The 57671-nt window shown below is 62.9% G+C and carries 46 protein-coding genes and 2 tRNA genes (2 of these 48 cut by a window edge); 31 read left to right on the plus strand and 17 right to left on the minus strand.

What is annotated here, in order from left to right:
* The 6 genes from NZ993_07270 to tsaD form a co-directional block, all read right to left on the minus strand.
* Nucleotides 1-599, minus strand: partial view of a S9 family peptidase gene (locus NZ993_07270; protein ID MCS7155590.1) — the 5' end (the start) only. Its footprint begins 1438 nt before the window's first position; only the first 599 of its 2037 coding nucleotides appear in the window; its start codon is at nucleotides 597-599; its stop codon lies off the left edge, out of view.
* 16 nt (nucleotides 600-615) lie between these two features.
* Nucleotides 616-2136, minus strand: a complete 1521-nt coding sequence (locus tag NZ993_07275; GenBank protein ID MCS7155591.1) for an AbgT family transporter — start codon at nucleotides 2134-2136, stop codon at nucleotides 616-618.
* Between the two features lie 72 nt (nucleotides 2137-2208).
* Complete coding sequence (locus NZ993_07280; GenBank protein ID MCS7155592.1) at nucleotides 2209-3180, minus strand: hypothetical protein; 972 nt, start codon at nucleotides 3178-3180, stop codon at nucleotides 2209-2211.
* Nucleotides 3181-3205: 25 nt separating this feature from the next.
* Nucleotides 3206-4228, minus strand: a complete 1023-nt coding sequence (gene mltG, locus NZ993_07285; protein ID MCS7155593.1) for an endolytic transglycosylase MltG — start codon at nucleotides 4226-4228, stop codon at nucleotides 3206-3208.
* Complete coding sequence (gene pheA / locus NZ993_07290; GenBank protein ID MCS7155594.1) at nucleotides 4221-4535, minus strand: chorismate mutase; 315 nt, start codon at nucleotides 4533-4535, stop codon at nucleotides 4221-4223. Before pheA ends, mltG begins: the two co-directional genes overlap by 8 nt.
* Nucleotides 4532-5575, minus strand: a complete 1044-nt coding sequence (gene tsaD / locus NZ993_07295; GenBank protein MCS7155595.1) for a tRNA (adenosine(37)-N6)-threonylcarbamoyltransferase complex transferase subunit TsaD — start codon at nucleotides 5573-5575, stop codon at nucleotides 4532-4534. Before tsaD ends, pheA begins: the two co-directional genes overlap by 4 nt.
* 55 nt (nucleotides 5576-5630) lie before the next feature.
* Here tsaD and NZ993_07300 point away from each other — a divergent pair, with 55 nt between their 5' ends.
* The 13 genes from NZ993_07300 to NZ993_07360 all read left to right on the plus strand — a co-directional run bounded on the left by NZ993_07300 (nucleotide 5631) and on the right by NZ993_07360 (nucleotide 22721).
* Nucleotides 5631-6131: a hypothetical protein gene (locus tag NZ993_07300; protein ID MCS7155596.1), complete on the plus strand. Its 501-nt coding sequence runs from the start codon at nucleotides 5631-5633 to the stop codon at nucleotides 6129-6131.
* 101 nt (nucleotides 6132-6232) lie between these two features.
* A complete protein-coding gene (locus NZ993_07305; protein ID MCS7155597.1) occupies nucleotides 6233-6703 on the plus strand; it encodes a LytR C-terminal domain-containing protein in 471 nt (156 codons plus the stop codon).
* Nucleotides 6687-7121 carry a ribosome silencing factor gene (rsfS, locus tag NZ993_07310; protein ID MCS7155598.1) on the plus strand — a complete coding sequence of 145 codons (435 nt, stop codon included), beginning with the start codon at nucleotides 6687-6689 and terminating at the stop codon, nucleotides 7119-7121. Before NZ993_07305 ends, rsfS begins: the two co-directional genes overlap by 17 nt.
* Nucleotides 7122-7141: 20 nt before the next feature.
* Nucleotides 7142-7564, plus strand: coding sequence for a hypothetical protein (locus NZ993_07315; protein ID MCS7155599.1), 423 nt, complete (start codon nucleotides 7142-7144; stop codon nucleotides 7562-7564).
* A 25-nt stretch (nucleotides 7565-7589) separates the two neighbouring features.
* Nucleotides 7590-8633, plus strand: coding sequence for a 3-deoxy-7-phosphoheptulonate synthase (aroF, locus tag NZ993_07320; protein MCS7155600.1), 1044 nt, complete (start codon nucleotides 7590-7592; stop codon nucleotides 8631-8633).
* Between the two features lie 85 nt (nucleotides 8634-8718).
* The gene (gene glmS / locus NZ993_07325; GenBank protein ID MCS7155601.1) at nucleotides 8719-10548 is read left to right on the plus strand and encodes a glutamine--fructose-6-phosphate transaminase (isomerizing); all 1830 of its coding nucleotides are present in this window, start codon (nucleotides 8719-8721) and stop codon (nucleotides 10546-10548) included.
* 70 nt (nucleotides 10549-10618) lie between these two features.
* Complete coding sequence (locus tag NZ993_07330; GenBank protein ID MCS7155602.1) at nucleotides 10619-11431, plus strand: ParA family protein; 813 nt, start codon at nucleotides 10619-10621, stop codon at nucleotides 11429-11431.
* Entirely contained in the window at nucleotides 11385-11738 is a 354-nt protein-coding gene (locus NZ993_07335; protein ID MCS7155603.1) for a hypothetical protein, read from the plus strand. Before NZ993_07330 ends, NZ993_07335 begins: the two co-directional genes overlap by 47 nt.
* Nucleotides 11739-11856: 118 nt before the next feature.
* Nucleotides 11857-13746 (plus strand): right-handed parallel beta-helix repeat-containing protein, encoded by a 1890-nt coding sequence (locus tag NZ993_07340; protein MCS7155604.1) that lies wholly within the window; start codon nucleotides 11857-11859, stop codon nucleotides 13744-13746.
* 130 nt (nucleotides 13747-13876) lie between these two features.
* Nucleotides 13877-17119 (plus strand): glycosyl hydrolase, encoded by a 3243-nt coding sequence (locus NZ993_07345; protein MCS7155605.1) that lies wholly within the window; start codon nucleotides 13877-13879, stop codon nucleotides 17117-17119.
* Nucleotides 17120-17216: 97 nt separating this feature from the next.
* Nucleotides 17217-19352: a M28 family peptidase gene (locus tag NZ993_07350; protein MCS7155606.1), complete on the plus strand. Its 2136-nt coding sequence runs from the start codon at nucleotides 17217-17219 to the stop codon at nucleotides 19350-19352.
* Nucleotides 19353-19420: 68 nt separating this feature from the next.
* Complete coding sequence (locus tag NZ993_07355; protein ID MCS7155607.1) at nucleotides 19421-21754, plus strand: DNA internalization-related competence protein ComEC/Rec2; 2334 nt, start codon at nucleotides 19421-19423, stop codon at nucleotides 21752-21754.
* A 7-nt stretch (nucleotides 21755-21761) separates the two neighbouring features.
* The gene (locus tag NZ993_07360) at nucleotides 21762-22721 is read left to right on the plus strand and encodes a YpdA family putative bacillithiol disulfide reductase (GenBank protein ID MCS7155608.1); all 960 of its coding nucleotides are present in this window, start codon (nucleotides 21762-21764) and stop codon (nucleotides 22719-22721) included.
* Here NZ993_07360 and NZ993_07365 read toward each other — a convergent pair.
* Nucleotides 22693-23484: a tRNA (adenine-N1)-methyltransferase gene (locus NZ993_07365; protein MCS7155609.1), complete on the minus strand. Its 792-nt coding sequence runs from the start codon at nucleotides 23482-23484 to the stop codon at nucleotides 22693-22695. The two genes, NZ993_07360 and NZ993_07365, sit on opposite strands and share 29 nt — an antisense overlap.
* Nucleotides 23485-23608: 124 nt before the next feature.
* Between NZ993_07365 and NZ993_07370 the strand changes: the two genes are divergently transcribed.
* The 4 genes from NZ993_07370 (at nucleotide 23609) to NZ993_07385 (ending at nucleotide 27310) form a co-directional block, all read left to right on the plus strand.
* Nucleotides 23609-23682 (plus strand) — tRNA-Arg (locus tag NZ993_07370).
* 182 nt (nucleotides 23683-23864) lie between these two features.
* Nucleotides 23865-24800: a helix-turn-helix domain-containing protein gene (locus NZ993_07375; GenBank protein MCS7155610.1), complete on the plus strand. Its 936-nt coding sequence runs from the start codon at nucleotides 23865-23867 to the stop codon at nucleotides 24798-24800.
* Nucleotides 24730-26772: an NAD-dependent DNA ligase LigA gene (gene ligA, locus NZ993_07380; GenBank protein ID MCS7155611.1), complete on the plus strand. Its 2043-nt coding sequence runs from the start codon at nucleotides 24730-24732 to the stop codon at nucleotides 26770-26772. Before NZ993_07375 ends, ligA begins: the two co-directional genes overlap by 71 nt.
* 7 nt (nucleotides 26773-26779) lie before the next feature.
* Nucleotides 26780-27310 (plus strand): hypothetical protein, encoded by a 531-nt coding sequence (locus tag NZ993_07385; GenBank protein MCS7155612.1) that lies wholly within the window; start codon nucleotides 26780-26782, stop codon nucleotides 27308-27310.
* Here the strand turns inward: NZ993_07385 and NZ993_07390 are convergent.
* Both NZ993_07390 and NZ993_07395 read right to left on the minus strand, forming a co-directional pair.
* Nucleotides 27265-28476, minus strand: a complete 1212-nt coding sequence (locus NZ993_07390; GenBank protein ID MCS7155613.1) for a hemolysin family protein — start codon at nucleotides 28474-28476, stop codon at nucleotides 27265-27267. The genes NZ993_07385 and NZ993_07390 overlap by 46 nt on opposite strands.
* A 101-nt stretch (nucleotides 28477-28577) precedes the next feature.
* Nucleotides 28578-28654 (minus strand) — tRNA-Arg (locus NZ993_07395).
* A 118-nt stretch (nucleotides 28655-28772) separates the two neighbouring features.
* Between NZ993_07395 and NZ993_07400 the strand changes: the two genes are divergently transcribed.
* The 4 genes from NZ993_07400 (at nucleotide 28773) to NZ993_07415 (ending at nucleotide 35523) form a co-directional block, all read left to right on the plus strand.
* Nucleotides 28773-31217: a cation-transporting P-type ATPase gene (locus NZ993_07400; GenBank protein ID MCS7155614.1), complete on the plus strand. Its 2445-nt coding sequence runs from the start codon at nucleotides 28773-28775 to the stop codon at nucleotides 31215-31217.
* 77 nt (nucleotides 31218-31294) lie between these two features.
* Nucleotides 31295-33892, plus strand: coding sequence for a M14 family metallopeptidase (locus NZ993_07405; protein MCS7155615.1), 2598 nt, complete (start codon nucleotides 31295-31297; stop codon nucleotides 33890-33892).
* Between the two features lie 37 nt (nucleotides 33893-33929).
* A complete protein-coding gene (pta, locus tag NZ993_07410) occupies nucleotides 33930-34922 on the plus strand; it encodes a phosphate acetyltransferase (GenBank protein ID MCS7155616.1) in 993 nt (330 codons plus the stop codon).
* Between the two features lie 367 nt (nucleotides 34923-35289).
* Nucleotides 35290-35523: a hypothetical protein gene (locus tag NZ993_07415; protein ID MCS7155617.1), complete on the plus strand. Its 234-nt coding sequence runs from the start codon at nucleotides 35290-35292 to the stop codon at nucleotides 35521-35523.
* Between the two features lie 10 nt (nucleotides 35524-35533).
* On the opposite strand, the gene NZ993_07420 is transcribed toward NZ993_07415, so the two are convergent.
* Entirely contained in the window at nucleotides 35534-36499 is a 966-nt protein-coding gene (locus tag NZ993_07420) for a phosphoribosylaminoimidazolesuccinocarboxamide synthase (protein ID MCS7155618.1), read from the minus strand.
* A gap of 117 nt (nucleotides 36500-36616) precedes the next feature.
* On the opposite strand from NZ993_07420, the gene ugpC reads away from it, so the two are divergent.
* Nucleotides 36617-37729: a sn-glycerol-3-phosphate ABC transporter ATP-binding protein UgpC gene (ugpC, locus tag NZ993_07425; protein MCS7155619.1), complete on the plus strand. Its 1113-nt coding sequence runs from the start codon at nucleotides 36617-36619 to the stop codon at nucleotides 37727-37729.
* A gap of 1 nt (nucleotide 37730) precedes the next feature.
* Here ugpC and NZ993_07430 read toward each other — a convergent pair whose 3' ends face one another.
* Nucleotides 37731-38600: a DMT family transporter gene (locus NZ993_07430; protein ID MCS7155620.1), complete on the minus strand. Its 870-nt coding sequence runs from the start codon at nucleotides 38598-38600 to the stop codon at nucleotides 37731-37733.
* Between the two features lie 261 nt (nucleotides 38601-38861).
* Here NZ993_07430 and fbp point away from each other — a divergent pair, with 261 nt between their 5' ends.
* Nucleotides 38862-39905, plus strand: coding sequence for a class 1 fructose-bisphosphatase (fbp, locus tag NZ993_07435; GenBank protein MCS7155621.1), 1044 nt, complete (start codon nucleotides 38862-38864; stop codon nucleotides 39903-39905).
* Here fbp and NZ993_07440 read toward each other — a convergent pair.
* Nucleotides 39900-40214, minus strand: coding sequence for a cytochrome c (locus NZ993_07440; protein MCS7155622.1), 315 nt, complete (start codon nucleotides 40212-40214; stop codon nucleotides 39900-39902). The two genes, fbp and NZ993_07440, sit on opposite strands and share 6 nt — an antisense overlap.
* 36 nt (nucleotides 40215-40250) lie before the next feature.
* Between NZ993_07440 and NZ993_07445 the strand changes: the two genes are divergently transcribed.
* From NZ993_07445 to NZ993_07465, 5 genes are read left to right on the plus strand one after another with little or no spacing between them, the layout of a single operon-like run.
* A complete protein-coding gene (locus NZ993_07445) occupies nucleotides 40251-41216 on the plus strand; it encodes an isoaspartyl peptidase/L-asparaginase (GenBank protein ID MCS7155623.1) in 966 nt (321 codons plus the stop codon).
* Nucleotides 41213-42580: a DUF1446 domain-containing protein gene (locus tag NZ993_07450; protein MCS7155624.1), complete on the plus strand. Its 1368-nt coding sequence runs from the start codon at nucleotides 41213-41215 to the stop codon at nucleotides 42578-42580. Before NZ993_07445 ends, NZ993_07450 begins: the two co-directional genes overlap by 4 nt.
* Nucleotides 42577-44406 (plus strand): ABC transporter ATP-binding protein/permease, encoded by a 1830-nt coding sequence (locus tag NZ993_07455; protein MCS7155625.1) that lies wholly within the window; start codon nucleotides 42577-42579, stop codon nucleotides 44404-44406. The genes NZ993_07450 and NZ993_07455 overlap by 4 nt, the downstream gene beginning before the upstream one ends.
* A gap of 31 nt (nucleotides 44407-44437) precedes the next feature.
* On the plus strand, nucleotides 44438-45409 hold the full coding sequence (locus NZ993_07460) for a ribonuclease Z (protein MCS7155626.1): 972 nt from the start codon (nucleotides 44438-44440) through the stop codon (nucleotides 45407-45409).
* On the plus strand, nucleotides 45402-47186 hold the full coding sequence (locus NZ993_07465) for an ABC transporter ATP-binding protein/permease (protein MCS7155627.1): 1785 nt from the start codon (nucleotides 45402-45404) through the stop codon (nucleotides 47184-47186). Before NZ993_07460 ends, NZ993_07465 begins: the two co-directional genes overlap by 8 nt.
* A gap of 55 nt (nucleotides 47187-47241) precedes the next feature.
* On the opposite strand, the gene pstA is transcribed toward NZ993_07465, so the two are convergent.
* The 3 genes from pstA to NZ993_07480 are packed head-to-tail and all read right to left on the minus strand — an operon-like array spanning nucleotide 47242 to nucleotide 52080.
* Complete coding sequence (gene pstA / locus NZ993_07470; GenBank protein ID MCS7155628.1) at nucleotides 47242-48864, minus strand: phosphate ABC transporter permease PstA; 1623 nt, start codon at nucleotides 48862-48864, stop codon at nucleotides 47242-47244.
* Between the two features lie 5 nt (nucleotides 48865-48869).
* Nucleotides 48870-51023 (minus strand): ABC transporter permease subunit, encoded by a 2154-nt coding sequence (locus tag NZ993_07475; protein ID MCS7155629.1) that lies wholly within the window; start codon nucleotides 51021-51023, stop codon nucleotides 48870-48872.
* A gap of 4 nt (nucleotides 51024-51027) precedes the next feature.
* On the minus strand, nucleotides 51028-52080 hold the full coding sequence (locus NZ993_07480) for a phosphate ABC transporter substrate-binding protein PstS family protein (protein ID MCS7155630.1): 1053 nt from the start codon (nucleotides 52078-52080) through the stop codon (nucleotides 51028-51030).
* Nucleotides 52081-52231: 151 nt separating this feature from the next.
* Here NZ993_07480 and pstB point away from each other — a divergent pair, with 151 nt between their 5' ends.
* The 3 genes from pstB (at nucleotide 52232) to NZ993_07495 (ending at nucleotide 54487) form a co-directional block, all read left to right on the plus strand.
* Nucleotides 52232-53053: a phosphate ABC transporter ATP-binding protein PstB gene (gene pstB, locus NZ993_07485; protein ID MCS7155631.1), complete on the plus strand. Its 822-nt coding sequence runs from the start codon at nucleotides 52232-52234 to the stop codon at nucleotides 53051-53053.
* 75 nt (nucleotides 53054-53128) lie between these two features.
* Nucleotides 53129-53797 (plus strand): phosphate signaling complex protein PhoU, encoded by a 669-nt coding sequence (gene phoU, locus NZ993_07490; protein MCS7155632.1) that lies wholly within the window; start codon nucleotides 53129-53131, stop codon nucleotides 53795-53797.
* 15 nt (nucleotides 53798-53812) lie between these two features.
* Nucleotides 53813-54487: a metal-dependent transcriptional regulator gene (locus NZ993_07495; protein MCS7155633.1), complete on the plus strand. Its 675-nt coding sequence runs from the start codon at nucleotides 53813-53815 to the stop codon at nucleotides 54485-54487.
* Here the strand turns inward: NZ993_07495 and NZ993_07500 are convergent.
* Together NZ993_07500 and purD are read right to left on the minus strand one after the other, a co-directional pair.
* The gene (locus NZ993_07500) at nucleotides 54484-57501 is read right to left on the minus strand and encodes a hypothetical protein (protein MCS7155634.1); all 3018 of its coding nucleotides are present in this window, start codon (nucleotides 57499-57501) and stop codon (nucleotides 54484-54486) included. The two genes, NZ993_07495 and NZ993_07500, sit on opposite strands and share 4 nt — an antisense overlap.
* A 62-nt stretch (nucleotides 57502-57563) precedes the next feature.
* Nucleotides 57564-57671: the final stretch of a phosphoribosylamine--glycine ligase gene (gene purD / locus NZ993_07505; protein ID MCS7155635.1), read on the minus strand. 1173 nt of this gene lie beyond the right edge of the window; only the last 108 of its 1281 coding nucleotides appear in the window; its start codon lies off the right edge, out of view — the gene reads right to left on this strand; it ends in the stop codon at nucleotides 57564-57566.

Here is a 57671-nt window from a genome sequence, read left to right on the forward strand (position 1 = left end):
GCCAGAAGGTAATACGACCCCCTTACGGCCAACGGCACGGAGCGAGCCGAGCGCACATCGTGCACGAAGGCCAGGCGTTGCGGCTGGGCCTCTTCATAAAAGATCGGTCGCACGGGCAAGAGCGTTCCGGGTCCATCTATGCGCTCTGGCGCGATAAAGGCCAAGCGCTCCCCGTCAGGCGCCCACTGGTAATCCGATATGGCCGTCTCATGGCGCAGAAGGCGTCGGGGTTCGGCGCCCTCCCGCAGGGGGAGCTCATAGAGACTGCGCGGCTCGTTGGGCTCTATAGAGGCTAAGAACGTGACCGTGCCCGCGCCGGGTCGGAAGGCGATCGAAGAGACGTTGGCCTGCGTGAAGCTGCCGATCACCCGGCCGGCTCTCAGGTCCCACACGAACAGGTGTGTCGCCGCCGGGCGGTTTTCCCGCATCGGATCGGCGGGCACCGATACCCCATAGGCTATGTAGCGACCGTCGGGCGAAATGACCGCGGCGTTCACCATCTGGAGTCTAGCTACCTCAAGAGGCGAAAGGCCCCTTCGCTCTTGGGCCCATATCGAAAGCGGCAGCAAAGAGAGCAGGATCCATCGCCAAGCGCGCATGGCGGTGTCCTCCGAGTTAGCGGCTGATTTCGTAACGCAGCGGGATATCCGGTCCGGGAGGGATGCCCAAAAAGACCCACAAGGCCAGCGTGGCCGTCATGGCCAGCAGGAAGGCGATCGAGTACGGCAGCATAAGGGCGATGAGCGTGCCGATGCCGGCGGAGCGCTCATAGCGCAGCGCGAAGGTCAGAATGAGCGGAAAGTAGGGCAGCAGGGGGGTGATGATGTTCGTGGCCGAATCGCCCACGCGATAGGCCATCTGCACCAGTTCCGGCGAGAAGCCCAGCAGCATGAACATGGGCACGAAGATGGGGGCCAGAAGGGCCCATTTGGCGCTGGCGCTGCCGATAAAGAGGTTGACGAAGGCCGTAACGAGGATCAAGCCCACAAGCAGGGGCACCTGACCCAGGCCCAAGCCTTTGAGGAGCTCAGCCCCCTTGATGGCCAAAATGGCGCCCAGGTTGGACCAGTTGAAGACGGCGATAAAGTGCGCCGCCGCGAAAGCGAGCACGATGTAGAGGGCCATATCGGACATGGCCTCAGCGGACATGCGCACGGCGTCGCGGTCGCTTCTGATGCGCCCGGTGGCGATGCCATAGGCCAGGCCGGGGATGAGAAAACAGAAGAACATAATGGCCACGATGCTCCCGTAGAAGGGGGCTAGCGATCCGTCCTCGCCCCGAAGCGGCGCCCCCGGGGGCAGCACGAGCAAGCCCACGAGGGCCAGTACGAGCAGAAGCGCCAGGCCGGCCCAACGCAGGCCCCGCCGCTCCTCAGGGCTGAGCGCGGCCGACAGCTCGGCCACCTCGGCCTGGCCTCGGTACGGGCCCAGACGAGGCTCTACGATCCATTCCGTGACGGCCATCCCGACAAGCGTCAGCAGCGGCGTTAAGGCGACGATGAAGTAGTAGTTGGCCGTCTCCCGTACCGTGTAGCGGGGATCGATCAATTGGGCTGCGGACTGCGTAAAGCCCGCTAGCAGTGGATCCAGGGAAGTCAGAAACAAGTTGGCCGAAAAAGCGCCCGAAACACCGGCGAAGGCCGCGGCCAGTCCGGCCAGGGGATGGCGCCCGGCGGCCCAGAAAACGAACGCGCCCAGGGGGATGACGACCACGTAGCCGGCGTCCACGGCCAGCGAGGACATGATGCCCACGAACACCACCGCTGCCGACAGCAGCTTGGCCGGCACGCGTCGGAGCACCCCCCGAAGGGCGGCCGCGATCAGGCCCGTTTTGTCGGCGATCCCGATGCCGAGCATGACCACAAGGACCAGGCCCAGAGGCGGAAAGCCCGCGAAGGTGCGCGGCATCTCCGTAAGCAGCCGGCGTATAAGCTCAGCTGACAGGAGGTTTTGCGCGCGGATCATCTCACCCGTGCCCGGGTGCTTGGCCTCTACGCCCAGAGAGGCCAAGAGGGCCGATAGCCCCACGACAAGGCCGATGAGGATCAGAAAAAGGCTTACCGGATCGGGCAGGGCGTTGCCGGTGCGTTCGATCCAGGCTAGCCAGCCTCTGGAACGCGGACGCGTAGGATTCATGCCAGTCTCCGGTGTAAGCGGGTCGCGAAATGATACGGCCCCATCGAGTACGGCGCAACCTGGCCAAGCGAATCAGAAGCGCCAGTGCAGGGTCAGCCGACCCGTCCAGCTATCCCGGGCCCCCGGGCTGAGTCGGGTGCGGTAGAAGTTGAGAATCAGGTTCACCTCGGGGGCTATCGTCCAATCTACGCCGGCGATGGCGTACTCCAGTCGGGATCGCCGCCCCTGTAGGGAGCGCTGCACGAGATCAGCCCGCGCCAGAATCGCGATCGGCTCGCTTATGCGGCGCGCCCCGAACAGGCTGATTCCCCAAAGGCGGTCATCCGGATCGCGGGGGCGCTCAAAGCGATGCGCAAACAGCTCCAGGCCCGCTCGCTGCAGGGCCCCCACGTAGCCCACGTATCCGGCCCATGTCCAGAGTCGCCTATCCTCTTGATAGCGCCCGTAGTCGGCGTAAAGCGTGAGCACGGGCCCGGACTGAGCTTGCCAGGCTAGGCGGCCGTATAGGCGCTTGAACTTGTCCTGCTCGTGTCGGACTCCATTGTTGTTGCCGAACATGAGCCAGTAGGAGAGCGCGCCCTTGGCGCCCAGGGGTCCACGAACAGACAGGCCGAAGTCCCGAGTGGAGGCGACGCGGTTGAAGTCTAAAATCGTGCGCTCTAGGCTCCTGTAACCCCAGCCCTCCTCCGGGGCCTCGAAGGCCGGCGTTGGGGAGATGCCCGCGATCAGCTGGTGCCGGCCTAGGGCAAAGCGCAGATATAGGTCCTTTACAAAAGGTCCGGGCCGGCCGTCGGTCGTAAAAGACCGATCGTCGACCTCCAACCGGACCCGTCCATCCAGGCTCGCCCGGGCGTTCCAGTCCGCCGTCAGATACAGGCGTCGGAACGCGAACCCGTTTTGACCCCGCTGCGCGCGCTCCGGGCTGGCCAGGATGTAGTAGTAGTCGGCATACCAGAGGCCGCTCCAGCGCAGGCGGCTTTGGGCTTTAAGGGGCGGGGCGCACAGCAGGAGCGCCCAGGCGACCAGGATCAAGCGAGCGAGCATGAGCTCCCCCTTTGGCTATAGGGTCTTACCTGTCTGCGGAGCGGGACTCCGCGCGTTGGGCTCGATAGCGCCGCACGGCCTGCAGGTGTTCGGCGTATGTGCGGGAGAAGGTGTGCGTGCCATCGCCGTTGGAGACGAAGAAGAAGTACCGATGCTCCTCCGGATAAAGGGCGGCCAGGATCGAGGAGGGGCTGGGATTGGTGATGGGACCAGGGGGCAGGCCGGGGTATAGATACGTGTTATATGGGTGGATTACGCGATAGTCGCGCACCGAAAGCCGTTGATGCCGTTTGTTGAGCGCGTATTGCACCGTGGGGTCGGCCTGTAGGGGCCAACCTCGGCGAAGCCGGTTCCAATAGACCCCTGCGATGCGGGGCTGTTCTCGCTCTACTTGCGCCTCCCATTCGATGATGGAGGCCAAAGTGAGGACCTCCTCTTCGCGTAGACCCAGCGCATCGGCGCGTCGGCGCAGGGAATCGACGAAAAAGCTCCGAAACTGGGCCACACAGCGCCGGATAAGCGCCTCAGGCGAAGTCGTCCAGTACACGTTGTAGGTCTCCGGAAACAGATAGCCAAAGATGCGCGTCGTATCCAGCCCTAGGGAGGCGCAGAAGGCCGAATCCCGCAAGGCGCGCAAAAAATCTTCAGGCCGGAAGGCCAACTGCGCACCCAGAAGCGCCGCAAGTCGATCTTGGGTCATGCCAGGAGGGATGGTGACGTCGAGCGGCGTCTGCAGCCCCTTGCGCAAAAGCCCCAAAAGTTCCAGGTGCGTCAACGAGGAGCGCAGCACGTAGCGGCCCGGCTTGATCTGTCGGTCCCAGCCCGTAATGAGGGCGATCCAGCGGAAAGTTCGGGCCTCCCGTAAGATGCCTGCCCGATGGAGGCTGTCGACCACCGCCGCAAACGGTTGATCCGGATACACGTATATCACGCGCTCCTCGGGAAAGTCCGGTGTGGCGGGATGCAGAAGCAGGTATCCGATGCCGGCCCCGGAGGCGAGCAAGAGCAATAGCCCCACAAGCGCCCAATGCGCATGTCCTTTAGCCATCGTGCGATTCCCGCTCTAGCCGACGCGACTCGTCGATGATGCGCTCATAGAGCCGGCGCACCGCCTCAGCCGAGAGGGGGCCCGGGTTATGTTGCACGACGTTGCGCATGACCTCGGCCTCCCGCTCCGGGGTGTACAGGGGCAGGCCTAGGCGTTTTTTCAGGGCCCCGATCTGGCAGGCGCAGCGGGCCCGCTCGTTGAGCAGCTGTAGGATTTCAAGGTCCAGCGCGTCGATGCGCCGACGCCAGTCCTCCATGGCTTGCCAAAGTGATTCGGGCGATTCCGAGCCAGACAGCGTAGAATTCATAGCGGAACCGTGGCCTGAGGGGCTAAGGAAAGCGGGCTCTGATGGCCTTGACGCAACTTAAGGTAGCCGGCCATCGCGATCATGGCCGCGTTGTCCGTGCAAAAGGCCGGCCGGGGGACGTAAAGACGCCAGCTTCGTTCGGCCGCCACCTCCTGGAGCCGACGGCGCAGGGCGCGGTTGGCCGCCACGCCCCCGGAGAGCACCACATGACGGTCTCCGGTCCGTTCGGCCGCTCGCAAAAGGGGCTCCAGGAGGGCCTCGACGACGGCCGTCTGAAAGGATGCGGCCAGATCGGCCAGATGCTCTTGGCGAAGCCGGGTGCGCTCCGGATCCGGAAGACGCTTAAGGGCGTGAAGCACCGCGGTCTTAAGCCCGCTGAAGCTGTAATCCAGCGACGGGCCCAGATTGGGCCGGGGAAGGCGCAGAAATCGCGGATCGCCTTCTGCCGCAAGCCGCTCGATCGCCGGTCCGCCGGGATATTCGAGCCCCAACAGCTTGGCCACCTTATCAAGGGCCTCCCCGGCCGCGTCGTCGCGCGTCTGACCTAAGGTGCGATGCCGAAAGGGGGCCTCAACGCGCACCAAAGCGGTATGCCCCCCGGAGACCACCAAGCACAAAAAGGGAAACGGCGGGGGCTCGGGCTCCAGAAAAATCGCGTAAATGTGCCCCTCTAGGTGGTGCACGCCCACAAGCGGAATCCCCAAAGCGGAGGCCAGAGCCTTGGCGAAGCTCGTCCCCACGAGCAAAGACCCGATCAGGCCAGGCCCGTAGGTGACGGCTACGGCCGTCAGATCCGCCTTGCGGATTTGGGCCTCCGCAAGAGCGCGTTCAACCACGGGCACGATCCGGCGCAGGTGCGCCCGGGAGGCCAGCTCCGGCACCACTCCGCCGTAGGGGCGATGGTCGAGCTGAGAGCTCACCACGTGCGCGGCCAACCGGCCCTCGATGAGCACGGCCGCGGCCGTCTCGTCGCAGGAGCTTTCGATGCCCAAGATCACCCGATCCGGGGCGACGTCGTGGGCTTGACTTACCGAGAACATTTTTCTATACTGTCGACGTAAAAGTACAGGCCAAACCAAGCGTGGAGCAAAACCGATGCGGCGGTTCTGTGGAATGGTGCTCCTGCTCCTGTGGTTGAGCTTGAACGTGCAGACGGCTCAGGCTCAGTTGCGTGCCCACCTGCCCGCAGCGTCAGGGGTGCGCCTGTTCCAACCCACTTGGCTAAGCCCGGAGCGCTTCCAGATGCGCCACAGCTACGAGTTGTCCGTCTCCTCCCTCGGCGGACAAGCCCTGGCGCTGGGCCTGTACACGAACACACTGCTCTGGTATCCGACCGAGAAACTGAGCGCGCGCCTGGATATAGGGCTGCTGCACACTCCCTTCGGGACCGGCGCCTTCCAGGGGGTCTTCGGAGGTCGTCAGTCGTATGCGCGGCTGTTCCTGCAGGGCGCAGAACTCACCTACCGCCCCTCGGAACAGACGCTTTTGCGTTTGAGCCTACAGCAATTCCCCGGTCCGATGGGGTGGAGCTGGTATAGCCCGTATTATTACGGATACTGGCCGGATTGGGGCCGGGAGCCGTGGTTGCGTAACTGAGCTGTTGAAAATGACATCGCCCGCGGCCCGGCCCGAACAAAAGCCGGGCCGCGTTGTTTTTTGCCCCGACGGGCTCACACGGTGTACCTTGACAATAGCCCATGTCCGGTCGACCTCGGATTGCATGGCTCTGGGACGGCGCCATCTTGCTACTGGGCGCGCTGCTGATCCTTTTGCTCTACGCGGCGCTCGCCCGTCAGGTGGTGCCTCGCGTGCTTCCTGAGCGCCCCGAACCCCATGCCGGGTTGTTCGGCGCGGTCATCCAGCTCGAGGTGCGCAACGGAACCGGGGTGCCGCGTCTGGCTCAGCGCGTGACGGAGTACCTGCAGGAGCGCGGCTTTGACGTGGTCGAATACGGCAACCACGACCGCTTCGACGTGCCGGAGACCCTGGTTATCAGCCGTACGGGGGATCAAGAGGCCGCTCGCCGCGTGGCCGTGGCTTTAGGCCTGGACCCCGAACGGGTGCTGCGACAGCCCGATCCCCAGGCTTACTTGGATGTGACCGTGATCTTGGGGGCTGACTATAGAACGCTTAAACCCATGCGAGAGGGATATGGCATCCTTCCATAAGCAGTCTATTGCCGAGCCGCGCCGCCGTCGGCGTCTTGCCGCTGCGTCCGGTTACGCCCTGAGCCGACGGATCGCGGAGGCGATGCTCACCAAAAAAGCCGAAGACGTCGTCATCCTAGACCTGCGCGGACTTACCGATGTGGTCGATTATTTCGTGATCGGCTCCGGATCCTCCGATTTGCAGGTCAAAGCCATCGCCGATGCCATTGAGGAGGAAGTGCACAAGCACCTAGGCGAAAAACCCTGGCACATCGAGGGATACAGCAATCGGCAGTGGGTGCTGTTGGATTACGTCAACGTAGTAGCGCACGTCTTTTACGCCCCTGTTCGGGCGTACTACAATCTGGAGCGCATCTGGGGGGACGCCCCCGTGGAGCGTGTCCGGGAATCTCCCACGGCGCGCGAGCCAAACCCATGAGGCTGAGCTGGGGTCTTGCGATGATGTTTTGGGTAGCCTGTGCTGCACCCCATCCCCGGCCAAAGGGGGCGTCCCCCTCCACAGAGGGGGGCTTCCCACAGCCGTGGCTGCAGCTTACGCCGCCGGATAGCGCTTTGCAGTACACCTTCAGCCGGGCCAAGGTCGAATCCCTGCAGGTGCGCATCGCATATCAGCCCGTCGCCCGAGCTGAGGTGTTGGTCTGGGGTTATCTGCCAGACGGTTGCACGGAGCTACATGAGGTGCGGCAGGTCCGCCAGGGCGCGCGCATCGAGGTCGAGTTGCTCACGCGCCGCCCCGTGGGGGTACTGTGCACGCAAGCCATCCGTCCGTTTCGCTATTACGTTTTCCTGCCCGATGCGCTCTCTCCCGGACGCTACGAGTTAGTTGTAAACGGCTACATAGCTCGCTTTGAGGTACGTTAACCCGCCTGAAGGAGGGGCTATCGCCATGGTTGTGGTCATGGAACCCGGTGCCACTGAGGCCCAAATCGAACAGGTTATCGCCCGGCTGCACGCCTTCGGTTTCGATGTGCACCGATCAAGCGGCGTAAACCAGACCGTGCTAGGGGCCATCGGGGTGCAGCCGGACTTCGACATCCGACAGGTCAAGGTCCTCGAGGGGGTTGCCGAGGTATACCGGGTCACCACCCCGTATAAGTTCGCCAGTCGAGCTTGGAAACGCGAAAACTCCGTTTATGAAGTCGCTGGCGTCCGCATCGGGGGCCCGGAGGTGGTGATCATGGCCGGCCCCTGCTCCATAGAGTCTGAGGAGCAGATCTTCCAGACGGCCGCCTTCGTGGCCGAGCACGGGGCTGCGTTTCTGCGCGGAGGCGCCTTCAAGCCCCGCACTTCTCCCTACGCTTTTCAGGGGCTCGGGGAGACGGGGCTGCGGCTTATGCGGCAGGCCTGTGATTGCTATGGCCTGGGCATGATCACGGAGGTTTTGGACGTATCTCAGGTGGAGCTTGTGGGACGCTACACGGATATCTTTCAGGTGGGGGCCCGAAACATGCAGAACTTCCCCCTGCTGCGGGAGCTGGGGCGGACCGACAAGCCGGTCTTCCTGAAAAGAGGGCTGGCCGCCACCATCGAAGAGTGGCTCATGGCCGCCGAGTACATCATGGCCAGCGGCAATCCGCGCGTGATCCTGTGCGAGCGAGGGATTCGCACCTTCGAGACGGCCACGCGCAACACGTTGGACCTAAGCGCTATTCCGACGGTACAGAAATTAAGCCACCTCCCTGTGTTCGCTGACCCCAGTCACGGGACGGGTCTTCGGGACCGCGTGCTGCCCATGGCCCGAGCCGCCGTGGCGGCCGGCGCCGATGGACTCCTGATCGAGGTTCATCCAAGGCCCGAAGAAGCCAAATCCGATGGCCCTCAGTCCCTCTATCCGGAACAGTTTGCCGAGCTCATGCGGCAGGTCCGGCTGATCGCGGAGGCCATCGGACGCAGCGTGGCTGCGCATGCCGCCTCGATAGGGCGCCCCTAGCCGTCGTGTTGCGCCCGAACCCTCCCAGGCGTATGTTTGCCGCAGATCGGGAAGGCGGGGGGAAGCAGATAAGGAGCCCGTCAAGATGTGTGGCATCGTTGCATACGTAGGCCGCCGGGAGGCCGCTCCCATCTTGCTTCAGGGGCTGCGCCGGCTTGAGTACCGCGGCTACGATTCAGCTGGGATCGCGACCCTGTACGGGGGTGAGCTACACCTTCTCAAAACGCGGGGCAAAGTCGAGGACCTGCTTGCCCGCCTAAACGGTCGCAGCCTACCAGGCCAGATCGGGATCGCCCACACCCGCTGGGCCACGCATGGGGAGCCTAGCGACGTAAATGCTCACCCGCATACGGACATGCGCGCGCGTCTGGCGCTGATCCATAATGGGATCATCGAGAACTACGCCGCCCTACGCACAGAGCTCGAACGAGTGGGCTGTGTTTTTCGCAGCCAAACGGACACCGAGGTCCTGGCCCATCTGATCGGAGCCCTCTGGACGGACTGTGACCTGGAGACGGCCGTCCGGCGCGCCCTAAGCCTTGTGGTGGGGGCCTATGGGCTGGCCATCATCTCCCCGGAGGAGCCCGATACCCTGATCGTGGCCCGCAAGGGCAGCCCGCTCATCCTCGGTATCGGGGAGGGGGAGTACATCGTGGCCTCCGACGCGAGCGCCATCATAGAGCATACACGTCGGGTGATTTACCTGGAAGATGGCGAGATGGCCGTCATCCGGCCTACGGGCTACCTGGTCAAAGACATCCAGAATACAGAGCGCACTAAGCAGATCTGCACCATCGAATGGAGCCTGGAGCAGATCGAGCGGGGCGGCTATGCGCACTTTATGCTCAAGGAGATCTTCGAGCAGCCTAGTTCGCTTGAGAACACGCTGCGAGGCCGTATCCGTCCGGGCCAAGCCGAGGTGCAGCTCGGGGGCTTGATTTCCGTGCGGGATCGGCTCTTTCGGGCCCGTCGTATGGTGCTTGTAGGCTGCGGGACCTCCTGGCATGCGGGCCTGGTGGGGGAGTACCTGATTGAATCCTTGGCGCGCATTCCCGTAGAGGTGGAGTACGCCTCCGAGTTTCGCTACCGCGATCCAATCCTGTATCCGGATGACGTGGTCATCGCCATCAGCCAAAGCGGCGAGACGGCCGATACGCTGGCCGCTGTTCGGGAGGCCAAGGCGCGCGGGGCGCTCGTGTTAGGCGTCTGCAACGTAGTGGGCTCCTCGATCGCACGCGAGACCGAAGCGGGCGTGTACCTGCACGCCGGGCCCGAGATCGGAGTAGCCTCCACGAAGGCGTTCACCTCGCAGGTGGCCGTGCTGGCCATGATCGCCTTGTTATTGGCCAAGGGCCGCACGCTCACCGAGGCCGAGGTGTTGGCCTATGTGGAGGAGCTTACGCAGATCCCGGAGAAGATCCGACGTATTCTCCAACTGCGCCCTGTCATTCAGGAGCTGGCCTATGAGTATAAGGACGCCACGAACTTCCTCTACCTTGGACGCGGGCCCAACTTCCCCGTCGCCCTCGAGGGGGCCCTTAAGCTGAAGGAGATCTCCTACATTCACGCCGAGGGTTACCCGGCCGCCGAGATGAAACACGGGCCCATCGCCCTGATTGACGAGAACATGCCCGTTGTCTTCATCGCGCTACACGACGGGACCTACGAGAAGATCCTAAGCAACATCCAGGAGGTGCGCGCCCGTCAGGGTCGGGTGATCGCGATCACGGATGAACAGGACCCGGCGCTTGCCCAACTGGCCTCGCATATTGTGCAGATCCCGCGCACCCTGGAGCTCTTTACCCCGCTACTGGCCGTGGTGCCGCTGCAGCTGTTGGCTTATGAGATCGCCGTGCTGCGGGGCTGCGACGTGGATAAACCCCGCAACCTGGCCAAAAGCGTAACGGTCGAGTAGGCCTCGCGGAAATTTGCTTTTCGCCGCTCGCGTCGTATATTGCGCCCACGCGTATCGTTTGGGGGATTCCATGGCCCGTATCGCCTTGCTCAATCAAAAAGGGGGTGTAGGCAAGACCACAACGACCTTTAACGTAGGCTCGGCCCTGGCGCGTCGCGGGTTTCGGGTCCTGCTAGTAGACCTGGACCCTCAGGCCCATCTGACGTATCATGCCGGCATACCGGCCCACGAGCTGGAGCTGACCCTACTGGAAGTGCTCACAGGGGAGGCCACGCTTTCGGAGGTCGTCTGCTTACGCAATGAGCATCTGCATCTGGTGCCGGCTAATCTGGCCCTTTCGCGCGCCCAGAAGGTCCTCTCGGAACCTGGAGCCGAATTTGCGCTCAAAGAAGCCCTCGATGGCCACGACGGCTACGATTTCGTACTCATGGACTGCCCGCCCCAGCTGGGAATTCTGAGCGTCAACGCTCTGGTCGCCGCCACCGGAATCCTGGTGCCCGTATATCCGGAGTTTCTCTCACTAGCCGGGCTCTCTCAGCTGCTACAGACAACCGAGATCGTGACGCGGCGTCTCAATCCACGCCTAAAGCTTTCGGGCATTCTGATTACGAATTTTGATCAGCGCAAAAATCTGCATCATGAGGCCGCACAAAGCCTGCGGGAACGATTCCCTGAGCTGCTGTTTCGGACCTTTATCCGCACCAACGTCGCGCTGGCCGAAGCCCCCAGCTACGGACAGAGTATCTTCGAGTATGCCCCCAATTCGATCGGGGCACAGGATTACGAGGCGCTGACCGTGGAGTTTTTGGAGCGCCTGCAGCCCAAGGAGATGCGCTATGATCCGAAGCCGCTCGGGACCGCGTCTGGCCACCAACCCGCTTGATTGGATGCCCCGGCATCAGCGGGCGGTCGAGGCGGTGCTTGCCTCGGCCTGGGCTGAGCCCTCCAATCAGCAGACGGCGAATCGGCGCTCGAAGCAGGACCCCTTGAGCTGGATAGGGGCTGGAGCGGCTTATCCTCTTGAGCAGATCCTACCCGAGCGAGCCCCCGTAAAGACGCGCTCCGAATGGGTTCGGCGCACTTATCGGCTTCCCGTAGAGGTCGCCGATGCCCTGCAGCGATACGCGCAGGAACGGCGAATCGGGGTTAGCGAAGCGCTTGTTCAAGCACTTACCCGCTTTCTCTCTTAAGGTACCGTAACGGGTCTCGTCACGTTTTTACGCCACCTCGGGGACTCTGTGGCCGCCCGGGCGTGGTTTCGTCTTGGTGCCCTTTTTGCTTTATGGGAGCCGGAAGAGAGGCTTGGCTATGGAAGCCCACCGGCCCGATCCAAGCGCTGCTGAGCAAGGGCGCATCGAGCACCCCCCCGCGGATTCCATCCCGTGCGATTCCGAGTGGCTAGAGCGGCTCGAACAAGCTGAGGCGGATGCGGACATACTGCTGCCGGAGGGCATAATCGAGGTGCCCCGGCAGATCCGGCGCCACAAGGGGTTACGCCTACGCGGGCAGGGCCTGGAGCGTACGATCCTGCGCAGTCGCGGTGGTGAGGCGCTCCTGCTACTCTCGGGGGGGGCGTTTGTGCTACAGGACCTCACGCTTGAATATGCCGGAGAGGCCAATGCGGATGTGGTCACAATAGATAACGGCTCGCTGCACATGGAGCGGGTGCGAGTCCGGGGGGGCATATGGGCGGATTTTCAAAAGCGGGGGGGGAGCGGGCTCTACGTGGCGGGTTCCGCTCAGCTCACGGCTCACGATGTGGAAGTGGGCCCTAACGATTGGCATGGGATCGAGCTAGCGGGTCGGGCGGAGGCCAGGTTATTGGCCGTCTACGCGCACCATAACCGGCGCAGCGGGGTGGCCTTCACCGAGCGCAGCCAAGGGCAAGTGGAGGCGCTCAAGTCCGAGGAGAATGAATTCGCTGGCATAGCCGTACACGATGCAGCGCAGCTGCAGCTTACGCAGAGCCACTGCACCCGAAATGGGTATGCCGGGATCGCCTTGCAGAGCTCCGGCTCCTGCATCGTGCAGGAGAACGTGGCCGCCCACAATGGGCGACACGGCATCTTCATCGCTGAAGCCAACTCGGCCGTTGTGGAACGCAACCACTGTCTGCACAATCAGGGATCGGGAATACTGATCGCGGGTCGGGCTCAGCCCGTGGTGCTTGAGAACCGCTGCGAGCAGAATAAGAAAAACGGCATCGCCGTTGTGCGGTATGCCAAGCCTGCTCGGATCGGGCGCAACCGGTGTGTGTCCAACGGTCTGCATGGTCTGCTGTGCGCGCACCAGGCTCTGGTCTTCGCCGAAGAAAACGAGCTGCGGGAGAACGGAGCCTCCGGCTTATGCGCGGCCGAGGAGGTCCGCTTAGTGGCGGAACGGAATCGGATAGAGGGCAACGCCCGGGAGGGCATCCTGCTGCTAGGAGGGGCGCAGGCCGAACTGCTGCACAACCGGATCCACCGAAGCGGTCGGCACGGCCTCTGGGCCGCAAACCGCTCTCGGGTTCGGATAGGAGGAGGTCGAGTGGGAGCCTCCGGGGGCGTCGGGGTGCTCTGCACACAGGCTGCGGCGGCGCTTGTGGAGGATCTCGAAGTGCTCCAGAACCAGCGAGGAGGGCTATGGGCGGAGCACGAGGCCTCGGTGGAGGCGCGCCATGTCGTCTTCCGGGGCAACGGCGGGCCGGGCTGCGGTGCGGGCGGCCGCGCCCGTCTTATGTTGGAGCACGTTACCAGCGCCGAGAATGGCCAAAACGGACTTTTGCTCACCGATCAGGCCCGGGCCCGCTTGCATCGGGGGCTTTTGGAGCGTAACGCCCTCAGTGGGGCGGTCGCATACGGGGGCGCCTGGTTTGAGATCTCCGAAACCCGCCTGGCCGAAAACCAAAACCATGGGCTGCTTCTGACCGAGCAAGCCACGACGCGAGCTCGGGATTTGGTATGCGAGCACAACGCGGGAACGGGCATCTACTTGACCGGACAAGCCGGAGGGGAGGTTTGGGGGTGTCGCTGCACAGGCAATCGCAACGGGATCTGGGTTGATCCCGCGGTGCGCGCAAGGCTATGGGAAAACACTTGCGAGGCCAATCGCCGCCTCAACCTCCGGGACCGGCGCTGGGAGGCCCGCTGGGCGCGCTGGCTCTGGGCAGTGGTGGGGCTCATCGGCTTGCTTGGCTTGTTAAGCATCCTGGGATTTTGACGGCCAAGGCTCGCTCCGGGACCGGATGGCGATTTGTAACCTTTTTGTATCTGGCCTCGTAAGCGGTGGCGCGCTCTGGCCCTGGCGCGTACCTTATCGCATCGCGTTTGTTTGCGGAAGGAGGTCGGCCATGCGGCGCACACGGGGGCATCTCGTAGTAGCGGTAACCTGTTTGGTCCTATCTGCCACTCAGGTCGATGCGCAAAGGGATCGTCGAACGCAGCAAGGCGCACCCCCGGCTCCGGCGATCGACTTGGCGGCGCTAAATAAGCTGCCCTGGCGGCTCATCGGACCCCATCGAGGGGGGCGTGTGGTCGCGGTCACAGGGGATCCCGCCGATCGGCTCACCTTTTACTTTGGCGCCACAGGCGGGGGCGTCTGGAAGACCACAGACGGGGGCTATACATGGCGCAACATTTCAGACGGCTTCTTTAAAACGGGATCCGTCGGGGCCATTGAGGTCGCCCCCTCCGATCCGAACGTGATCTACGTCGGCATGGGAGAATCCTGCATCCGGGGCAACGTATCCCATGGCGACGGGGTCTACAAGTCCACCGACGCCGGCAAAACGTGGCGGCATCTGGGCCTAGCCGAAACGCGACACATCGCCCGGGTGCGCGTACATCCCCAAAACCCCGATATCGTTTACGTGGCCGCCTTCGGACACGCCTTCGGGCCCAACCCGGAACGCGGCGTTTACCGGTCCAAGGACGGCGGCAAGAGCTGGGAGCGTGTGCTGTATCGCAATGAGCGCACGGGCGCAATCGATCTGGTCATCAATCCGAAAAACCCTCGGATCCTGTATGCCGCCCTCTGGGAGGCCCAGCGGTATCCGTGGACGTTCGTAAGCGGTGGCCCCGGTTCGGGGATCTTTAAATCCACCGACGGGGGGGACACCTGGGTGGAGATCACCAACAACCCCGGTCTGCCTCGGGGGCTAAAGGGCAGAATCGGGCTGGCCGTGAGCCCGGCCAACCCAGATCGCGTCTGGGCCCTCATCGAGGCCGAGGGGGAGGGCAAAGGGCTGTACCGGTCCGATGACGCGGGGGCTACCTGGCGTCGCGTCAACAACGATCCGCCGCTTTTGCAGCGGCCCTGGTATTACATGCACGTCTACGCCGATTCGCAAAACCCCGACGTGGTCTACGTGCTCAACGTGGGCTTTTGGAAATCCACCGACGGAGGACGCTCTTTTTCCCAAATTCGGGTGCCCCATGGGGACTGTCATGACCTCTGGATCGACCCTGCTGACCCGAAGCGCATGATCAACGGCAACGATGGAGGGGCCTGTGTCTCCTATGACGGGGGGCAGACCTGGTCCTCCATTTACAACCAGCCCACGGCGCAGTTTTATCATGTGACTACGGACAACCAGTTTCCGTATCGCGTCTACGGAGCGCAGCAGGACAACTCCACGATTTCGGTGCCCAGTCGTTCCGATGAGGGCAGTATCACACAGGCCGACTGGTACGAAGTAGGTGGGGGGGAGTCGGGCTATATCGCCGTGCGGCCTGATGACCCGAATGTGGTTTTCGCCGGCAGCTACGGTGGGCTGCTTACCCGCTATGATCACCGGACCAAGCAGGTGCGAAACATCACCGTCTGGCCCGATAATCCCATGGGCGCCGGGGTCAAGGACATGAAGTATCGCTTTCAGTGGACGTTCCCGATCGTGATCTCCCCCCATGATCCAAACGTGCTCTACGTGACGGCCCAAGTGGTCCTCCGATCCACCAACGAGGGCCACTCTTGGGAGCCGATCAGCCCGGATCTTACGCGCAACGACACGACCAAGATGGGGCCCTCCGGAGGTCCGATCACCAAGGATAACACGGGCGTGGAATATTACGGGACGATCTTCGCCTTCGCCGAATCGCCCGTACAGCGGGGCGTTCTGTGGGCCGGCTCCGATGACGGGCTCATCCACGTTTCCCGAGATGGGGGCAAGACGTGGCAGAACGTGACCCCACCGGATCTGCCGGAGTGGGCGCTGATCTCCATTATCGAGCCGTCACCGCACGATGCGGGCACAGCTTATGTAGCGGCCACCCGTTATAAGCTGGATGATTTCCGGCCGTACCTGTACAAAACCACCGACTACGGTCGCACCTGGACCCGCATCACGAACGGCATTCCGGATGATGATTTTACCCGCGTCATCCGGGCCGATCCCGTCCGGCGAGGCCTGCTTGTGGCCGGAACCGAAACGGGCATCTACGTCTCCTTTGACGACGGGGGGCGCTGGCACAGGCTGCAGGGCAACCTGCCCGTTGTGCCCATTCACGATCTCGTCATCAAGGACGACGATCTGGTCGTGGGCACGCACGGCCGCTCGTTTTGGATCCTGGATGACTGGGGTATCGTGCGTCAATTTACACCGGAGGTGTTCGCCGCTCCAGCCCACTTGTTTAAACCCGAACGAACAGTCCGCTTCCGGGGCGGAGGCGGTTTCGGCGGCGCTGGCGGGGCGCTTCTAGCCGGCCAGAACCCCCCGAACGGGGCCGTGATCTACTACTACCTAAAGGAACGCCCCCAGGGCGAAGTGGTGCTCACGATCCGCGATGCCCGGGGGCAACTTGTGCGTCGCTTCTCTTCGCGCGCTCCGGAGCGCTCCGAGGGGGCGGCCCCGGGGCCCACGGGAACCGAGGAGATGGGCTTCCCCGGAGGGGGACCGGCGGGTATGATGCGTCTTCCGGCTGAGCCAGGTCTAAATCGCTTTATCTGGAACCTGCGCTATCCGGATGCGCGCACGCTGCCCGGGCTTGTGCTCTGGGCCGGCACCACGGCTGGACCCCTAGCGGTGCCGGGCCTCTACACGGTGGAGCTCTCCGTCGACGGGCGCACGTACACGCAGAGCTTTGAGCTCCTCAAAGACCCCCGCCTGCCCACGACGCAAGAGGAGTTCGAAGAGCAGTTCCGGCTCTATGTGCAGGTTCGGGATAAGCTCTCTGAGACCCACGAGGCTATCCTGCAAATCCGGGATCTGCGGCAGCAGCTGGAGGCTTGGGGACGGCGCGTTCAGGGCCACCCTCGGGCTCAAGAGGTGCAGGGGCTAGCGCGGGAGATCACGGCCAAACTTACGGCCATTGAGGAGGAACTCATTCAAACCCGCATCCGGGCCTCGCAAGATGCGCTCAACTACCCCATTAAGCTCAACAACAAGCTGGCCGCGCTCCTAAACGTGATCCAAAGCGCCGACGCGCGGCCCACTCAGCAGACGTATGAGGTATTCCGGGACCTGAGCGGGCGCGTGGACCGAGAGCTGGCGCGGCTGAGGACGGTTGTCTCGGAGGATCTGCCGCGCTTCAATCGGCTTGTGCGCGACCTGGAGCTCCCCGCCTTACAGACGCGAGTTCCGGCCACGAATAATTAGGGCTGACCCCGGCACGGGGCCCCTTTATCCCCCGTAGCTGCGTATTCAGGGGTAAGGGGGCCCTCGTGCAAAGGGCTAGACAGAGGAAAGCAAGGCCATGCGCGTCCGATTGTGGCTCTGGCTTGGGGTTTTGGCCGCGCCCACCTGGGGCTCGGGGCAGGAGTTTGTCCTGCTTCCTCCGGAGCAGGTGCGATGGATCTGGCAGGAGGTTTCAGGGGATGCGGCCTATGAGCACATCCGTTACATGACCCAGTTTCATCGGCCCGGCGGCGGGGCCGACGGGCTATGGCAGGTGGCCGAGTATGTAGCCCAAAAAGCCCGCGAGTACGGACTGGAAAACATCCGGGTTATCCGCCAGCCTTACGGTTCGCGGCGCCCCTGGAACGCCCGGCTAGCCGAACTCTGGATCCTGGAGCCGGCTCCGGAGCGGGTTGCGAGCACCCTCCAGAGCCAACTTCACCTGGCCGATTACTCCGCTTCAGTCGACACTGTGGCGGAGCTTGTCGATGTGGGCGCCGGCTCCAGAGCCCAAGACTACGAGGGACGCGAGGTGCGCGGCCGCATCGTGCTCGCCCATGGACCCCTGGCGGCCGTGGTGCGCGAGGCCGTGCGCATGCGCGGTGCTTTGGGGGTGGTTTGGTTTCCCGACCCCACGCTTGAGCGCAACATAAGCTATCCGGACCAAATCAACTGGACTCGCCTGCCCACGGACTTACCCGATGGCACCTCAGGTACTTTCGCTTTCGTGCTATCGCTGCGACAGGGGCTACAGCTGCGCGCCCGACTCAGCCGGGGGCTCTTGCGCGTGCGCGCCCTTGTAGATGCAGCCTACAGCTCCACACAGGGAGACGCACCCTGGCAGGTCATGGTCGAGGCCTATATCCGGGGCTCAGAGCCGGATCTGCCGCAGGACGTCGTGCTCACGGCTCACCTGCAGGAGGAGAAATACTCCGCCAACGATGACGCCTCTGGCTGCGCTAGCTTGCTGGAGATCGCGCGGGCTCTTAATCGGCTCATCCAAGAAGGGCGCATCCCGCGGCCGCGCCGCAACCTGCGCTTCTGGTGGGTGACGGAGATCTCGAGCCAGCGCCAGTATTTCGCCGATCATCCCGAGGCGCACCGCCGCATGTGGGTGAACCTTAATCACGACATGGTGGGCGCCCATCAGGGGCAAGATGTGCTGCGCGTGCAAAACGTCACGCGGCTTCCGGCTACGCGCTTTCACTTCTATAACGACGTGGTGGAGGCCACCCTGGAGTTCGTGGTGGCGGCCAACACAAGCGAACTGGCCCAACAACAGGCCGGCGTCGAGGGGCTGTATCCCATACCCCACCTAGCCCATCTGGGCAGCCGACATCGATACAACGCGAAGATGATCTTCTTTCACAACAACACGGACCACATGACCTTCAACGAGGCCCCCATCGGCGTGCCCGGTGTGACGTTTACCAACTGGCCCGATCACTACATCCACACCTCTGACGACGACCTCTGGAACATCGACCGAACGCAACTAGGCCGAAACGCCCTGGCCGGCGCGCTCATCGCCTACGCCATGGCCTCGGTCAAGCCCGAGAACGCGCTAGTCTACCTGTCCGAGACCATCGGCAGGGGCGCCGAGCGGCTCGCCCGCAACTTGCGCCTGGGCTTGCTCTGGATCGCCCGTGAGCCGAACCCGGATGAAGCCTACTGGCGTGCGCGCTGGCAGCTGGATTACGCCCTAGAGCGGGAGCGCATGGCCGTAAGCTCGATTGCGCAGATCGGCCCGGATCTGGAGGGGCTCGTCTCAGGGGCCCTGTCGGAGCTAGAACGCCGGGCCGCCGCGCTGCGGGCGGAGCTTGAGAGGGCTTATCGGGTCCGCACGGGCCGACGCGGCACGCCTCCGGAGCCCGCGCTCTCGGAAGCCGAACAGGCCCTGGCCGCTATGCGGCCCGTGCTCCTCGGAGGGCCGCGGGAATTTTTGGAAAAGCGCGCCCAACTTCCCTCCGTGCCCGGTCTGCACGGGCTGATGGCCTTTGAGACGCTTAATGCCGTAGACGGCCGCCGCACGGGGCTGGATATCTTCCGATTTGTCGCCGCAGAGGCGCGCGAGGCGGGCGCTCATTATTATGGATCTGTGCGACCGGAGGCCGTGCGCGCCTACTTAGAGGGCGCCGCCCGGACGGGCCTGATCCGGCTTGAGCCGGCTGGCCAAAGCCGCCGGCCCACCAGGCCCTCGGGATCGTCCTTGTAACACGCCGAGGCGGCCTTGCGTCCTGCCATCGGACCATGCAGCCGCCTTGGACAAGCGCAGGACGCGCCATGCCGGCCCTATGGGCCGCGCTGGCGCTGGCGACGGGGATCGGCATCGGGGCGGCCACGCCTCAGCTTCATCCTGAGCTCTTCTGGATTTGCGCTCTCAAGGCGGCTCTGGGGCTTGTGCTAAGCTACCTGGGCTATCGCCTTTGGCCGCATCTGAGCTGGATCGGGATACCCCTCTGGAGCTCTCTTGCCCTTCTTTTGCTAAGCGCCGGAGCCCTTCGGTATCGATCCTTTACGGACGTGTCCGCTTGCGACATAGGGCTTCTGGCTAGCGCCTATGGCTCCGTGGAGGTGGCCCTAGAAGGAACCGTCGTGGCCGATCCGGATACCACACGTGCCGGCCTGCTGCGCTTCCGGCTTAAGGCGGAGCGCCTGCGCTTTCCCCTGGATACCTTCGTGACGGGATACGTACAGGTGCGCCTTGCGGCCCGTCCGTCTGGTGCGTGGCCGCAGCTAGCCGCAGGCGATCGCCTGGCCCTGGAGGGCCTGCTTGAGGTTCCGCCTTCTGGCCGCAACCCCGGCGGCTTTGACCTTCGGGCTCATCTAGCGCGCCAACGCGTACATGCTGTCTTGTTCGTGCGCCATGCAGGGGACTTGGTGCAGCTCGGATCGCATCGTTCGCCTCCGGAGGCCCTCCTTCAGGGCGTGCGCCGCTGGATTCGGGGGGCCTTTTGCGCCCACGTGCCGGAGTCCGCCCGCGGGATACTGCTTGCCATCTGGCTTGGGGACCGGCGTGAGCTTGATGAAGAACTCGAGGAGGCCTTTGCGCGGGCCGGCACGCTGCATCTGCTGGCCGTATCGGGCATGAACGTGGCGCTGCTGGCCTGGCTGGTCTACTTGGTAGTGGGAGCCTATACGGGCAGAAGACCGGAGCGGCGTCCTCTGCGGGCTGCCTTGGTGATAGGCGCCGTCCTCTTGTACGCGGCCGTAACGGGAGCTCAGCCCTCTATTGTGCGCGCTGCGATCATGACAGCGGTCGTGCTGCTGGCCGAATGCCTGGAGCGCCCCTGGACCGGCCTGAACACGCTCGGGGTTGCGGCCCTGTTGAGCCTATGGTGGCGACCCACGGACCTATGGGATCCCAGCTGGCAGCTTTCTTTTTCCGCCATGTTGGGGTTGGTGCACCTGACCCCTCTGCTACAGACCTGGACCCGGCGGGATCGGTGGGCGGTGTGGGCTAGACCACTCGGGGACATGGTGTGGACCTCCTTGGCGGCCCAGCTGACCACAGCGCCCGTGTTGGTGGCGCACTTCGGACAGCTTTCCTGGGTGGGCCCCGTAAGCAACCTCGTGGCGATTCCGGCTACGTGGATCGCCTTCGGGGCGGGCGCCGGGGTGATCGTGGGGGCCGCGCTTCCATGGTCTGAGCCGGCCCATTGGGCCGGAGCGCTCTCCGCTTGGGGGGTGGCGGCGCTGGAGCATAGCTCCCGGTGGGCGGCCTCTTGGCCCTTCGCCTCAAGCTTTTATCATCCCGAAAACGGGTTTCTGTGGGCTGCGATCGCCCTTGCGGTTCTGGCCGTGCTGATGGCTCATAGATCCCGATGGGCTTGGCGTCTCCTCTGCGCCGCGGGCTTGGCTTACGCCGTCGGGCGTGCGACGGTGCTAATCAGGGGCCCTGAGCTACAGGTGGCCTTCTTGGACGTGGGCCAAGGCGATGCAACCGTGGTGCGCACCCCTGGAGGGCGCACCCTCGTTTTCGACGCGGGCCCCAAGACCGATACGTGGGATGCCGGACGGCGGGTGTTACTGCCCGTGCTTCGGCGCTGGAACGTTCGAGGCCTAGATGTGCTGCTGCTCTCGCATGCCCACGTTGACCACACCGGAGGCCGAGCGGCGCTGGAGGCTGCCCTGCCCGTGCGACGCCTGCTGGGGCCAGAGGCGCGCTCGTTCTGGGGCGCCGGGGATACGCTCCATGTCGAACCCGGATTGCGCCTTTACCTGCTCCATCCGGCCCCAGAGGATTCGCTGCTAGCGGAAAACGACCGCTCCTTTGTGTTGCTCTTGCAGTATGGCCGTACCCGCTTCCTGTGGGCTGGCGATTTGGAGCGCGAAGGGGAAAACCGCCTGCTCGAGCGGTGGGGAAACTTCCTGCGTGTCGACGTCGTCAAAGCTCCGCATCACGGCGGCCAGAGCTCAAGCCAGACGGCGTTCATTCGGGCCACCCGGCCCTCTTGGGTGGTGATCTCCGCGGGTCGGCGCAACCCCTTCGGACACCCCCATCCAGAGGTGCTGGCGCGCTGGCGGGCGGCCGGGGCTCGCATCTGGCGCACGGACGCACAGGGAGCTGCGCTCTTCGCCTCCGATGGCCGCCGGGTGCGTTTAATAAGCCGATAGAGCCAACATGTACGACGTCGTCATTGTAGGCGGGGGGCCAATAGGGATCAACTGCGCCTTCGAGGCCCGCAAGCGCGATCTCTCGTATTTAGTCCTCGAAAAGGGCCCTATCGTGGCCTCTATTTGGCGCTATCCCCTGCATATGCGCTTTTTCTCGACCCCGGAGCTACTGGAGCTACAGGGTATTCCCATGACCATAGCGGGAGATAAGCCCACCCGCACCGAGGCGCTCGCCTACTATCGCCGCCTGGTACTCGACTACGGGCTCAACTACCATACCTATGAGCCCGTCTTGGCCGTAGAGGGACAAGACGGTCGCTTTCGGGTGCACACCCACAAGGCTACCTATCAGACAGCAAAAGTCGTGCTGGCCGTTGGCGCTTTCGCTCGGCCCCGGCTGCTCCGCGTACCGGGGGAGACGCTACCCCATGTGCAGCATTTCTACACGGAGGCCCATCCCTACGCGGGCTGCGACGTGTTGGTGGTGGGGGGCAAGAACTCGGCCGTGGAGGCGGCTTTGGATCTGTATCGGCACGGCGCCCGGGTGACGATGGCGGTGCGCAGCCCGGACTTTCGGGAGAGCGTCAAGTATTGGCTTCTGCCCGACATCCGAAACCGGATCGCGCAAGGGCAAATCCGGGCCTTCTTCGACACCTCTGTGGAGGCGATCGAGCCGGAGCGCGTCTGGTTGCGCACGCCGGAGGGACGCAAGGCCGTGCGGGCCGATTTCGTGCTCGCCCTTACGGGGCATGAGCCCGACTATGCGTTTCTGGAGCAAGCCGGTGTGGCGATTCAAGACGATCCATATCGGACCCCCGTATACGATCCCGAGACGCTTGAGACCAACCGCAAGGGGATCTACTTAGCTGGGGTTGTGCTAGGGGGGTTGCGCACGAACCAGTGGTTCATCGAAAACAGTCGCGGCCACGCCGTGCAAGTCATGGAGCACATTCGGCGGCTTTTGTGATCGGGCGCGCAAAGATCAAATAACCCGTATGCGCGACCATGCGATCTGCGGGCCGCAGCCGATCGGAGACGGCCTTGTAGGGTCGTAAGAGCAGCTCTTCTACTTCAACAAAGCGAAAGCCGTGCGCCCGAAGCGCCTCCAAAAGCAGGCTCACCTGATTGGCCGTGGGCAGAATCGCCCCAAAAAAGCTGCCCGCCCGCAGCGCGGCCCGAACCTGGGGGAGGTACTCCCAGGGGGAGCGCACGTCCAAAAACAGCGCATCTACATCCGTTTCGCAGAAGCCCTCGGCGATGTCCCGCACGCGCCACACGATGCGATCCGCAAGCCCAAGCGCGGCGAGGTTTTCCCGGGCCAGGGCCTGATGCTCGGGCCGGCGCTCATAGGAGTACACGCATCCCGAAGGCCCTACAGCCCGAGCCAGGGCCAAGGTCAGGGCGCCGCTGCCGGTTCCCGCCTCGATGACCCGAGCACCCGGCTGCACGTTGAGCCGCAGTAGAATGTAGGCCGCGTCTTTGGGGTAGATGATCTGGGTGCGGCGCCGCAGATGCTGCATGAGATCCGCCGTGCTCGGCTCCAGGACCCAATACGGAGCCCCCTTGTGGGTGCGCACCACCGAACCCGAAGACAGGCCGATGATGGCCTCGTGGGCTAAAACCCCGTGGTGCGTGCTCAGCTGTTTGCCGGCCTCCAGCCGCACTATGTGTGTGGTTTGATCCGGGGCGATAAGCAAAACCAGGTCACCGGCGACAAACCGACGCTCCATGGCTTTCAAAAACGATCGAAGAGGCGTCCTGCGAATTTGCGGTCCAGGGAGGCGGATTTGCCAATCGTCTTTTGAGCCCCTTGACAGGAGGACACGGGAAAACGGATATTTTTCCCACGCAAATGCCCCGGTAGCTCAGCTGGATAGAGCAGCGGTTTCCTAAACCGTTGGTCGCAGGTTCAAGTCCTGCCCGGGGTACGACAGGATGCCCTCCTCCCAGCTCCCCCTCTGCGCGATTCCCGGAGGGGAATCCCCCTATTTGCGGTCGTATCCCACCGACTCAGCGGAGCTCATAGATAGTTTACTTGCCTTTCTTGTCGATTTGGGTTACGTTTTGCAACGGGATTGGGCCGCAAGCCGGAGGAGGGGACCGGAACGAAATGGCCACTGCATGCCTACAAGAAGACCTCATCGCGATTCGGACGGCACGTCAGCTCTCCTTGGCCGATATAGAAGCCAGCACCCGAATTGGGCGCGACGTTCTTGCGGCCATGGAGGCCGGATGCCTGCATGAGCGCGGGTTTTCCGTCGCCCATCAGCGCGGACTTTATCGGGCTTATGCACAGGCACTTGGGTTAGATTTCGCCCACCTTTGGCAGGCTGTATGCGCCCATCAAGCGGGCGCCTATCGGGGTAGCTTAGGACACCGCTATCTGGGGCGCGCTCTAGAAGCAGAGGAGCTTGAGGCCGAAATCCAAGCCTCAATGCAGGAGCAAGCTCTCCCCAAGCCCCCTCGGGTGCTCACGGCTTCCATACTTCAGGCCGACATCTCCGCCGCTCGCATCCGAGTAGGGCGGTTACTAGGCGGAATGGCCACTCTGTTTGGATTCTTTGCCCTGGGGGCTCTTCTGTACGCCGCCTGGAGTTGGCGGCAACAGGAGGCGATCGCTCCCCCCGACATGGCCCGGGCGGAGGTGCAACCGGAGCGTTTCACTCCGCGAGGGGGCGAGGAAAGTGCAACCGGCTCCGTTGCCTTGCCGGATACCCTGTTCTTCACCATAGAGGCCGCTTCTGGGCCCCTGGATCCCATACGGGTCCGATTAGACAACGGGTCCTCGGTGCGCTACTGGATCGAGCGCGGACAGCGGCGCACCTTCTACGCTCGAGATTCCTTCGCCTTGCGAGGGCCCGTGAGCCGGCTGCGGCTGTGGATTTTAAACCGATCCTATCGGGAATTTCCCGATACGCTAGACTACACGTGGGTACGTTTTACCCGAAAGCAGCTGCTGATGTGGCTGGCCGATCATGAGCGACTTTTCCCCTCTAGCCCTCACACCGGAGGAGGCTCGAGCCGAGATCGAACGCCTCCGCCGTGAAATCGAGCGGCATAACGAGCTCTATTACGTGCACGGCGAGCCGGAGATCACGGACTACGAGTACGACCGGCTCATGAGCCGGCTCTTGGCTCTTGAGCGCGCCTTTCCTCAGTTCCTCACCCCGGACTCTCCTAGTCAACGCGTGGGAGGTCAGATCACGAAGGAGTTTCCGGTCATCCGGCACGAAGTGCCCATGCTCAGCCTGGACAACACGTACTCGGAGGAAGAGCTGCGCGATTTCGACCGGCGCGTGCGCGAGCTGCTGGAGGGACGCGCGTACGACTACGTGGTGGAACTCAAAATCGACGGAGTGGCCGTCAGCTTGCTCTACGCCGATGGGCTATTGCAGTACGGGGCCACGCGTGGAGATGGAATGCTGGGTGAGGAGATCACGGTCAACCTACGCACGATTCACGATATCCCGCTGCGCGTTCGCGGTCCGAGGCCTATCCCCGATCGCTTCGAGGTGCGCGGAGAAATATATATGCGCCGTCAGGACTTCGCCCGGCTTAACGAGGAACGCGAAGCGGCCGGCGAACGCGTCTTTATGAACCCCCGCAACGCCACCGCGGGCACGCTCAAGCTGCAGGATAGCCGCGAAGTGGCCCGCAGGCGGCTGCGCTTTTTCGCCTACTATCTGCGCGCCCCTGAGCTCGGGCTGTCCACGCATTGGGAGGCGCTCGGATGGCTGCGGGAACGCGGTTTTCCGGTAAACCCCCATGCCCAACATGCGCGCGACATGGACGAGGTCTTGGCCTTTATCCGGCGCTGGCACGAGGCCCGACACGAGCTCGAATACGATATCGACGGCGTGGTGGTGAAGGTCAACCAGCTGGCCCTGCATCCGTTGCTGGGGGAGACGGCCAAAAGCCCGCGCTGGGCGATCGCCTTCAAGTATCCGCCGGATCAGGCTATAACGCGTCTGCGTGAGATCACCCTCCAGGTGGGCCGAACAGGCATCGTGACTCCGGTAGCGGAGCTAGAGCCCGTGGTGCTGTCTGGAACGACGGTCTCGCGGGCCTCGCTGCACAACGAGGACGAGATCCACCGCAAAGACATCCGGGTCGGGGACTGGGTCATCGTTGAAAAAGCCGGCGAGATCATTCCGCAGGTTGTCGGGGTAATCCGCGAGCGCCGTCCCCCGGAGGCCGTCCCGTTTCGGATGCCCTCTCAGTGTCCCGTCTGCGGGGCCCAACTGGTGCGGCCGGAGGGAGAGGTGCGCTATTACTGTCCCAACGCCTCTTGCTCGGCCCAGGTGCGGGAGCGCATCCGACACTTCGCCTCCCGCGACGCCATGGACATCGAGGGCCTGGGCGAGCGCCTTGTGGACGCGCTGGTTTCGGCGAACCTCGTGCGCGACGCGGCCGATCTATACAAGCTGCGGGCTGATGCGGTCGCGCGCCTGGAGCGCATGGGGCCGAAATCGGCCGAAAACCTCATGCAAGCGATCGCCCGATCGCGGCAGCGCCCCTTTGAGCGCGTTTTGTACGCCCTGGGGATCCGACATGTGGGATTGGTCACCGCGCGGGCTCTAGCCGAACATTTGGGGTCCATGGACCGCATTCGGCAAACCTCGTTGGAGCAGCTCATGCAGGTGCCCGGCGTAGGCCCCACGGTAGCCCAGGCGGTGCGGGCTTTCTTGGATGATCCTCATAACCAGGACCTTATCGAGCGGCTCCGGGCGGCCGGGCTGCGGCTAGAGCACCAAGGCCCCCGCGCAGACGCTCCCCTAAAGGGCAAGACCTTTGTGCTCACGGGCGCCCTCGAGGCCATGACCCGCGCCGAGGCCAAGGCCCGATTGGAGCAACTAGGAGCGCGCGTGACGGATTCCGTTAGCGCGCACACGAACTATCTCGTCATAGGTGCGGATCCCGGCTCCAAGCTCGACAAGGCTCGTCGGCTGGGGATTCCTCTACTGGATGAGGCCGCCTTCTTGCGGCTTCTGCAGGAGGCTGAATCCCAAAAAGCGTAGTTCTGACATGCACCGTCTGCGTATCCGGTGGGCCTGGCGCCGCCTTCGGCGTCTTCTTCCCGGCTATCGCGCCCCCCATCCCCCACCGCTAGTGCTTTGGGTGTTGACGGCCGAGCAGTTCGGTCTGCTGCGGCCCCATCTGGAGGCCCTAGCGAGGCGATGGGGAGCAGGAGGACAGCGCTGGCTCATTTTGCAGAATGAGGCTCGATCGAAACCTCCGCCCTCGAGTTTTGAGCGCTACGTGCTTCCGCCGCAGCAGCGGTGTTGGGATGGGGGGCTGGGCGATGAGGCGCTCCGTTGGCTCGAGGCCTCGGCCTCCCGATGGGGTATCTGCTTGGAGCCCTCGGTTTCTCCAGCCGCGGCCGAAGCCCTGCTTCGATCCGGCGCTCTCTGGCGGGTCGCCCTGTCGACGCCCGCGCTGGAGGAGGTAGTCGATCTCGTATGGCAGATCCGTGAAGACGATCCCGAGCACGTCACAAGACAAATGGCCCGTTATGCGGATTGGGTTCGAGGGTTTGGGGGGGTGGGCTCCGCTTGATCCAAGCGCTGAACCCGCAACCGCAGGATCCGATGCGAGGTGGCCTCCTCGATAACGAAGCGAAACCGGTCGATAAGCAGTGTATCCCCCGCCGCGGGCACCCTGCCGGCGTGATACAAGATAAGTCCCGCCACGGTCTCTAAGGCGGGCTCCTCCGGCCCGAGACGGCGACCAAGAAGCTGTTCCAGGTCCTCCAGTCGCGTGCGGCCGTCTAGACGGTACTCCCCAGGCCCCAACGCTTGCGGACTGGGAACGGTTTGCTCCTCCTGGGGCTCTCCGATGATCTCATCGATTACGTCCCGTAGCGTTACTAGCCCCAGGGTCCCCCCGAATTCGTCGACCACGATGGCCATGTGCTGGCGTCGCTGCTGAAACAGCCGCAACAGTTCCTCAAGGCCCGTACTGGGGGGCACGAACAGAGCAGGACGAACCATCTGAATCCAAGATGGAGGATCCGGCGGACTCTGCTGCAGAAGTTCGAGCAGGTCTTTAGCGTACAAAACGCCCAGGATCTCGTCTGGGGATTCTCCATAGACGGGAATGCGAGAATATCCGGTTTCCTCAATGAGTTGACGCACCGTTTCCCAGGAGGCCGTAGCGGGGACGGCCGCCATGTCTAGACGTGATACGAGCACATCGCGCGCTGTCTTGCCTCGAAACTCCAGCAGTCCGGTGATGAGCTCCGCTTGCTCCGGATCACGAGCCGATGCGGTCTCAGGCTGGGGCATCTGAGCCGGCTGCCGAGGGCTCATGTGCCTTTGCAGGGTTCGCTCTAGCGTCCGCACCAGCGGAGAGAGCACCCAAGCTAAGGGCAAGAAGGCGAGCGCAACCCCCAATCCAATGTGCCTCCACAGGCTAGGTGCCGGACGCCGGGCCCGCCAGTCCACATAGCTTAGCGCTCCCAGAAGCCCCAAAAAGCAGACCGGCTGCCAGGCCCGGGGCAGGGGTTCCGTGATCCACCACCAGCCGAGCACCAAAGCGGCCGCGGCAACGCTCTGGGCGATCGCCGCCGAAAGGGCCCCCAAAAGGGCCAAGGGGCCCTCGGACTCCTCCGCCGGATGCACGCCACGCCGCCATTGCAGCGCGCCAAAATAAGCGCCCGCTCCGGCGAGGACCAGTATCCCCCCCCAGATCCAGGACCAACTGGCGTGTTCTTCGGGGTCCACGGTGTTGTCGGGTAGCCGACTTTGCGCCGAGAATTTAGCGCACCTGGAAAAGATGCGCTACTTCGCTGCCTGAGAGGCGCTTTCGATGCGCGGTGAGGAAGTGGCGCGCGCGGAGGGATTCGAACCCCCAACCGGCGGATCCGAAGTCCGCTGCTCTATCCAGTTGAGCTACGCGCGCGTTTGCGTTCACGACACAAGCGTGATGCCCTTTAAAGGTAATAAAGGCTCCATGCGAGGCACAAGAGCGGAACTTGCCTATTGGCTCGGGCGCGTGCCAGCTTTGCCACGTTTGGCTTATGGGAGAGCTCGACACAACCGTGTCGCCGACGGGGCTCAGCGGCTCTGAGGCGCAAAGACGCCTGGAGGTTTACGGCCCTAATGCGCTTCCGGAGAGGCCGCCAGAGCCCCTCTGGGAGCGCCTGGGGCGTCAGATCCGTAGCCCCCTAGTTTACATTCTGCTATTGGCCCTATTCATAGACGGGGCGATTTGGCTCTATGAGGGAGGGCGCGAGCTGCCCCTGGAATCGCTGGCCATCTTGGCCATTCTGCTCTTGAATACGGCTCTGGGGGTGCTGCAGGAGAAGCGCTCTGAGCAGGCGCTCAGGCGCCTTAAGGCCCTCGCGGAGCCCTCGGTGTGGGTGCTTCGGGATGGCCGTTTCACGAGGATTCCGAGCCGACAATTGGTCCCGGGCGATGTGGTGCGGCTAGAGGCCGGAGACCGCGTGCCGGCGGACGGATCGCTCCTAGAGGCCCATGGGCTGCTCGTGGACGAAAGCCTGCTAACGGGCGAAAGCGTGCCGCAGGACAAGGGGGCCGGCGAGGAGCTATACGCCGGCACCCTGCTTGTGAGGGGCCGAGCCCTGCTAGAGGTGAGCCGCACCGGGCCGAGAAGCGCCATGGGCCGTATAGCGAGCGCCCTAAGCGAAATGCAGGAGGAGCAGACCCCATTAGAGCGTCGGCTTGCGGCCTTCGGAGGCCGGGTGGCGCGTTGGGTGCTGGTCTTGGCTTTGGGCCTCGTGGGGCTTGGGCTCCTTGTGGAGGGCTTTTCCGGGCGTGTGATCCTGTTCGCCGTAGCCTTGGCCGTGGCCGCGGTGCCGGAGGGGCTACCGGCTGTGCTGAGCCTGACCTTGGCTTTGGGCGTAGAACGCATGGCCCGCCGCAAGGCCGTGGTCCGTCGTCTTGCCGCCGTAGAGGCCTTGGGAAGCGTTACGGTCATCGCCACGGACAAAACGGGCACCCTTACGGAAAACCGCATGGACGTTGAATCCGTTGTCGGACCCGATCCAGAGGGCGCGTTGCTGGCGATGGTCGTATGCAACGACGCCGACCTCAGAACGGGCGCCGGCGATCCGCTGGAGCTAGGGCTGCTGCGGTACGCGGCCCAGCGGCTGGATGTGGAACGGGTGCGCCGCGAAAACCCGCGCCTCTCGGAGCGCCCTTTTGATAGCACCTGGAAGTTCATGCGCGTCAGCACGCCCTCCGGAAGCTTTCTCAAAGGGGCCCCTGAGGCCCTGATCCCCCGTTTGGCCCTTCCGGCATCGGAGCAGCAGGAGCTGCTACACCAAGCGGAGCGCTACGCCGAAGAGGGGTTCCGCGTACTGGGCTTTGCGCACGGACCGGGGGAGCAAGAAGGGGAGCTACGCTTTTTGGGCTTTGCGCTGCTGCTCGATCCACCCCGAGCAGAGGTGCCGGAGGCGATCCGGCGCATCCAACAGGCCGGGGTGCGGGTCGTGATGATCACGGGCGATCATCCGGCTACAGCCCTGGCCGTTGCGCGCAGACTGGGAATGCGGGCCGAGGTCGTGGTCACGGGCCCGGAGCTGGAGCGGCTTTCGGATGCGGAGCTGCTTTCGGTGGACGTTTTCGCCCGGGTGCGGCCGGAGGATAAACTCCGCATCGTGCGCGCGTTTCAAGAGGCCGGAGAGGTGGTGGCCATGACCGGCGACGGGGTAAACGACGCTCCGGCCCTCAAACGAGCCGACGTCGGAGTGGCCATGGGGCAACGGGGCTCGGATGTGTCCCGTGAGGTGGCGGACCTAGTGCTCCTCGATGACAACTTCGCCACCATCGTGGCCGCGGTCGAGGAGGGGCGCAGCATCTACGAGAACATCCAGAAGTTCATTCGCTTTCTTTTTTCAACCAACCTCTCGGAAGTCCTTCTTGTGGCCGTGGGGTTGGTCTTGGCCGCCCTTATGGGTCTGCGGGATGCGGCCGGGCATCTGCTTCTGCCCCTTAGCGCGGCGCAGATCCTTTGGATCAATTTAATCACCGATGGCCTGCCGGCCTTGGCTCTGGCCCTGGACCGCAATCCCGGCGTGCTAGGGCGCCCGCCCCGATCGCCGCAAAGTCCTCTGCTGGACGGGCCCTCTTTGCGTTTCGTCGTGCTCACCGGCCTATTGAAGGCGACCGTAGCGCTGCTGCTTTTGCTGTTGTTGCCCATGCGGACGGATCTTGACAAAGCCCGAACAACCGTATTTCACTTCATGGCCGTTGGCCAGCTGTTTTTCGCCTACGCGGCCCGGCATACAGACCAGAGGCCGCTTCCCAACGCATACCTGCACGGGGCCGTGGCCCTGGGCATAGCCTTGCAGCTAGCCGTGGGCGTCTGGATGCCCGCTTTTGTGTCCGCTACCCCCATAGACGCTCCTCTTTGGGGGCTGCTTCTGGGTTGCGCGTTGGGGGTATGGCTTGTTGCGGAGGCCCTAGATCGCCGGCTATGGCCAGCGGTAAAAAACCCGTAACAGCTTCGTCTTGGACCGTGCTCGGAAACACGCGGCGGGCTAAATTCTGGGGGCGTTCAAACGAGGAGGTTTGCTTTATGAGACGCGCCTTATGGGGCTCGATCCTGGGGCTTTGGCTTGCTTCCGTCGCTGGGGCTCAGCCTGTGCCCAGGCCAGAGGCCGTGTTGGGCTTTCGGCCCGGAGCGGATTTTCAGTTGGCTGATTACGCTACGCTTCTGCGCTACTACCGAGCTCTGGATGCGGCCTCAGAGCGGGTGGAGATGCTTGAGATCGGCCGCTCGGCCATGGGCCGGCCTATGATGTTGCTGCTCATCTCCGATGCGGAAAACCTGCGGCAACGAGAGCGCTACCGCCGCATATCGGAGCAGTTGGCCAAGGCGCGTCTTTCCGAGGAGGAAGCCCGGCGCCTTGCGCGCGAGGGCCGCGCCATTGTCTGGATCGACAACGGCCTGCATGCGACCGAGGTCGCCCCTGCGCAGCATGCACCGGAGCTGGCCTACTATTTGGCCACGGACGAAAGCCCGGAGACGCAGCGCATTCGGCGCGAGACGATCCTGCTGCTTATGCCCTGCATGAACCCCGATGGGCTCGATACGGTCGTGACCTGGTATCGTCGCCATCTGGGAACGCCCTTTGAGACGAGCCCGCTGCCATGGCTTTATCACAAATACGTGGGGCACGACAACAACCGCGACTGGTACATGCAGACGCAGCCGGAGACGCAGGCCGTAAGCCGGGTTTTGTATCGTGAGTGGTTTCCGCAGATCGTGCTCAATCATCATCAGGTGGCTCCGTTCCCGGCTCGGATCTTCGTGCCGCCGTTTGCCGATCCGAGCAACCCGAACATCCATCCTCTGATCATGCGGGGTATCACGCTTGTGGGCAACGCTATGGCGACGCGCCTGGAGCAGAAGGGTAAGGCGGGGGTGGTCTCTCGGCGCGTGTTTTCGACCTGGTGGAATGGGGGGATGCGCACGGTTCCGTATTTTCACAACATGATCGGGCTCCTTACGGAGACGGCTCTGTACCGCTATGCCACACCGCGCTACTACGCGCCGGATGAGCTACCCGATACGTTTGCGGGGGGGCTTCCGACACGCGTGCCTACGACGGACTATCCCATGCCCTGGCTAGGGGGGTGGTGGCGGCTGCGCGACGCAGTGGAGTACATCTTTGAGACCTCGATGGCGACCCTGGATGTGGCCTCCCGATATCGGGAAGAGTTGCTATGGAACCTCTATCAGATGGGGCGGGAGGCGATCGAGCGGGGCCGGATGGGCTCTCCCAAAGCATGGGTGATCCCGCCGGACCAGTGGGATCCGTCGGCTGCGGTGGCGCTTGTAAACGTGCTATGGCGTGGGGGTTTAGAGGTGTGGCGGGCCGATGCGCCTTTTGAAGCCGATGGGCGGCGGTATCCGGCGGGCGCGTACATCGTTCCGGCCGCGCAGGCCTTTCAGGCATACGCGCGCGATCTGCTTGAGCCGCAGGTGTATACGGATATCCGACGGCCGGGTCAGCCTCCGGAGCCGCCTTATGATATCGCCGGTTGGACGCTGCCGAGCACGATGGGCGTACGCGTGGAGCGGATCGAGGGGCACTGGGAGCCGCCCAAAATATCCGTTATTGAAAATGAAATAAAACCCCCCGCCTCTATTCAAGGCGATGGACGTTATGTGGCCTTTAGTCCGCGTTCTAATGACAGTTTTCGCTGGTTAAACCGGGCCTTGGAGGCGGGACTGCGGGTGTATCGCAGCGCCGAAGCGGTCTCGGCTCTAGGCTCTGCGTATGGGCCCGGAACGGTTTTCGTAGATCTTCAAGGGTCCGCCGGGGAGCGCTTTTTGCGTCAGATCACGGCCGAAGGCGCTCAAGGGGTGCGCACAAATGCGCTCCCTGGGGGGGCTCGAGCTCTGCGTCGGGTGCGTGTGGGTATTTACGAGCCTTGGCGGCCGAGCATGGATGCTGGCTGGACGCGCTGGCTGCTGGAGCAGTACGGGTTTGCGTATCGTGTGTTGCGGGATCAGGATATCCGAAACGGCAACCTGCGCGCGCAGTTGGATGCGATCATCCTGCCCTCGGAGGGGGTAGCCCATCTGGTTCGGGGTTTTGAGCCCGGCACCATGCCCGAGGAATATACGGGGGGTCTGGGGGATGCGGGCTTGGCCGCCCTGCGCGCCTTTGTTCGGGAAGGGGGGACCTTGATCGCACTGGATGAGGCGGCGCAGACCGTGATGCGATACTTTGATGTGCCCGTAGCCTCCGGGCTGGAGGGGTTGCGTCGAGAGGAGTTTTACTGTCCGGGTTCGGTCCTGCGCCTCTACCTAGACGTGCGGCATCCAATCGCCTGGGGGATGCCCCCGGAGACGGCGGCTTACTTTATCAACAGCCAGGCTTTCGTGTGGCGAGCTCGTACTGGGGAGCGTCAGCCAGGGGAGGCGAACCTAGAACCCGGACAGAGCCGGGACGGGGCGACCGTGGTGGGGGTGTATCCTCGTATTCCGTTATTACAAAGCGGTTGGCTTCTAGGCGAACAGCACCTACAAGGCAAGGCTGCGGTGGTGGAGGTTAAGCAAGGTCAGGGTCGTTACGTACTGTTAGGCTTCGGGGTGCAATTTCGCGGCCAGCCGCATGCGACCTTTAAGCTCCTGTTCAACAGCCTGCTGTATGCCATAAGCTAGACAGGGCAGAGGGCAAACGCAATTTTCCGTTATTGCAATGAACAAAACACTGAAAAAAATTCACAAGCAAGCCCAAAAACTCAAACAGCGCATCGTACTACCGGAAGGAGAAGAAGCGCGAACCTTGAAAGCAGTACAACTTATTTTAGAAAACCAACTAGCACGGCCCATTCTGCTGGGGGATCCAGAACGCATACAAGCCTCGGCACAGAAACTTGGACTGATCTTGGAGGGGGTCCCAATAGTATTTCCAGAGCACTCGGATCGGCTCTCCGAGTACGCCGAGGAGCTCTATCGGTTACGCAAGAGCAAGGGCATGACAAAAGAGGAGGCTTACCGGCTAGCCAAGGAGCCGCTTTATTTCGGCGCCCTTATGCTACGCTCGGGAGAGGTTGACGGGCTCGTAGCGGGCGCCGTGCACACAACGGCTGCCGTGCTGCGGGCCGTAATGCGCGTGATCGGACTCGCCCCCGGATCATCGCTTCTGTCGAGCAGCTTTCTAATGCTCTTACCCACGGGGCAAGCCCTGACATATGCCGATTGCGGGGTGGTGCCCTATCCCACGGCCGATCAGCTGGCCCAGATCGCCATCGACAGCGCGGCTATGCACCGGCTTCTTACGGGAGAGGAGCCACGGATCGCTATGCTGTCGTTTTCCACCAAAGGCAGCGCAGAACACGAATCGGTAAGCAAGGTGCGGCAAGCTGCGGAGTTTGTGCGGCAGTTGCGGCCGGATCTGTGCGTGGACGGGGAGTTGCAATTCGACGCGGCCTACGTGCCGGAGGTGGCCTCAAGAAAGGCGCCAGAAAGCCCCGTAGCGGGAAGGGCAAATGTGCTGATCTTCCCGAATTTGGATGCGGGCAACATCGCCTACAAGATCACAGAGCGCCTGGCGGGCGCGCGGGCGTTAGGGCCCATCTTGCAGGGTGCGGCTAAGCCCGTCAATGACCTTTCGCGAGGGGCCAGCGCCGAGGACATCGCAGACGTGGTGGCGATCTGTTCGGTAAAAAGCCTCCTCCTTTCAAGGTAGGACCTGTGCGCGTCGGCCCTCTGCAATATAAGGCCCCATTATGTGGACATAGCGGCCAACCTAGAGTGTGTCGACGAGCTGCTGCGCGAATACGAACATTTTGACCCGCTCGTGCTGTCGGAGCTTTTCTCGCCTCTGGATATTGCTTCAGCAGCCGTAAAGAGGCCGAACCCCTTCTAGAGGGCCCCATTAGCCGGGCTGTGCTCACATGGGCGTGGCGCCCAGGGGCTTGTGGCGGTGGCGGGAATAGCCGAACGCGCAAGTGGACGGCTCTACAACAGCGCCCTTATCGCGGGTCCCCGGAGACCTTACACCAAGCGAGGGGCCTCTACAGGTTTACGACCTGGGATGCTTCCGACTGGAGGTGATGATCCGCTACGAGAGCCAATCGATGGGGGGCCGAATCCGATGGCCACGAGATGCTTCGGTTTACGGGAAAAGTCAGCTCGTAAACCCTTCTGGCAACCTGTTGCTGGCGGTAGGTCGCCGCGATACGGGTCTGTTTAGAACGGGGATTGATCCCATGCTGGCCCGGGATAAGCGGATCACCGCACTAAACGACCCTTGGGCCAATCGCCGACCGGACCTGTATGAGCTATAGGAGCAGGACCCTAGGCGAGCCCCTGGTTCCGGAGCCAGTCGCAGACGCGCCGGTAGATGCGATCTAAGGGGGCCTCGTCATAGGCGGGCATGAAGCGCTGAGCCGTGAGGAGCTCGTAGAGTTCCACGTAGCGCCGCGCCAGCTCTAGCCGCAGGCTTTCAGGAAGCGGAGGGGGAGCTTGATCCGGATCACCCCGAAAGCCCTGCTCTAGGAGGTATTCACGCAAAAACTCCTTGGAAAGCTGTCGAGGGGGGCGGCCGCGGCGCAGCGCGGTTTCGTAGTCCTCGATGAAGAAGTAGCGTGAGGAGTCCGGCGTGTGAAGCTCATCGATCAGCAGCAGCCGACCGTGCCAATCCCCGAATTCGTACTTGGTATCCGCTAGGATAAGCCCTCGCGCGGCGGCCAAGGCGGCCCCATGTCGGTACAGGGCGAGCGCTATGGCCTCCATCTGCTCGTATACGTGGGCCGGCACAAGCCCTCGCTCGATGAGCTGTCGGGGGCTCATGTCCTGATCATGGCCCGTTATGGCTTTCGTGGTGGGTGTCACAATGGGCTCCGGCAGCGCCTCATAAGCATGCAAGCCCTCCGGCAAGCGCACGCCGCACAGCTCCCGGATCCCGCTAGCGTAGATGCGCCAGGCATGCCCAGCAAGATAGCCGCGCACGATGATCTCGACCGGATAGGGGCGGGTCCGGCGTGCGATGAGCACGTTAGGATCTGGCATGGCCACCAGGTGATTGGGGGCGATATGGCGGCTGGCCTCTAAAAAATAGGCCGTAAGCCCCGTAAGCACCTGGCCTTTTAAGGGTATGGGCTCCGGAAAGACGTAATCGAAAGCGGAGACGCGATCCGTGGTGACCAGAATAAGCCAGTCGTCCAGGGCATATGTGTCGCGCACCTTGCCCTGACGCCGTTCCCCCCAGGGAAAATGCGTCTGAAGAACGGTAGTCCGTAGCGCGCGTTCCCAGTCGATCATCGTCCGCAAAGATTCGGCCCGGCCGGCTTTCGGATCAAACCCGAATTGGCTCCTGCTTTAAAAAAGTGTAACTTCCCCGTTGACCGTCCGGGTTTGCGCAGAGGAGGCAACCTGCACATGGCGCATCTGGTGCTAGAGCGGGTCTCCAAGGTTTACGCAAGCGGCCAAGTAGCCGTGCGCGAAGTAAGTTTCGAGGTCCAAGACCGGGAGTTTGTGGTGCTCGTCGGCCCCTCGGGATGCGGCAAAACGACCCTTTTGCGCATGATCGCCGGGCTAGAGGAGATCACATCGGGCAACTTGTACATCGACGGAGTCCGGGTCAACGACGTCCCTCCCAAAGCGCGCGATATCGCGATGGTCTTTCAGAGCTACGCCCTATATCCGCACATGAGCGTCTACGAGAACATGGCCTTCGGGCTGCGGTTGCGCCGCCTGCCCAAGGAGGAAATCGAGCGCCGGGTGCAGGCCGCGGCGGCCATGCTAGGCCTTGCTGAGCTGCTGCATCGCAAGCCACGTGAGCTCTCCGGAGGCCAGCGGCAGCGCGTGGCCTTGGGCCGGGCGATCGTGCGGCGACCGAAGGTGTTCCTGTTTGACGAGCCCCTTTCTAACCTGGACGCCCAAATGCGCGTGCAAACGCGCGCCGAGCTGCTGCGGCTACACCGGGAGCTAGAGGCCACGATCCTGTACGTGACGCATGATCAAGTGGAAGCCATGACGATGGGGGATCGGATCGTGGTGCTGAACCGAGGCGAAATTCAGCAAATCGACACTCCTATGAGGCTATACCGGTATCCCGCCAACTTGTTCGTGGCCGGCTTCATCGGAAGCCCGCCCATGAATCTCTTTACCGGACGCCTGCGTAGGGAGCAAGGCTGGATTTTTGAGAGCGACGCAGGCCCGTTGCGGGTTCGGCTTCCGGAGGCCATGACCCTCTCCGACCCTCCAGAACGAGTCGTGCTCGGGGTACGGCCCGAACATTGGGGCCTCTCCGAAGAGGCCCGCTCCGAGGGCGCGTTAGCGGGACTGGTGGAGATGTGCGAGCTCACGGGGAGCGAGGCTCTGCTGTACGTGCGCACCGAAGCCGGCCGGATCACCCTAAGGACCACATCCGAGCGCGACGTAGAACCTGGCCAAATCGTGTGGCTTTGGCCCGATCCGGAGCATCTGCACCTGTTTGCAGCGGCTACAGGCAAGGCCTTGGGGCATGGCGGTCGACGCGAGGCCGCTTGATCTAAAGGCGGCGTTGTACGAGATACACGCCCACAAGGACAACGAGGCCGCCCACCATCTGGTAGACGTGCAGAGGCTCCTGAAGCAAAATCACGCCCGCGGAGGCGGCGATAACGGGTACAAGATTACCGTATACAGCTGTTCGGGCGGCCCCGATGCGCCGAATCGAGTGCGCCCACAATACGTAGGAAAGCGCTATGGCTAACAGCCCGGAGTATAGCAGTCCCAACCAAGCCCATACGGACAACCGCTCCCACCGAGGCATGGGCTCCAACGCCACCAAAGACCACAGCAAAGGCAGAGCCGGCGCCATACTCCAGAGCGTGACCTCCAAGGGGCCTATGCGCCTCACCAGAGGCCGAGAGAGCACCGTGTAGGCGGCCCAACAGCAAGAGGCGCCCACGATCAGCAGGTTGCCCCAGAGCGCATCCGCACCCAGGGAGACCTGACGGCCGCCAAAGATCACTACGAGCACAACCCCGCTAAAGGCCAGCAGCATACCCAAAAGGGATCGCAGCCGAAGCCGCTCCTGCCCGAAGAGGTGCGCCAGAAGGGCCGTCCACAAAGGGGTGCCGGATAACACGATAGCCGCGCTGCCCGCGGTAGAGCGGGCTAAGCCCACGATAAAGCACACCTGATAGAGGCCATGGCCAATGAGCCCCAAGCCGAAGAGCGGACCCAGAGCCCGTTCTCCGCTGGCCCTCAAGCCCTCTAGCGGCTTGGGCGCCCCCAGGACCCACCCTCCCCACAGGGCGCCGAAGGCGAGCGTAAAGCGCAGGGCGTTGAACCAGAAAGGGGGCACCTCGCGCAAAGCGGTCTTTACGACGGTGAAGTTGAGCCCCCAGATCAGGACCACGAATCCCACCCCCATCCAGGCTGGGACGAGAGGGCTCGGTCTGGGGCGGCGCCTAAGCTCTTCAAGCGAGGCGAAAGGGGCGTCCGTCTTGGACTCAGTTTCCGCAGCAGAGTTCGTCAAATCCGACGCTCCTGTAAGGAGAAGCGGCCCGTAAGTTACGCCGCTAGGGGGGCTAATGGCCAGATCCCGGAGGCGTTGACTAAGGAAAGCCCCTGTCGTACTTTTTGCGCACTTGCGGGGTGTTTTTCATGCATACGCTTGAGGAGGGCCTTCGGTATGACCACATCGGCTCGCGCTGCCCTCGATGTAGGGGGGAAGGTCATCACCCTGGAACAGTTTATCATCGAGCGACAGGCGGAGTTCCCCTATGCTACGGGCGAGCTATCCCGGCTTTTGCGGGACATCGGGCTAGCGGCCAAGATCATCAACCGGGAGGTCAACAAAGCGGGGCTGGTCGATATCCTGGGCATTACGGGCCAGCAAAACGTGCACGGCGAGATGGTGCGCAAGCTCGATGTTTTTGCCAACCAAGAGCTCATTCGCGCCCTCGCTCGGGGCGGAGAATGCTGCGTGCTCGCCTCCGAGGAGGAAGAAGACATCTTGGTGCTGCCCGAATCCCCTGGTAAATACATTGTGCTGCTGGATCCGCTGGACGGCTCCTCGAACATCGACGCGAACGTCTCCATTGGGACGATTTTTTCCGTTTACCGTCGAACCGTCTCAGATGGAGACGGGGAGGCTCTGCGTCGGGATGTGCTGCAGCCCGGCTCTCGGCAGGTCGCGGCGGGCTACGTCGTGTACGGTTCGAGTACGATGCTCGTGTACACCACAGGACACGGGGTAAACGGCTTTACGCTGGATCCCAGCATCGGGGAGTTTTTGCTTTCCCATCCCCATATTCAGATCCCCAAACGGGGCAAGATCTACAGCACCAATCAGGGCTATTTTCGCTTCTGGGAAGCCGGCATGCGGCAGTACATCCAGTACCTACAGGAAGAGGATAAGGCCACAGGCAGGCCCTACTCGCTGCGCTACATCGGCACCCTGGTGGCGGATGTGCACCGGACTCTGCTATATGGCGGTATCTTTCTGTATCCGGCCTCCAGCAAGGACCCCAAAGGCAAGCTGCGCCTGATGTACGAGGCCAACCCCATGGCTTTCATCATCGAACAGGCGGGGGGTAGAGCGAGCGATGGCTTTCGGCGCATTCTGGATATCGAGCCCCGGTCCTTGCACGAGCGAACCCCGCTCATCCTGGGCAGCGAGGAGGATGTGCGCGAGGCCGAGCAGTTTCTGCAGGGAGCCAGAGGTTTTCTATGAGCCCGCTAGATGACGCAGGTAAGCTACGAGTTGCTCCAGTTCGGCCTCGCTCAGAAAGTCGTAAGTGGGCATTACGGTGCCGGGCTTGAGTGCGCGCGCGTTGGCGATCCAGGCCTTTAGCTCCTCGTCCGTGCGCAGCGGAACGCGATCCGCAATCGGATACTGGCCCCGCAGGTCATTTCCGTGGCAGAACCAACAGCGGTTTTCATCCCACAGCCGGCGGCCGGCCTCTAGCATGGGATCGGAGGCTTGGGATCGACAGCCCAGTCCGAGCACGCAGATGAAGACAAAAGCGAAAGGACGGCGCATAATTGTGCGCTCCAACTAACGGGATCCCAAGTTACGATGTCTTGTCGTTCTGCTCTAATTCTCCACGGAGGCGCCTGGGATATTCCGGATGCAGAGGTGCCGGATCACCTGACCGGCATGGCTCAGGCCTTGGAGGTGGGTCGACGGGCCCTGCTCGAGGGGCGCTCGGCCCTGGAGGTCGTCGTGGCCGTCATTCGGGTCCTGGAGGAGCATCCGGCCTTTGATGCAGGGGTAGGGGCGGTTCTCAACCGGGCCGGACAGATCCAACTAGACGCTGGGCTCATGGATGGCCACACGCTGGAGTTTGGCGCTGTAGCCTGCGTGCAGCGCATTCGCTATCCGATCGAGGCGGCCTATCATATCTTGCGCCATGGCCGTGGGCAGTACAGCTTGCTCGTGGGCCCGTATGCAGAGGCCTACGCCGAGGCGCATGGGCTGGAGATGGTCTTGCCGGAGTTCTTTCTCACCGAGCGGGAACGGGAACGTTTTCTGCGGCTAGAGGCGGAGGTGCATTATCACTCCAGCCGAGCCTTCCGAGGGGGCGGTCTGCCCATGGGCACGGTGGGCTGCGTGGCGCTGGATCAAGCGGGCAGGATCGCGGCCGGCACTTCAACGGGCGGAGCCCCCTACGTTATACCCGGACGCGTCGGAGACAGTCCGCTTCCAGGTTGCGGCTACTATGCCACCTCCCATGGTGGGGCCTCGGCTACGGGCTGGGGTGAAGCGATCGCGCGCTTGTTGCTTTCCGCGGAGGCCGTGCGGGCCCTCGAAGAGGGCTTGCCGGCCCAAGACGCCGCCGAACGGGCGCTCAGGCGCCTTGTCGAGCGCGTCCGGGATCCGGACGGATATCCGGCCGCGGCGGGTCTAATTGTGCTCGACGCCCAAGGGCGCTTCGGGGTGGCCCATAGCGCACCCCGTATGGCCTATGCACGCTGGTCATCAGATGGCGACTTTTGCATGACGGTTGCTGAATCGAAACTGGATGGGGGAATGCGAGCATGAAATCCTGCGTTCGTATCGCCTCCGGACAGGGGTTTTGGGGCGACTGGCCCCAGGCCCCGATCCATCAGGTGCGCCTCGGCCCCATCGATTACCTGGTCATGGACTATCTGGCCGAAGTCACGATGTCCATCCTGCAGAAGCAGAAGCTGCGCAACCCCGCGTTGGGATACGCTCATGATTTTCCGGAGTTGCTGGAGGAGATCCTGCCCGACCTTGTAGAGCGCGGCATCAAGGTCATCACCAACGCCGGTGGGGTGAACCCCTTGGCCTGCCGAGACCGGGTCCTGCAGATCGCGCACAAACGGGGTCTTGAGGTTTCCGTGGCCGTCGTACTGGGGGATGACATCCTGGACAGGCTAGATGAGCTCATCACCCAGGGTCATGAGCTGCGCAACCTGGACACTGGGGAGCCCTTGAGCGCCATTCGAGATCGCGTAGTGAGCGCAAACGTCTATTTTGGGGCGGCGCCCATCGTAGAGGCCCTGCAACAAGGGGCTCAGATCGTGATCACGGGCCGCACCACAGACACCGGCTTGACTTTGGCCCCGATGGTCTATGAATTCGGCTGGTCCTGGCAGGATTACGACCGGCTCGCCTCAGGGGTCGTGGCGGGCCACATCAACGAATGCGGGGCGCAGGCCACGGGAGGGAACTTCACGGATTGGCAGCGCGTACCCGACCTGGCCCACGTGGGCTTTCCGATCATCGAGGCATATCCGGATGGTTCTTTTGTCGTGACCAAGCACGAAAACACCGGGGGGCTAGTCGATACCTTCACGGTGCGCGAGCAACTGCTGTACGAAATCGGCGATCCCCGGCAATACATAACCCCGGAGTGCGTGGCCGATTTTACCAGCATCCGGCTTGAGCAGGTCGGAGAAAACCGCGTGCGGGTGTGGGGGGTGCGCGGGGGGCCTCCGACGGAGTTCTACAAGGTCTCCATAGCCTACAGCGCCGGTTGGAAGGCCACAGGCACGCTTGTGTACGCTTGGCCCGAGGCCGTGGCCAAGGCCCAAGCGGCGGCCGCCATCTTGAAACGGCGCCTTGAGGATTTGGGGCTGCATGTTGAAGAGTTTCGCGCCGAGCTCATAGGCGTTAACGCCTGTCATGAGGGGATAGCCGCGCCCGTATACGATCCCAATGAGGTGGAACTGCGCCTGAGCGTGCGCTCGCACGACTACCGGGCCGTTGAGGAGTTCGGGCGCCAGATCGCCCCGCTCATCCTGACCGGTCCCTCGGCCGTGACGGGCTTCTCCGGAGGCCGGCCCAAACCCAGCGAGGTCATCGCCTACTGGCCAGCCTTGCTGCCTAAGTCCGTTGTGCAACCTCGCGTTGTGCTGGAGCGCTCTCCTGTGTCCTCATGAAGCCCCTGCGCGCACTCAACCGGTACCTTCTGGCCTATTGGCGGCATTTCCTGCCGGGTCTGCTTTGCGTGCTCCTCTCGAGCCTCTTCGCCGTGCTGAGTCCGGTCCTGGTGCGTCAAGCCGTCGACACGCTTCCGGTGCTGGCCAGTTGGAGCGCCTGGGCCCATGAAACCCCCCTGGGGGAGGCCTTGCGATCGATAAGCTGGGCTCTGCTGCTGGGATACGGGCTTGCCTTGGTGGGGTTTACCGCGCTTTCCGGGTTGTTCTTGTTTCTGACGCGCCAGACGATCATCGTAGCTTCGCGGCACATCGAATACGACCTGCGCAACGCGCTCTTCGCCCACCTGGAGCGCCTGGGGGCTCGTTTTTTCAACCAACACCCAACGGGCGATCTCATGACGCGGGCCATGAGCGACATCGAACGGGTGCGCCTGTACGTGGGACCGGCCCTTATGTACACGGCCCGATCGGGCACGCTGGCCCTTTTCGCCCTGCTCATGATGATCCTCACAAGCCCCACGCTTACGTTGTACACGTTGTTGCCCCTTCCGGCCTTGTCCGCGGCGATTTATTGGGCCGCCCGCCTGCTGCATGAGCGATCCGAACACCTGCAGGCCCAGTACGCTCGGCTGACAAGCCGAGCGCAGGAAGCTTTCTCGGGCATCCGGGTTCTGCAGGCCTTCGCCCAGGAGCGCTTCGAGCAAGAAGCCTTCGCTCAAGAGTCGAGGGCCTACCAGAGACGGGCCCTAGAGCTGGCTCGCGTGGAATCGCTCTTTAGTCCCGCTATCATGTTCCTTACGGGGCTTTCGGCGCTTCTGGTGCTTTGGATCGGCGGGCGTTTCGTGATAGAGGGCCGGCTCACGATCGGCAACATCGCGGAGTATCTGATTTATCTTGCCCTGCTCACCTGGCCTGTGACGTCTGTAGGCTGGATCCTGAACATGATCCAACGCGCCTCGGCCTCCCAAGAGCGCCTGCTGGAGGTCCTGCGCACCGAGCCGGAGGTGCAAGATCGGCCATCGCAGCAGACTAGGCGACTGGGGCGGCTTCAAGGCCACTTGATTGTGGAGGACGTCTGGTTTCGCTACGCCGAGGATCGGCCTTGGGCCCTGGCGGGGCTAAGCCTCGAGATCCACCCCGGACAGTGGGTGGCCATAGTAGGCCCGACGGGCGCCGGCAAAAGCACCCTTTTGCGGCTGCTGTGCCGGCAGTACGCCCCCGATCGGGGTCGGATTTATCTAGACGGCCAGCCCCTAGAGGAGATCCCCCTGGCCATCTTGCGCCGGGATCTGGCCGTCGTGCCCCAAGAGGCGTTTTTGTTTTCGGAGACGATCGCCTACAACATCGCCTTCGGTCGGCCCCAGTCAACGGAGGCCGAAATCGAGCACGCCGCCCGGCTGGCGGCCCTGGATCCGGAGGGCTTTCCGGAGGGACTGCAGACCTGGATCGGGGAGCGGGGGGTCACGCTATCCGGTGGGCAACGGCAGCGCCTGGCGATCGCCCGAGCTTTGCTTGTAGAGCCTCAGATCCTGCTTCTGGATGACGCCTTCGCCTCGATCGATTCGGCCACGGAGGCGACCATTCTAGAGGCCTTGCGACGCTGGCGCAAGAGCCGAACGCTTATTTTGATCAGCCATCGGATCTCAACCGTAAAGGACGCCGATAGGATCTTCTACCTAGAGCGGGGGCGTGTTTTGGAAGTCGGGGACCATGAAACTTTGCTGGCTCAGAATGGAGCTTACGCGCGGCTCTTCCGGCGCCAACTTTTGGAGGCGGAGCTGGAGGCCACAGATCCCAACGGCAGAGGCCCGAAAGGGCCACACTAGAGTGAACCTCGACTAAAGATACGCACGGAGTATGGGTACGCATATCATCCCCTTGGGCACAGGATCAGCCATTCCCACGAGCAAGCGCCATCTGAGCGCGTTCGCCCTTGTGCGCGACGGTCAGATCCTGCTCTTCGATTGCGGTGAGGGCACGCAAATGCGGCTCCTCAAGGCCGGATTGAAGCGTTCGCGCGTGCAACATGTGTTCATCTCGCACCTGCACGGGGATCATTTCTACGGCCTCATTGGGCTTATTTCCAGTTTAGAGCTCATGCAGCGGCGTGAACCCCTGTATGTATATGGCCCCAAGGGTCTAAAAGGGTATCTGGAGTACATGTTCGCGCTCTCCGATCTGCGGCCGGGCTACGAGCTCGTGGTGCGGGAGGTCGATCCAGAGGGCTTCGAGCACGCCGTGTTGCTCGAAACCGAGGAATATTTCGTAGAGGCGCGCCCGCTGGCGCATCGGATCTTCTGTATGGGCTTTCGGTTTCAGGAAAAACCCCGTCCGGGCAAGGTCAATGCGGAGCGCGCCCGGGAGCTGGGGATCACGGAAGATTGGCAATTCAAGGCGCTTAAAGCCGGAAAGCCCGTCTCCGTTTCAGAGGGCCTGCTCATACGCCCCGAGGAGGTGGTGGGCCCGCCACGGCCGGGGGTCTCGTTTGCGTACGTGACGGATACGCGCTTCTGCCCGGGCGCGATCATGCTCGCCATAGACGCCGATGTGCTCTATCATGAGGCCACCTTTGACCATGCCCTGCAGGAGAAGGCCGAACAAACCGGACACGCCACGGCCCTAGAGGCGGCTCAGGTGGCGGCTACGGCCGGGGTGGGGCTGTTGTTGTTGGGCCATTTCAGCGCTCGCTATACAGACGTGGCCTCGCTAGTGGAGGAGGCCCGTACGGTTTTCCCCAATACGCGCGCAGCCGAGGAGCTTAAACCCATCGAGCTAAAGGCGCGCCGGAGCGCGGCGCGCGGTCCCCATGAGGGCATCCGACGTGCATAGCATTTCCCGACGCTCCTGGCCCACCATACGGCGCCTGCTCGGGTACTTAAGACCATACTGGCCGGCTGTGGGCCTGGCCTTTGTGCTTGTAGTAGGGGTCTCCTTTCTGGGACCCTTAAGGCCAAAGTTGGTGCAGGTGGCCATCGACGCGCACGTGCTCAAGGGGGATCTTCAGGGGCTGTTGCGCGTTGGTCTCGGACTGCTGGGGCTACTTGTACTGGAGGCGTTCCTACAATTTTTCAGCGCTTATCTGACGCGCTGGATCGGCCAACAAGCCCTTTTCGATCTGCGCCAAGAGGTCTTTGGGCACATCATACGTCTAGCGCCCCGTTATTTCGACCGCACGCCCGTTGGACGTCTGGTGACACGCGTCACCAGCGACGTCGAAGCGCTTGATGATGTCTTCTCCGCTGGCGTGGTCACGATCTTGGGTGATCTGTTGCGGCTGTTTTTTATCGTTTTCATGATGTTTTGGCTTAGCTGGCAGCTGGCGCTCGTTGCGCTCTCTGTATTGCCGCTGCTAGTTGGGGCTACATTCGTTTTTCGCAAGCGCGTGGGCCTGATGTATCGGAAAGTCCGATCGGAAGTGACCCGGCTGAACGCGTTTCTGCAGGAACACCTAACAGGCATGGCCATAGTGCAGCTGTTTCGGCAGGAAGCGCGCGTCGAAGAGCGCTTTCGCCAGATCAACGACGATCACCGGCGGGCCCAGATCAAGACGATCTTCTACTTTGCCCTCTTTTGGCCCTCTGTGCAGCTGATCTCCAGCCTAGCTACAGGGCTTGTGCTCTGGTACGGGGGCTTGAACGCCCTACAGGGGGCCCTCACGCTGGGGGTGGTGGTGGCCTTTCTGCAATACATTCAACAGTTTTTCGGTCCGATACAGGACCTGGCCGATAAGTACAATACGATCTTGGCCGCCTTGGCTGCCTCGGAACGCATCTTCGAGGTGCTCGACACCCGTGAGGTGATCCCGGATCAAGGTCGGGTGCGCGCGCTCGACGGGTTGTCGGGTTCGGTGCGCTTTGAGCAGGTCTGGTTTGCTTACACAGAAGAGTCCGGAGAGCCCCGTTGGGTGCTCCGGGATATTAGCTTTCAGGTGGAGCCCGGGGAATGCGTGGCCTTCGTGGGCGCAACGGGTGCCGGCAAAACGACCTTGATGCAACTGGTGGGCCGTTTTTATGAGCCGCAACGAGGCCGAATCTGGCTAGGGGGCGTAGACATACGAGACCTAGAATTACCGTTATTGAGGAAATCCGTAGTCATCATCCAGCAGGATGCGTTTCTATTCAGCGGAACCCTTTGGGAGAACATCACGCTAGGCGATCCCGAAATTCAAGAACCCGAGCTGTGGCAAGCCTTAGAGGAGCTGCAGCTAACGGATTGGGTGCGCGCGCTGCCGAAGGGTCTGCATACGCCGCTTCTGGAGCGCGGCCTAAGTCTTTCGGCCGGACAGCGACAACTGGTAGCCCTGTTGCGCGCCTGGGTGCGTCGACCCCGCGTGGTGATCTTGGACGAGGCTACAGCAAACATCGACGTGCAGACAGAGGCGCGTATCGAGAGGATGCTTTCCAGCTGGCGGGGCCAGCGCACGCTCTTGATCGTGGCCCATCGGCTTTCCACAGTCGAACGCGCCGATCGGATTTTCGTGTTGCATCAGGGCCGCCTCCTGGAACAGGGCCGCCATGAGGAGCTCTTGGCCCGTAGCAACCTGTACCGGCGGCTCTATGAGCTGCAGTTTCAGGAGCAGAGCGTGCCCTCCCGTCTTGATACATAAGATACATTATGTAAAGTAGAGGGAAGTGAGCTTCCTATCCCACTTCTTCAGGGGGCTATCCGAACCGATACCTCCGGCGCAGTTGGTTGCGGATCCGGATCGCCGTCAGGTTTAAGATCAAGACCACCAGTACGAGCAGAAGCGCCGTGGCGAACACCATGGGCACGGCGGCCTCCACGTTGGGCGACTGAAATCCCACGTCGTAGATGTGAAAGCCCAGGTGCATGAACTTGCGCTCCAGGTGAAAAAACGGCGGATGATGATCGAAGGGAAGCTCAGGGGCGAGTTTGACCACGCCGACTAGCATCAGAGGGGCGACTTCTCCCGCTCCGCGGGCCACAGCCAGGATCATGCCCGTCAGAATCCCCGGACTTGCGCCCGGCAGCACTACGCGCCATACGGTCTGCCATTTTGTGGCGCCCAGCGCCAAAGAGGCCTCCCGCAGGCTCTGCGGCACGGCAGCTAAGGCCTCTTCGGTGGCCACGATCACGACGGGCACGGTCAGCAACGCCAGCGTCAACGAAGCCCACAGAATCCCCCCTGTGCCGAAGGTGGGCGTAGGCAGTCTCTCCGGATACAGAAGCCGATCGATATGGCCTCCGACGAAATACACAAAGAAGCCCAGTCCGAAGATCCCGAACACGATCGAGGGCACCCCGGCTAGGTTGTTCACCGCGATCCGCACCGCCGATATAGCCCACCCCTGTCGGGCGTATTCGTGTATGTACAGGGCCGTTAGCACCCCGAAAGGCACAACCAGCAGGGACATGAGCAAGGTCATCATAACGGTGCCGAAGATGGCGGGCAGCACCCCGCCTTCGGTGTTCGATTCCCGGGGTTCGCTTGAGAGAAATTCCCAAAGCCGATCCGTGTATACACGGGCCTTTCCCCATAGGTCTAGATCGTTGGGAGTGTATGCGCGTACGATGGCGGATATCGGCAGCGTCCGCTCCCGTCCGTCGACGGTGCGCAGCGTAACCGTGTACCGGGCGTCTTCGGCCCTCAGGCGTGCGGCCTCAGCGGCCAGCGCGCTATAGCGCGCCTGCAGACGCTCCAGGGCCGGTCGCAGTCGGTTCTGCAGCGCCTCCTGCTCGCCGCGCAGCTGGGCTCGGCGGATGCGCAGCCGAAGGCGTTCGAGCTCGTAGTTTACGTCCCCGATCTGCCGCTTTTCCACGCCTGTGATGGCGCGATAGCGTCTGTGCGCGGCCTCGAGCTGACGCCCCAGCTCCGGCCAGGCCTCCGGACCCTGGACGGAAAAGCTCGGGGTGCGCACGGCGTCTACGAACCCAATAAAGGGGCCCCACTCGCGGCGTTCTACGAAGACGGCATCGCGAATGCGCGCCATCTGCGCGATCTGTTCGCGCTCCACCCACAGAAAGTCGATCCCATACAAATCCCGATTGCCCACGCGCAGCTGTAGCCTCTGGGCCCCGGCTCGACCCGGTATGGGCTCCTGACGGCGGATTTCACCTAGATACACCCGCCCGTCTTGGGTGCGGATCGCCCACAAATCGCCGGGCCAGAAGGCGAGCGTGCCCCGAATAAAAAGCAGCCCCACAAGCCAGAAGACCATGAGCAGAAGCACGACAAGCCCGGCCCCGAGGAGCCAAATCCAGGGGGTACCGACTTGCCAGGGGGTTTGCCTGGGCGTGGAGAGCTGCTGGGATGTTGCGCGCATCGTCCTCAAGCCCGTTGGTATTTGCGCCGCAAACGAATGCGCACCAGCTCAGCGGCCGTGTTGACCAGGAAGGTAAACGAAAACAGGAGCAGGCCCGACAGGAACAACACGCGATACAAGGTGCCTTGATACGGAGCCTCGGGTAGCTCGACGGCGATGTTCGCCGAAAGGGCTCGAAAGCCGGTAAAGGGGTTCCATTCCAGAATCGGCGTGTTACCCGTGGCCATGAGCACGATCATGGTCTCGCCCACGGCGCGCCCAAAGCCGATCATAATGGCCGAGAAAAGCCCCGAGCCGGCCGCCGGCAGCACGACCCGGAGCGTGGTCTGCCATTCTGTGGCGCCCAAGGCCAAAGAGGCGTTGACGTACGAGCGGGGCACGCTGGAGAGGGCATCTTCGCTGAGCGTGAAGATGATCGGAATCACGGCAAACCCCATCGCGAAGCCTACCACCAACGCGTTGCGCTGATCATACGAGACGCGCAGAACCTGACGCACCCAATCCGGAAACGAGCCTCCCATCCATAGGGCTTCGATGAGGCGACCGAATTCTAAAGAGAGCCCCAAAGCGATAAGCACCAACGCTAAGACCAGAAGTGGTTCGGCGCGCCGGGGCAGGCGCTCTCGCCAGGTGTTGGGGAGCTGATGCCAGAGCAGCGCTCCCAGCACAACGACCAACGGAAGCACGAGAAAAACAGCCAGCACTCCCGGAACGGCCCGCGTCAGAAAGGGGGCCACGACGATGGCGGCCACAAAGCCCAAGACGACGCTGGGCAGGGAGGCCATGATCTCCACAGCGGGCTTAACGAGCGCTCGCCATCGGGGGTGCAGAAACTGAGCCGTGTAGATGGCGCCCAGCAGGGCGACCGGAACGGCGAACAGAAGCGCATAGAAGGTCCCCTTTAGCGTGCCGAAAATCAGGGGTACTAGGCTCAGCTTGGGCTCGAAGTCGTCACTGCCGCCCGTAGACTGCCACACAAAAGCGGGCCGCTCATAGCCCTCATACCAAACCCGGCCAAAGAGGGTCCGGAGCGAAACCTCGGGATGGGGGTCATGCAAGCGCCAGAACCTGTACTGCCCTGTTTCGCCCACGAGCACGATCCCATCGCCTCTGGGCAGGAGGATCCCCTTGGCCGATTTCAGACCCGTGGAGATGTTGAGCAGCGTTCGTTCCGAGGTGGCCTGCAGCAGCGCCACGTGCCCGGCAACGGTGCCGACTAGAAACCGGCGATCTCGAGCAGAAGGCGCAATCGAGCTGATCTCCCCAGATACAGAACGAAAGTCCGTGTGGGCGAGTACAAAGCGCTCGGATCCGTCAGCTTGGCGAACGTAAAAGCCTACGCGCACGCCTCCGGTTGCATCCCCCACTACAAGGGAGCGCTCGCCGATCAGCAACGCAAGGGCGCTGACCACTAGGGGCCTCCCTTCTGGATCCACCAGGACGGTATCGAGCATGGCCGTCCAGGATCCGGCTTCGTATCGCAACCTCCACAGCCCCCCCTGGGGTCCGGCTGCGTGTACGCTCAAACGACCTAGCGCCATCACATAAGCGGATACGGGCCCCTCCAGGATCTGCTCTATACGGCCTTCGGGGCTACCGGCGTAGAGGGCTCCGTCGGTCGCGCGGCCGATCCAAAAGCCTGTCTCCGGGTGGTATTGGGCGTCTTGAAGGGCTAGTCTTGCGGGAAGTTGCCAGAGCGTATCTAAGCTGACTCGAAGCCGAGCTTGGCCCGTATTGGCTGCCGTCCATTGGATACGCCCCAGCCAGAGCTGTCCTGTATTGCTTAAGAGCGCGGCGGCACCCGAGCGCTCATGCCACCAGGCCGCCCGCAAGGTCCCGGAAAGGCCTCCGATGGGCAGGCTGTCGAGAAGGCGTCCCGTGGGAAGCGCGCACACATACCAGGTGGGTCGCTCAGCAAGCAGGGCCAGAGCCCTCTGGGCCCCCTCCACGCCTATGGCAAGCGGCCGGGATTCGGGAGCCAGGCCGATCGGAAGGCGACCGCTGGCCTCTAGGGCAGCTCGAGCAGGCTGCCATAGGGGAAGCTGCTCTAGGAAGATGAAGACCAGTATGCCCAACACCGCCGCGATCACACCCGCACCGCCCAGGGTGATGACCCAGCGGCTTATCCGATCTATCCAGCGGGCCGATCGGGTGGCCATCGTTTTACGTGGCGTCCGGGTTCAGGCCGAGCTTGCGGCGTTCGGCCTTGAGCATGTCCGTGTGCAGGGGCAGATAGCCGTCTCGGATCACGACCTCTTGTCCCTGTTTGCTGAGCACGAAGTTCAGAAACTCCCGCACGAGCGGATCCAGCTCGCCGTTGGGCTTGCGATTGACGTAGATGTAGAGCGGACGCCAGAGCGGATAGCGGCCCTTGTAGATGTTCTCCGGTGTCGGCGCATAACAGGGCTCTCCGGGCCGGGCGGCGATCGAAAGGGCTTTTACGCTTGAGGTAACAAAGCCGATGCCGCTATAGCCGATCCCGTTGGGATCCACCGAGACGCCCTGTACGACCGAGGCGGAGCCGGGCTGTTCTTTGACGTTGGCCTTGAAATCGCCCCCGCCTAAGGCGTGGTCCTTAAAGAAGCCGTACGTGCCCGAAGCGGAATTGCGTCCATACAGGGATATCGGCCGGTTGGCCCATGGATCGCGCAGGCCCAGATCTCCCCAGGTGCGGATATCTTGGGGATGGCCCAGTAGGCGCGTTTTCGAAAAGATCGCATCCACCTGGGGCAGCGTAAGGCAATCAATGGGATTGTCCTTGTGCACAAAGAGGGCTAGCCCATCCAGGGCTACCGAGATCTCTGTGGGGGAATATCCGAAGGCCTTCTCAAAGGCGTCCCGTTCCGAAGCCTTCATAGGGCGTGACATGGGCCCGAGCTGCGCCGTGCCTTGAATAAGCGCCGGCGGGGCCGTGGAGGACCCCTTGCCCTCTACTTCGATTTTCACGTTCGGATAGTACTTTTTGAACTCTTCCGCCCATAGGGCCATGAGGTTGTTCATCGTATCCGAGCCAATGCTCGAAAGCCTCCCGGCCACCCCGGGCTTGGGTTGGTACTCGGGCAGATCGGGATCTACCGCTACCTGCGCTGGGGTCCCCGTGGCTCCCGGGGCGGTCTGCAGAAAGACCGAAGCGTCCACCTGACGCTCTTGTTCCGAGCGTCCCCCGCCGCAGGCGGCAAGCAGCAGGAGGACTCCAAGCCAACCGATTCGTCGCATAAGGGCGCGTTCCTGTATTTGGTCGACCCCCTGCAAAGCTAGCCTGGTTGCTTGAGAGGAAGTGTTAAGTCATCGTTAAGAAAACGCAGGCCTCTTTTCGAGCTTCCCTCATGGATGCGATTTTTAATCGAAACAAAGCCCAGAAGTCACCATGGACCTTGCGCTTTCCCAACCCGTCCCCGCAAACCGCGTACTGGGGGGATCGAGCGTGAACCCACAACCCGTAAAGCTACGTACAGACTCTGTCAGCCTTTGGTACGGTTCCAGCCAAGCCCTCAAAAACATCACGATGGCCATCCCGGCCAATCAAATCACGGCGCTCATCGGACCCTCAGGTTGCGGCAAGACGACGTATCTGCGGCTCTTCAACCGGATGAACGACCTCATCGAGGGCGTGCGCATTACGGGTCGGGTGCTCCTGGAGGAGCAGGACATCTACGCCCGTAACGTAGACGTAGTGAGCCTGCGTAAACGGGTGGGTATGGTCTTTCAGAAGCCCAACCCGTTTCCAAAGTCCGTCTACGAAAACGTCGCTTACGGGCCCCGTATCAACGGGATTCGGGATCGCCGTGAGCTGGATCGCATCATAGAGGAAGCCTTGCGCCAAGCCGCCCTGTGGGATGAGGTCAAGGACCGACTGCACGTAAACGCCCTGGAGCTCTCCGGAGGCCAGCAGCAGCGGCTCTGCATCGCGCGCACGCTCGCGGTAAAACCCGAGGTCATCCTGATGGACGAGCCTACAAGCGCGCTAGATCCCATCTCCACGGCCAAGATCGAAGAACTGATCGTAGAGTTGAAAGCTCGCTACACGGTGGTGATCGTTACGCACAACATGCAACAGGCTGCGCGCATCTCCGACTACACGGCCTTCTTTTATTTGGGCGAGCTTATTGAGTTCGGCGCCACCGAACAGATCTTTACAGCCCCGGCTCGCGAAGAGACAGAAAAATACATCACTGGCCGCTTCGGTTAGGCGCTTACCTTGCCCTTCCCGGCGTGAACCCCCTACCTTCATTTGTATACACAAGTAAACGAGGGCGCATCCGGCATGCACCGGCATTTCGAGCGCGAGCTTGAGCAGCTCAAGCGCGAGCTCATCCGCATGGGCAGTCTGGTTGAAGAGCAGATCGCCAAAAGTCTTGAAGCGCTGGAGCGCGACGACGACCTGCTGGCGCAGCAGGTCAAGGAGACGGACATCGAGGTTGATGCTATGGAGATCGCCATCGACAAGCGCGTTGAGCGCCTGCTGGCGCTCAACCAGCCGGTGGCGATCGATCTCCGGCTGCTGATCGCGGCCCTCAAGATGAACAACGATCTGGAGCGGATGGGCGATCAAGCGCGCAACATCGCCGAGCACGTGATCAAGATCGAGGGCGTACCCGGTGAACTCATGGAGCTTATGAATATCCGCCGCATGGCCGAGCTCACCTCCCAGATGGTGCGCGACTGCCTGAACGCCTTCATCTACCAAGATGTGGAGCTGGCCTATCGGGTTCTGGAGCAGGACGACGCCGTAGACGAGCTACACCAGCGCGTCTATCAGGTCGGGGCCGGCTACATGCGCAACAAGCCGGAGGACATAACGAACTGTCTCCATATCCTGGCCGTGGCCAAGAACCTGGAGCGCATCGCGGATTTGGCCACAAATATAGCCGAGGACGTGGTGTTTCTGGTTGAAGCCCGAATCATCAAGCACCGAGGCCGGCTAGAGAGCTAATGCCAAGGGCCGTCCATGGGGATCGATCCCAAGCTCTTGGAGGACTACCTTAAGGCCATATACGCCCTAGAAGAGCAAGGTGAGCGGCCCACCACAAGCCGGCTAGCTGAGCTCATGCGGGTGACACCGGCCTCCGTGACGGATGTCATGAAGCGCATGGCGCAAGCTCAATACGTAGAGTATGTGCGCTATCAGGGCGTAAAGCTCACAGAGGCCGGTCGAAGGCGCGCCCTACAGGTGGTGCGCCGCCACCGACTTTGGGAGCTGTTTTTGGCCGAAGTCCTGGGATTTAGCTGGGATCAAGTGCACGAGATCGCCGATCAACTCGAGCACGTCGAGTCCCCTTTGCTGGAGGAGCGCTTGGATGCGTTTTTGGGGCACCCCAAGATCGACCCACACGGTCATCCCATCCCGGATGCACACGGCCGCATAGAGCGCATCGAGGCCGTGGCCCTGGCCTCGCTTCCCGTGGGTCAGTCCGCTCGGGTCCTGGGGGCCTCGGATAGCCATCCGGATTTTCTGCGGTATCTGGCCAAGATCGGGCTGAAACCGGGAGCGCGCTTAGAGGTGGTGGAGCGCTTTGCCTTTGACGGCTCCATGCAGGTGCGCTTGGGCGAAGAGGAGCGGCTGCTGAGCGCCTACGCGGCTCAGAACGTACTCGTAGTGCCCCTTGGCCTGGGGCCCTTCTAGAAGCGCATACGCGCCTGCAGGTGCGCCCAGCCGCGCAAGGGTAGGCCCGAGCTGAGCTGGCCGTTGTATTCGGCCCACAGCTCCAGACCGGGGCGAAGCGGCCAGCGAAGACGCGCCACCCAGCGCATGTTCCAGCCCATCGTAAAGCCTTCCGTAAGGGCAAAGGCCGCCCAGCCGTAGCGCGCAAGACGCCCACCTAAGCGGCGCACCTGCATCTCAAGCTCCGCCTGAAGCGGCCCTGGACCGAGGGAACGTTGCGCACGCGCCTCCAGGCCCCAGGCATGCACGCGGCTGCGACTTAGACGATCCCGACGCTGATCCCCAATCCCCCCTACTTGCACATACTGCATGGGCCGCAGCTGGGCCAGCGCGCTTAGCTCCGCCCGCCAGCGCCATAAGGCGATATCGCGTCCCGGCAGGGATTCGGCCCGATTGCGCTCATGAGTCCATTCCAGGGCCGCAACGGCATACCAACGACCTCCCACAGGAAGGCGACCGTTAGCCAGTAGGCGGTTGGACTGTTTTCTGGCTTCACCCAAAAAGGTCCTCTCTTGCGCATAGCCCCATTCATGGCGCAGGCCCATCGCCCCATCTAAGCCCCATGGCGACAGCTCCAGGCCGTGCTCCAGACCCCGGCGACGTCCCGAGAGGGCCGCCTGATGTTCCATCCGAAGCTGTCCGCTGTAGCGCCAGTGTGAGCCCTCCGACCAACGCCAGGACAACAGGCCGCGCCCCTCTAGGCCTATCTGCCGGCGATCCGAAGCCACCCAGACGCGCGCATATTGCCCTTCCCTCGGCAGCACAGCCGGCCGAAATTCATCTAGCTGCGCCTGGCCATCCCGATTGTGGTCTTCCCAGACGTACTGGCCCAGTTCCGGCCCTACGAACAGGAAGAGCTCCTCGCGCACAGGCTGGCTTGTTCGCCCCCAAAACCAGCGAAACCGCACCTCGCGTTCTTGGGCTAGCCCCGCCCCAGAAGGCCACCACGTAAGAAGCCCTTCGGAGGCGAATGCGCTTTGGCTTTCGCCTGCGTGGTCGCGCGCCAATCGGTAGCTATGGGCCATCTCGCCCCGGCCCCATGAGTGGCGCCAGGGGGCCGGATTAAGCTGCACGTGCAGCTCCTCAAGCTCAGAGCGCCAGCCGGTTTGAAGCCATCCCGGAAAGGAGCCGACCTCTCGGGGGCGCTCAAGCCGACGCACATACATGGATAGGCTCCAGGGTTGAGCTGAAAAGGCCGTCCAGCGCAGCCCGAGTTCCGATTCAAATTCTCGAAACGCGCCCGGCCGGCTTCCTAGCGCGCGTCGGCCCTCTGCGCGCGTCTGCATCCAGAGCGTCCATCCCGGCCCAAGGTCCCAGCTGCCCTCTAGCCCCAACCAGCCGCCCTGCAGTTGCGCTGCGCGCACCCGGTCCCGATGCTGCAGCCATCCGCCTTGGAGGCGTACGGGTCCTAGGGGGATCGCCTCCGCTTCTGCACGCAACGCCGCAAAGTACGGCCCGTTGCGAAGCCCGGCTAGCTCCCCCTTTGCGCGATCGGCCTCCGCTTCCCATCGTATGCGGAAGCCGCTTTGGGCGGCCACTTGGTAAAGGCCGCTTCCGTAACGGAGCGTATCGGCAACCCGCACGGAACGGTCCCAGATCCCCCACCGGTATCCCCAGTCCGGGGGCAGGGCTTCTTCGAGTCCGCCGAACTCCGGCGGACGATGGGAAAGTTCTGCGCTCCATCGCCCCGGGACAAGCGTGCCAAGGCGCCAGCTTCCCCGATACGAAAGCCCCCAAGCGGCCTGATCCGAAGTCGGCGCGAACAGCCCCTCCAGGCGCAGATGCCCCCAAGGGCCCGAGGGGAGTTCAAGGAACGCCCGATGCCGATCAAGACGCTCCGCCTGCTCAAGCACCTCATAATGGCCGCGTCCGGGTCCAACCCATCGGTAGGCGATCCCGTTTACGGGCAGGACCAAGCGCTCATAGCTGCCCAGGCCGGCTCCTACGTATCGGAAGCGTACGGCGTAAAGGGTATCGGCCTTCTGGCCGCTCCAAGGTCGCCAAAACGAAATCCGTCGTCCATTCCAGAGGGTATCGGCCCGCACGTAACGAACAGATGGGGGCCTGTCCCCGGCCGAAACGGGCTCGGCCCTCACAGCGTGGATCCATTCGGGATGGTCCGTCTCGCGCATCCAGCCCAGCCGGAGGCCTCGGCCAGAGGTCCCCAGTTCGACCTCTGCTCCTCCGATTGCCCGAGGCCGGTCCTCGGTTGCGTATTGAAATTCGACCTCCACGCGCGTATCTGCCCGAGGCAGACGCCGCATCGTAAACCGAAGCTCAGCTGTGGCGTAGTCCAACGTGTAATCGCGATCGCGCTCTAGTAAGCTGCCGTTCCAGTAGACGCGCTCGGAGCCCGGCACAATCCAAATCCCCTGCTCCCCCAGGGCACCGCGGAGCAAATAGGGACCCGGAACACCCGGCTGCACCACCAGAAACTGTCGACAGAAACGGCCCCGCTCTAGTCCGGCCGCGATCTGAAGCCGCCACAGCGAGTCCCGGTAGGCGAACTCTAGCCCCTGCATGCGGCGCTGGCGAACCTGAAGCGGAGGCTTCATCTGCGCCTCGATATCGCCTAAAGCCAATCGCAGGCGCGCGCCCTCTACGGCCAAAAAAACCCGATCCCACTGCCGAAGCGGTTGCGCGGCACCCTCGGGCAATAGCGGTGCGCTCTGATCCGATAGCAGGCCGCGTATCTGCAAACCAGGGGCTAGCTCCCCTGACAGCTCCACGCGCAAAGCTGAGCTCATCACCGGATCCTGCCCCGATCCCATCAGGACCCCCCGATGCAGATTTCCCTGAAGCCTTACGGCGCCTGAAGCCACTCTGGGCTCCTGAGAAGCCCTCATCACCGGATCCGGTTTGAGCGTCCAGAGGCTATCCAAAGCCAACTGCAGGGTATCGGGAAAGGCCCGTTTTGCGCTGTCTGGAGGGACCTGTTGGGCCTGAACGGGGCTAATCGGTCCGAACAGGAGCAATCCCAGCGTCGCGCCGATGCGACGTCCTCGCTTCCAAAAAGCTTCCGAGCATCCGCAGGCCCTCATCGATGGGGCGGCGATGCGATCAGTTCCAGGGCCTTGCGGCCGATGTCGCGCCGATAGCACATGCCGGAAAAGCGCACGACCTGCGCCGCCGCGTAGGCCCGCTC

This window comes from Bacteroidota bacterium (genome assembly GCA_025059945.1).
In the GTDB taxonomy this organism is placed as follows: domain Bacteria; phylum Bacteroidota; class Rhodothermia; order JANXDC01; family JANXDC01; genus JANXDC01.

What these genes read in the sequence shown, in the direction of transcription:
- NZ993_07455 (MCS7155625.1), top strand. Translation starts at nt 42,577, where the DNA reads ATGAAGCCCCTGCGCGCACTCAACCGGTACCTTCTGGCCTATTGGCGG.
- NZ993_07475 (MCS7155629.1), bottom strand. Translation starts at nt 51,023, where the DNA reads ATGGCCACCCGATCGGCCCGCTGGATAGATCGGATAAGCCGCTGGGTC.
- ligA (MCS7155611.1), top strand. Translation starts at nt 24,730, where the DNA reads ATGAGCGACTTTTCCCCTCTAGCCCTCACACCGGAGGAGGCTCGAGCC.
- NZ993_07460 (MCS7155626.1), top strand. Translation starts at nt 44,438, where the DNA reads ATGGGTACGCATATCATCCCCTTGGGCACAGGATCAGCCATTCCCACG.
- NZ993_07330 (MCS7155602.1), top strand. Translation starts at nt 10,619, where the DNA reads ATGGCCCGTATCGCCTTGCTCAATCAAAAAGGGGGTGTAGGCAAGACC.
- ugpC (MCS7155619.1), top strand. Translation starts at nt 36,617, where the DNA reads ATGGCGCATCTGGTGCTAGAGCGGGTCTCCAAGGTTTACGCAAGCGGC.
- NZ993_07300 (MCS7155596.1), top strand. Translation starts at nt 5,631, where the DNA reads ATGCGGCGGTTCTGTGGAATGGTGCTCCTGCTCCTGTGGTTGAGCTTG.
- NZ993_07365 (MCS7155609.1), bottom strand. Translation starts at nt 23,484, where the DNA reads ATGGAGCGTCGGTTTGTCGCCGGTGACCTGGTTTTGCTTATCGCCCCG.
- NZ993_07420 (MCS7155618.1), bottom strand. Translation starts at nt 36,499, where the DNA reads ATGATCGACTGGGAACGCGCGCTACGGACTACCGTTCTTCAGACGCAT.
- NZ993_07430 (MCS7155620.1), bottom strand. Translation starts at nt 38,600, where the DNA reads ATGGGGGTGGGATTCGTGGTCCTGATCTGGGGGCTCAACTTCACCGTC.
- fbp (MCS7155621.1), top strand. Translation starts at nt 38,862, where the DNA reads ATGACCACATCGGCTCGCGCTGCCCTCGATGTAGGGGGGAAGGTCATC.
- pta (MCS7155616.1), top strand. Translation starts at nt 33,930, where the DNA reads ATGAACAAAACACTGAAAAAAATTCACAAGCAAGCCCAAAAACTCAAA.
- glmS (MCS7155601.1), top strand. Translation starts at nt 8,719, where the DNA reads ATGTGTGGCATCGTTGCATACGTAGGCCGCCGGGAGGCCGCTCCCATC.
- NZ993_07400 (MCS7155614.1), top strand. Translation starts at nt 28,773, where the DNA reads ATGGGAGAGCTCGACACAACCGTGTCGCCGACGGGGCTCAGCGGCTCT.
- NZ993_07360 (MCS7155608.1), top strand. Translation starts at nt 21,762, where the DNA reads ATGTACGACGTCGTCATTGTAGGCGGGGGGCCAATAGGGATCAACTGC.
- NZ993_07275 (MCS7155591.1), bottom strand. Translation starts at nt 2,136, where the DNA reads ATGAATCCTACGCGTCCGCGTTCCAGAGGCTGGCTAGCCTGGATCGAA.
- aroF (MCS7155600.1), top strand. Translation starts at nt 7,590, where the DNA reads ATGGTTGTGGTCATGGAACCCGGTGCCACTGAGGCCCAAATCGAACAG.
- NZ993_07335 (MCS7155603.1), top strand. Translation starts at nt 11,385, where the DNA reads ATGATCCGAAGCCGCTCGGGACCGCGTCTGGCCACCAACCCGCTTGAT.
- NZ993_07305 (MCS7155597.1), top strand. Translation starts at nt 6,233, where the DNA reads ATGTCCGGTCGACCTCGGATTGCATGGCTCTGGGACGGCGCCATCTTG.
- tsaD (MCS7155595.1), bottom strand. Translation starts at nt 5,575, where the DNA reads ATGTTCTCGGTAAGTCAAGCCCACGACGTCGCCCCGGATCGGGTGATC.
- NZ993_07495 (MCS7155633.1), top strand. Translation starts at nt 53,813, where the DNA reads ATGGGGATCGATCCCAAGCTCTTGGAGGACTACCTTAAGGCCATATAC.
- mltG (MCS7155593.1), bottom strand. Translation starts at nt 4,228, where the DNA reads ATGGCTAAAGGACATGCGCATTGGGCGCTTGTGGGGCTATTGCTCTTG.
- NZ993_07480 (MCS7155630.1), bottom strand. Translation starts at nt 52,080, where the DNA reads ATGCGACGAATCGGTTGGCTTGGAGTCCTCCTGCTGCTTGCCGCCTGC.
- NZ993_07340 (MCS7155604.1), top strand. Translation starts at nt 11,857, where the DNA reads ATGGAAGCCCACCGGCCCGATCCAAGCGCTGCTGAGCAAGGGCGCATC.
- pstA (MCS7155628.1), bottom strand. Translation starts at nt 48,864, where the DNA reads ATGCGCGCAACATCCCAGCAGCTCTCCACGCCCAGGCAAACCCCCTGG.
- NZ993_07415 (MCS7155617.1), top strand. Translation starts at nt 35,290, where the DNA reads ATGATCCGCTACGAGAGCCAATCGATGGGGGGCCGAATCCGATGGCCA.
- NZ993_07385 (MCS7155612.1), top strand. Translation starts at nt 26,780, where the DNA reads ATGCACCGTCTGCGTATCCGGTGGGCCTGGCGCCGCCTTCGGCGTCTT.
- NZ993_07280 (MCS7155592.1), bottom strand. Translation starts at nt 3,180, where the DNA reads ATGCTCGCTCGCTTGATCCTGGTCGCCTGGGCGCTCCTGCTGTGCGCC.
- NZ993_07445 (MCS7155623.1), top strand. Translation starts at nt 40,251, where the DNA reads ATGTCTTGTCGTTCTGCTCTAATTCTCCACGGAGGCGCCTGGGATATT.
- rsfS (MCS7155598.1), top strand. Translation starts at nt 6,687, where the DNA reads ATGGCATCCTTCCATAAGCAGTCTATTGCCGAGCCGCGCCGCCGTCGG.
- NZ993_07315 (MCS7155599.1), top strand. Translation starts at nt 7,142, where the DNA reads ATGATGTTTTGGGTAGCCTGTGCTGCACCCCATCCCCGGCCAAAGGGG.
- pstB (MCS7155631.1), top strand. Translation starts at nt 52,232, where the DNA reads ATGGACCTTGCGCTTTCCCAACCCGTCCCCGCAAACCGCGTACTGGGG.
- NZ993_07345 (MCS7155605.1), top strand. Translation starts at nt 13,877, where the DNA reads ATGCGGCGCACACGGGGGCATCTCGTAGTAGCGGTAACCTGTTTGGTC.
- NZ993_07355 (MCS7155607.1), top strand. Translation starts at nt 19,421, where the DNA reads ATGCCGGCCCTATGGGCCGCGCTGGCGCTGGCGACGGGGATCGGCATC.
- phoU (MCS7155632.1), top strand. Translation starts at nt 53,129, where the DNA reads ATGCACCGGCATTTCGAGCGCGAGCTTGAGCAGCTCAAGCGCGAGCTC.
- NZ993_07450 (MCS7155624.1), top strand. Translation starts at nt 41,213, where the DNA reads ATGAAATCCTGCGTTCGTATCGCCTCCGGACAGGGGTTTTGGGGCGAC.
- NZ993_07405 (MCS7155615.1), top strand. Translation starts at nt 31,295, where the DNA reads ATGAGACGCGCCTTATGGGGCTCGATCCTGGGGCTTTGGCTTGCTTCC.
- pheA (MCS7155594.1), bottom strand. Translation starts at nt 4,535, where the DNA reads ATGAATTCTACGCTGTCTGGCTCGGAATCGCCCGAATCACTTTGGCAA.
- NZ993_07350 (MCS7155606.1), top strand. Translation starts at nt 17,217, where the DNA reads ATGCGCGTCCGATTGTGGCTCTGGCTTGGGGTTTTGGCCGCGCCCACC.
- NZ993_07440 (MCS7155622.1), bottom strand. Translation starts at nt 40,214, where the DNA reads ATGCGCCGTCCTTTCGCTTTTGTCTTCATCTGCGTGCTCGGACTGGGC.
- NZ993_07375 (MCS7155610.1), top strand. Translation starts at nt 23,865, where the DNA reads ATGGCCACTGCATGCCTACAAGAAGACCTCATCGCGATTCGGACGGCA.